The sequence below is a fragment of the Kitasatospora sp. NPDC002227 genome (assembly GCF_040296285.1).
In the GTDB taxonomy this organism is placed as follows: domain Bacteria; phylum Actinomycetota; class Actinomycetes; order Streptomycetales; family Streptomycetaceae; genus Kitasatospora.
This window is the reverse complement of the sequence record NZ_JBEOWY010000014.1, coordinates 111,847-168,283: the sequence shown is the minus strand read 5'-3', so window position 1 is coordinate 168,283 and position 56,437 is coordinate 111,847. Positions and strand designations below refer to the sequence as shown.

General features: G+C 70.1%; 55 protein-coding genes and 1 tRNA gene (2 of these 56 running past the window's edge). 42 read left to right on the top strand and 14 right to left on the bottom strand.

Annotated features, from left to right (window positions below):
- The 3 genes from ABT095_RS16100 to ABT095_RS16090 form a co-directional block, all read left to right on the top strand.
- Positions 1–260 carry the 3' portion of a hypothetical protein gene (locus tag ABT095_RS16100; protein ID WP_350530023.1) on the top strand. Its footprint begins 391 nt before the window's first position, so only the last 260 of its 651 coding nucleotides appear in the window; its start codon lies beyond the left edge, outside the window; it ends in the stop codon at positions 258–260.
- Between the two features lie 572 nt (positions 261–832).
- A complete protein-coding gene (locus ABT095_RS16095) occupies positions 833–1,054 on the top strand; it encodes a type II toxin-antitoxin system VapB family antitoxin (RefSeq protein WP_350530022.1) in 222 nt (73 codons plus the stop codon).
- Positions 1,051–1,470, top strand: coding sequence for a PIN domain-containing protein (locus ABT095_RS16090; RefSeq protein ID WP_350530021.1), 420 nt, complete (start codon positions 1,051–1,053; stop codon positions 1,468–1,470). Before ABT095_RS16095 ends, ABT095_RS16090 begins: the two co-directional genes overlap by 4 nt.
- 140 nt (positions 1,471–1,610) lie before the next feature.
- On the opposite strand, the gene ABT095_RS16085 is transcribed toward ABT095_RS16090, so the two are convergent.
- On the bottom strand, positions 1,611–2,951 hold the full coding sequence (locus ABT095_RS16085; protein WP_350530020.1) for a glycosyl hydrolase family 28-related protein: 1,341 nt from the start codon (positions 2,949–2,951) through the stop codon (positions 1,611–1,613).
- A 140-nt stretch (positions 2,952–3,091) separates the two neighbouring features.
- Here ABT095_RS16085 and ABT095_RS16080 point away from each other — a divergent pair, with 140 nt between their 5' ends.
- From ABT095_RS16080 to ABT095_RS16070, 3 genes are read left to right on the top strand one after another with little or no spacing between them, the layout of a single operon-like run.
- Entirely contained in the window at positions 3,092–3,586 is a 495-nt protein-coding gene (locus tag ABT095_RS16080) for a hypothetical protein (protein WP_350530019.1), read from the top strand.
- A gap of 16 nt (positions 3,587–3,602) precedes the next feature.
- The gene (locus ABT095_RS16075) at positions 3,603–3,899 is read left to right on the top strand and encodes a putative quinol monooxygenase (RefSeq protein ID WP_350530018.1); all 297 of its coding nucleotides are present in this window, start codon (positions 3,603–3,605) and stop codon (positions 3,897–3,899) included.
- A gap of 35 nt (positions 3,900–3,934) precedes the next feature.
- A complete protein-coding gene (locus ABT095_RS16070; RefSeq protein ID WP_350530017.1) occupies positions 3,935–4,672 on the top strand; it encodes a 2-phosphosulfolactate phosphatase in 738 nt (245 codons plus the stop codon).
- On the opposite strand, the gene ABT095_RS16065 is transcribed toward ABT095_RS16070, so the two are convergent.
- Positions 4,669–5,499: a helix-turn-helix domain-containing protein gene (locus ABT095_RS16065; RefSeq protein ID WP_350530016.1), complete on the bottom strand. Its 831-nt coding sequence runs from the start codon at positions 5,497–5,499 to the stop codon at positions 4,669–4,671. The two genes, ABT095_RS16070 and ABT095_RS16065, sit on opposite strands and share 4 nt — an antisense overlap.
- A gap of 114 nt (positions 5,500–5,613) precedes the next feature.
- On the opposite strand from ABT095_RS16065, the gene ABT095_RS16060 reads away from it, so the two are divergent.
- Positions 5,614–6,213 (top strand): NADPH-dependent FMN reductase, encoded by a 600-nt coding sequence (locus ABT095_RS16060; RefSeq protein ID WP_350530015.1) that lies wholly within the window; start codon positions 5,614–5,616, stop codon positions 6,211–6,213.
- A 56-nt stretch (positions 6,214–6,269) separates the two neighbouring features.
- The gene (locus tag ABT095_RS16055) at positions 6,270–7,007 is read left to right on the top strand and encodes a TSUP family transporter (protein ID WP_502884883.1); all 738 of its coding nucleotides are present in this window, start codon (positions 6,270–6,272) and stop codon (positions 7,005–7,007) included.
- On the opposite strand, the gene ABT095_RS16050 is transcribed toward ABT095_RS16055, so the two are convergent.
- From ABT095_RS16050 to ABT095_RS16010, 9 genes are all read right to left on the bottom strand, one after another.
- The gene (locus tag ABT095_RS16050; protein WP_350530014.1) at positions 7,001–7,672 is read right to left on the bottom strand and encodes a response regulator; all 672 of its coding nucleotides are present in this window, start codon (positions 7,670–7,672) and stop codon (positions 7,001–7,003) included. The two genes, ABT095_RS16055 and ABT095_RS16050, sit on opposite strands and share 7 nt — an antisense overlap.
- Positions 7,669–8,943 carry a sensor histidine kinase gene (locus tag ABT095_RS16045; protein WP_350530013.1) on the bottom strand — a complete coding sequence of 425 codons (1,275 nt, stop codon included), beginning with the start codon at positions 8,941–8,943 and terminating at the stop codon, positions 7,669–7,671. Before ABT095_RS16045 ends, ABT095_RS16050 begins: the two co-directional genes overlap by 4 nt.
- A 40-nt stretch (positions 8,944–8,983) precedes the next feature.
- Entirely contained in the window at positions 8,984–10,183 is a 1,200-nt protein-coding gene (locus ABT095_RS16040; RefSeq protein ID WP_350530012.1) for an acyltransferase family protein, read from the bottom strand.
- Positions 10,184–10,364: 181 nt separating this feature from the next.
- Positions 10,365–11,339, bottom strand: a complete 975-nt coding sequence (locus tag ABT095_RS16035) for an alpha/beta hydrolase (RefSeq protein WP_350530011.1) — start codon at positions 11,337–11,339, stop codon at positions 10,365–10,367.
- Between the two features lie 125 nt (positions 11,340–11,464).
- Positions 11,465–11,974, bottom strand: a complete 510-nt coding sequence (locus ABT095_RS16030) for a Pycsar system effector family protein (protein ID WP_350530010.1) — start codon at positions 11,972–11,974, stop codon at positions 11,465–11,467.
- A 64-nt stretch (positions 11,975–12,038) separates the two neighbouring features.
- Positions 12,039–12,533, bottom strand: a complete 495-nt coding sequence (locus tag ABT095_RS16025) for a hypothetical protein (protein WP_350530009.1) — start codon at positions 12,531–12,533, stop codon at positions 12,039–12,041.
- Between the two features lie 28 nt (positions 12,534–12,561).
- Positions 12,562–13,362 (bottom strand): hypothetical protein, encoded by an 801-nt coding sequence (locus tag ABT095_RS16020; RefSeq protein ID WP_350530008.1) that lies wholly within the window; start codon positions 13,360–13,362, stop codon positions 12,562–12,564.
- Between the two features lie 200 nt (positions 13,363–13,562).
- Positions 13,563–14,723, bottom strand: coding sequence for a metallophosphoesterase (locus ABT095_RS16015; protein WP_350530007.1), 1,161 nt, complete (start codon positions 14,721–14,723; stop codon positions 13,563–13,565).
- Positions 14,724–14,847: 124 nt separating this feature from the next.
- Complete coding sequence (locus tag ABT095_RS16010; RefSeq protein ID WP_350530006.1) at positions 14,848–16,020, bottom strand: LacI family DNA-binding transcriptional regulator; 1,173 nt, start codon at positions 16,018–16,020, stop codon at positions 14,848–14,850.
- Between the two features lie 332 nt (positions 16,021–16,352).
- Here ABT095_RS16010 and hisC point away from each other — a divergent pair, with 332 nt between their 5' ends.
- From hisC to ABT095_RS15945, 13 genes are all read left to right on the top strand, one after another.
- A complete protein-coding gene (gene hisC, locus ABT095_RS16005) occupies positions 16,353–17,432 on the top strand; it encodes a histidinol-phosphate transaminase (protein ID WP_350530005.1) in 1,080 nt (359 codons plus the stop codon).
- Positions 17,433–17,547: 115 nt separating this feature from the next.
- Positions 17,548–18,849, top strand: coding sequence for a TrpB-like pyridoxal phosphate-dependent enzyme (locus tag ABT095_RS16000; protein WP_350530004.1), 1,302 nt, complete (start codon positions 17,548–17,550; stop codon positions 18,847–18,849).
- A 191-nt stretch (positions 18,850–19,040) separates the two neighbouring features.
- A complete protein-coding gene (locus ABT095_RS15995; RefSeq protein ID WP_350530003.1) occupies positions 19,041–20,453 on the top strand; it encodes an efflux RND transporter periplasmic adaptor subunit in 1,413 nt (470 codons plus the stop codon).
- On the top strand, positions 20,453–21,244 hold the full coding sequence (locus ABT095_RS15990) for an ABC transporter ATP-binding protein (RefSeq protein WP_350530002.1): 792 nt from the start codon (positions 20,453–20,455) through the stop codon (positions 21,242–21,244). The genes ABT095_RS15995 and ABT095_RS15990 overlap by 1 nt, the downstream gene beginning before the upstream one ends.
- 11 nt (positions 21,245–21,255) lie before the next feature.
- Positions 21,256–22,443: an ABC transporter permease gene (locus ABT095_RS15985; RefSeq protein ID WP_350530001.1), complete on the top strand. Its 1,188-nt coding sequence runs from the start codon at positions 21,256–21,258 to the stop codon at positions 22,441–22,443.
- Positions 22,444–22,454: 11 nt separating this feature from the next.
- Positions 22,455–23,084, top strand: coding sequence for a hypothetical protein (locus ABT095_RS15980; protein WP_350530000.1), 630 nt, complete (start codon positions 22,455–22,457; stop codon positions 23,082–23,084).
- A gap of 164 nt (positions 23,085–23,248) precedes the next feature.
- A complete protein-coding gene (locus tag ABT095_RS15975) occupies positions 23,249–23,932 on the top strand; it encodes a VC0807 family protein (protein WP_350529999.1) in 684 nt (227 codons plus the stop codon).
- A gap of 140 nt (positions 23,933–24,072) precedes the next feature.
- Entirely contained in the window at positions 24,073–24,840 is a 768-nt protein-coding gene (locus ABT095_RS15970; protein WP_350530039.1) for a response regulator transcription factor, read from the top strand.
- A 4-nt stretch (positions 24,841–24,844) separates the two neighbouring features.
- On the top strand, positions 24,845–26,353 hold the full coding sequence (locus ABT095_RS15965) for a sensor histidine kinase (RefSeq protein ID WP_350529998.1): 1,509 nt from the start codon (positions 24,845–24,847) through the stop codon (positions 26,351–26,353).
- Positions 26,354–26,612: 259 nt separating this feature from the next.
- On the top strand, positions 26,613–28,154 hold the full coding sequence (locus ABT095_RS15960; protein WP_350529997.1) for a cytochrome ubiquinol oxidase subunit I: 1,542 nt from the start codon (positions 26,613–26,615) through the stop codon (positions 28,152–28,154).
- A 12-nt stretch (positions 28,155–28,166) separates the two neighbouring features.
- The gene (gene cydB, locus ABT095_RS15955) at positions 28,167–29,177 is read left to right on the top strand and encodes a cytochrome d ubiquinol oxidase subunit II (protein WP_350529996.1); all 1,011 of its coding nucleotides are present in this window, start codon (positions 28,167–28,169) and stop codon (positions 29,175–29,177) included.
- Positions 29,177–32,668 (top strand): thiol reductant ABC exporter subunit CydD, encoded by a 3,492-nt coding sequence (cydD, locus tag ABT095_RS15950; protein ID WP_350529995.1) that lies wholly within the window; start codon positions 29,177–29,179, stop codon positions 32,666–32,668. The genes cydB and cydD overlap by 1 nt, the downstream gene beginning before the upstream one ends.
- Before the next feature lie 65 nt (positions 32,669–32,733).
- Positions 32,734–34,506, top strand: coding sequence for a GAF domain-containing sensor histidine kinase (locus tag ABT095_RS15945; RefSeq protein ID WP_350529994.1), 1,773 nt, complete (start codon positions 32,734–32,736; stop codon positions 34,504–34,506).
- On the opposite strand, the gene ABT095_RS15940 is transcribed toward ABT095_RS15945, so the two are convergent.
- Together ABT095_RS15940 and ABT095_RS15935 are read right to left on the bottom strand one after the other, a co-directional pair.
- A complete protein-coding gene (locus ABT095_RS15940) occupies positions 34,492–35,325 on the bottom strand; it encodes an HAD family hydrolase (RefSeq protein WP_350529993.1) in 834 nt (277 codons plus the stop codon). The two genes, ABT095_RS15945 and ABT095_RS15940, sit on opposite strands and share 15 nt — an antisense overlap.
- A 43-nt stretch (positions 35,326–35,368) precedes the next feature.
- Positions 35,369–35,917, bottom strand: coding sequence for a DUF8832 domain-containing protein (locus ABT095_RS15935; RefSeq protein ID WP_350529992.1), 549 nt, complete (start codon positions 35,915–35,917; stop codon positions 35,369–35,371).
- 67 nt (positions 35,918–35,984) lie between these two features.
- Between ABT095_RS15935 and ABT095_RS15930 the strand changes: the two genes are divergently transcribed.
- Positions 35,985–37,745, top strand: coding sequence for a recombinase family protein (locus ABT095_RS15930; protein WP_350529991.1), 1,761 nt, complete (start codon positions 35,985–35,987; stop codon positions 37,743–37,745).
- Between the two features lie 253 nt (positions 37,746–37,998).
- Here ABT095_RS15930 and ABT095_RS15925 read toward each other — a convergent pair whose 3' ends face one another.
- Positions 37,999–38,415, bottom strand: coding sequence for a hypothetical protein (locus ABT095_RS15925; RefSeq protein WP_350529990.1), 417 nt, complete (start codon positions 38,413–38,415; stop codon positions 37,999–38,001).
- A 981-nt stretch (positions 38,416–39,396) separates the two neighbouring features.
- Between ABT095_RS15925 and ABT095_RS15920 the strand changes: the two genes are divergently transcribed.
- The 20 genes from ABT095_RS15920 to ABT095_RS15825 all read left to right on the top strand — a co-directional run.
- A tRNA-Leu gene (locus ABT095_RS15920) sits at positions 39,397–39,469 on the top strand.
- A 382-nt stretch (positions 39,470–39,851) separates the two neighbouring features.
- Entirely contained in the window at positions 39,852–40,205 is a 354-nt protein-coding gene (locus ABT095_RS15915; RefSeq protein ID WP_350529989.1) for an HNH endonuclease, read from the top strand.
- Between the two features lie 221 nt (positions 40,206–40,426).
- Positions 40,427–40,867, top strand: a complete 441-nt coding sequence (locus ABT095_RS15910; RefSeq protein WP_350529988.1) for a phage terminase small subunit P27 family — start codon at positions 40,427–40,429, stop codon at positions 40,865–40,867.
- A gap of 36 nt (positions 40,868–40,903) precedes the next feature.
- Positions 40,904–42,451 (top strand): terminase large subunit domain-containing protein, encoded by a 1,548-nt coding sequence (locus tag ABT095_RS15905; protein ID WP_350529987.1) that lies wholly within the window; start codon positions 40,904–40,906, stop codon positions 42,449–42,451.
- 36 nt (positions 42,452–42,487) lie between these two features.
- Positions 42,488–43,843, top strand: coding sequence for a phage portal protein (locus tag ABT095_RS15900; RefSeq protein WP_350529986.1), 1,356 nt, complete (start codon positions 42,488–42,490; stop codon positions 43,841–43,843).
- Positions 43,806–44,483: an HK97 family phage prohead protease gene (locus ABT095_RS15895; protein WP_350529985.1), complete on the top strand. Its 678-nt coding sequence runs from the start codon at positions 43,806–43,808 to the stop codon at positions 44,481–44,483. Before ABT095_RS15900 ends, ABT095_RS15895 begins: the two co-directional genes overlap by 38 nt.
- Entirely contained in the window at positions 44,483–45,688 is a 1,206-nt protein-coding gene (locus ABT095_RS15890; protein ID WP_350529984.1) for a phage major capsid protein, read from the top strand. Before ABT095_RS15895 ends, ABT095_RS15890 begins: the two co-directional genes overlap by 1 nt.
- 61 nt (positions 45,689–45,749) lie before the next feature.
- Positions 45,750–46,115: a hypothetical protein gene (locus ABT095_RS15885; protein WP_350529983.1), complete on the top strand. Its 366-nt coding sequence runs from the start codon at positions 45,750–45,752 to the stop codon at positions 46,113–46,115.
- A gap of 9 nt (positions 46,116–46,124) precedes the next feature.
- Positions 46,125–46,556: a hypothetical protein gene (locus ABT095_RS15880; RefSeq protein ID WP_350529982.1), complete on the top strand. Its 432-nt coding sequence runs from the start codon at positions 46,125–46,127 to the stop codon at positions 46,554–46,556.
- 14 nt (positions 46,557–46,570) lie between these two features.
- Positions 46,571–47,569 carry a phage tail tube protein gene (locus ABT095_RS15875; RefSeq protein WP_350529981.1) on the top strand — a complete coding sequence of 333 codons (999 nt, stop codon included), beginning with the start codon at positions 46,571–46,573 and terminating at the stop codon, positions 47,567–47,569.
- Positions 47,562–47,993, top strand: coding sequence for an HK97-gp10 family putative phage morphogenesis protein (locus ABT095_RS15870; protein ID WP_350529980.1), 432 nt, complete (start codon positions 47,562–47,564; stop codon positions 47,991–47,993). The genes ABT095_RS15875 and ABT095_RS15870 overlap by 8 nt, the downstream gene beginning before the upstream one ends.
- A 13-nt stretch (positions 47,994–48,006) precedes the next feature.
- Positions 48,007–48,273 (top strand): hypothetical protein, encoded by a 267-nt coding sequence (locus ABT095_RS15865; RefSeq protein WP_350529979.1) that lies wholly within the window; start codon positions 48,007–48,009, stop codon positions 48,271–48,273.
- A gap of 218 nt (positions 48,274–48,491) precedes the next feature.
- Positions 48,492–50,681: a phage tail tape measure protein gene (locus tag ABT095_RS15860; protein ID WP_350529978.1), complete on the top strand. Its 2,190-nt coding sequence runs from the start codon at positions 48,492–48,494 to the stop codon at positions 50,679–50,681.
- A gap of 46 nt (positions 50,682–50,727) precedes the next feature.
- Positions 50,728–51,507 (top strand): hypothetical protein, encoded by a 780-nt coding sequence (locus tag ABT095_RS15855; protein ID WP_350529977.1) that lies wholly within the window; start codon positions 50,728–50,730, stop codon positions 51,505–51,507.
- Positions 51,508–51,557: 50 nt separating this feature from the next.
- Positions 51,558–52,616, top strand: a complete 1,059-nt coding sequence (locus tag ABT095_RS15850) for a phage tail family protein (RefSeq protein ID WP_350529976.1) — start codon at positions 51,558–51,560, stop codon at positions 52,614–52,616.
- Positions 52,600–53,403 (top strand): hypothetical protein, encoded by an 804-nt coding sequence (locus tag ABT095_RS15845; protein ID WP_350529975.1) that lies wholly within the window; start codon positions 52,600–52,602, stop codon positions 53,401–53,403. The genes ABT095_RS15850 and ABT095_RS15845 overlap by 17 nt, the downstream gene beginning before the upstream one ends.
- The gene (locus ABT095_RS15840) at positions 53,400–53,648 is read left to right on the top strand and encodes a hypothetical protein (RefSeq protein ID WP_350529974.1); all 249 of its coding nucleotides are present in this window, start codon (positions 53,400–53,402) and stop codon (positions 53,646–53,648) included. Before ABT095_RS15845 ends, ABT095_RS15840 begins: the two co-directional genes overlap by 4 nt.
- A gap of 104 nt (positions 53,649–53,752) precedes the next feature.
- Positions 53,753–55,045, top strand: a complete 1,293-nt coding sequence (locus ABT095_RS15835) for a hypothetical protein (protein ID WP_350529973.1) — start codon at positions 53,753–53,755, stop codon at positions 55,043–55,045.
- 84 nt (positions 55,046–55,129) lie between these two features.
- Positions 55,130–55,750: a hypothetical protein gene (locus ABT095_RS15830; RefSeq protein WP_350529972.1), complete on the top strand. Its 621-nt coding sequence runs from the start codon at positions 55,130–55,132 to the stop codon at positions 55,748–55,750.
- A 74-nt stretch (positions 55,751–55,824) separates the two neighbouring features.
- Positions 55,825–56,437, top strand: the 5' portion of a protein-coding gene (locus ABT095_RS15825; protein ID WP_350529971.1) for a peptidoglycan-binding domain-containing protein. The gene runs 77 nt beyond the window's last position; 613 of the gene's 690 nt are visible here — the first part of the coding sequence; the start codon lies at positions 55,825–55,827; its stop codon lies beyond the right edge, outside the window.

Sequence of the window (56,437 nt, the reverse complement as noted above, 5' to 3'; positions counted from 1 at the left end):
ACGCCGGTCTCCTGCACGCCAACAGCCTGCTGGTCCCGGGCGTGGCCGCCCGGGTCCGGGCCGAGTTCGCCCCGGTGCTCGACACTCCCGCCGGCCGGATTGGTGAACTCGCAGCCCTGGCCGAGATGCTGCAAGCGGTAGCCCGCGGCTGGTATCCCGAACTTGCGCCACACCTCGGGGCCCGAGCCACCGAACTCACGGGCGTGAAGCCCCCGGCGCCCATCGCGTCCGAGATCCTGGCCTCAGAGCCAAGCCTGTAGTGCCCCTGCACCCTGCTGGTGCTGGGGCACTCGGCGCTTCCGAGCACCGCACCGCCCGCGTAGGGACCACGGTCTCCTCCGGCGATTCCAGCTGGTGGGTTGGTCTGCGCTTCAGCTACTTCATCCGTTCCGTGCCTGGTGGCGGCGTGAATCTGACCGACCGGCTACGGGCTTGAGTGCCTGCTCAGACCTCGTGACACGATCACGACGCCGGCTTGTTCAGCCTCGGCGATGAGTGGTTCGGCGGCCTCGGCGTCGCCCAACTGCCTGAGGGCGATACCGGTGTCCACGGTCGGTTTGGTGCGGTCGAAGTACTGGACCCACGCCGGATCGTCGTCTGTCGGTCGATCCGCTCGAACTGGTGGAACGGTGCATGTCGGCTTTGCGCGAGAGGGTAGCTGGCTCTGTCCACAGGCTGTGCGTGGCGTACCGGTCGCACGGGCCGGAGCGGCTTCGCGCTGGTCGAGCTGCCGGCGCCGTGACGGCCGATGTGTTTGCGTGGGGCGGGCCCGGGCACGGTCGGCCACTGTTATATTCAGAGCTGTTGTTGGTCTTATATAGCGGAGGCAATTATGAGCGTGACAACCATCGACCTGGACGATGACGCCCTGGCGAAGGCCCTGCGGTTCTCCGGGGGCGCGACCAAGAAGGACGTGGTGAACACCGCCCTCCGCGAGTACGCCGAGCGGCACGAGCAGGCAGCCCGGCGCGCTCGGCACTTCCAGGCCGCCCAGCAGTGGGATTACGAGGGATGGCAGGAGCTCCGCAAGGCCGAGAAGCGGGGAGAGGAGTGATCCGGTACCTCGCGGACTCCACCGCCGTGTGGCGTCTGCTGCGCGAGCAGCATCTGAATGACGCATGGGGGGAGGACATCGACTTGCGTGTCATCGGATCCTGCGCTCCGCAGCGCACCGAGTTCCGCCGCTCTGCCCGCAACCTCGTGCACTACGAGCAGATGGGCGAGATGTTCACCGACCTGTACCCGGACGTGCCGCTGCCGAAGAACATCTGGGGCTGGATCGAGTCTGCCCAGTTCCGGCTCGCCCAGAGCGGCGGAGCCGTCCGGGCCCTGTCCACTGTTGATCTCATGGTCTGCGCGACCGCGGCTCACCATGGGCTGATCGTGCTGCACGACGACAACGACTTCGCCACCGCGGCCGGTGTCCTGACCGATGTCCTCCAACGCAGCGTCCACGACGTTTCGGTATAGCCGACAGCGCTACGAAGTGGGTGCGAGCTGGGCTGAGTTGGCAACCGGGTCTACCTCCCCCCGGCCGACTGGCGGCCGCCCCGGAACGGCGCCGCACCGGGAGGCAGGAGGGGGTCTCCCGGGGCGGCGCTCCGGCGCGGCTAGTTCAGCGTGGACCAGCGCCAGGTGCCGTTGACCCGGACGTAGAGGCGGTTGTCGGTGGTGTCGACGGCCATCGTGCCGTCCAGGGGCGGGTGGGTGAAGGAGGAGTCGGTGGCCGGGCCGGCCACCAGGCGGAGCGGGGGGTTGGGGGCGTTCTTGGTGGGGAGGGTGCCGGCGGCCTGGGCGCCGGTGGTGCCCCAGGAGGCTTCGACGCGGAAGTCGCCGGTGCTGGGCTCGTAGTAGATGTGGGGGCCGGTGGGGGCGGTCGTGTACTGGCCGATCACGTTGCGGACGACGGCGGTGGAGCCGGGGCCGGAGTAGAGGTCGACGCCCGCGTTGACGGTGGCGACGCTGCCGTTGGCGATGAGGACGTTCTCCAGGGCGCTGTAACTGGCGGCCCAGGCGATGATGTTCTGCGGCTTCTTGCTGGTGTAGCCGCTCGCGAAGTTCCCGGCGAAGCAGTAGATGTTGCTCGCGTACACGTGGCGGCAGGAGGCGTCGGTCTTGAGGTGGGGGCCGCCCTGCATCTGCGAGGTCTCGAACTTGCAGTCCGTCAGGTAGATGCCGTTCGGGTTGTTGGAGTTGTTGACCCCGGCGGTGATCCAGATCGCGCCGGTGCCGAACGCCTCGAGCCGGCAGCCGATGAAGTGCAGCTGGTTGTTGTTGTCCCCGCTGTAGCCGTGGCCGGACGCGGCGGCCGAGTTGCGCAGGTAGATGTTGGGCTGGCCGGTGCTGTCGGCGGTGCCGGTGCAGGACTCGATGACCAGGTTGTAGAAGCGCGAGTCCCAGCATTCGACGGCGTCGATGGCGATGTCGTTGTTGCTGGACATGTAGACGTCGCGGACGTACGTGTCGTCGTTGTAGTAGAGCTCGAGGAGCAGGCCGGTGCGGCCACTGCCGTTGAACCCGAGGTTCTCCACCGAGCAGTACCGGCGGTGGGTGGCGCCGCTCGGGTCGGTCGCCGGGCCGGAGACGGCCAGCAGGGTGCCGTTGCCGTTCTTCACGAGGGTGGCCGCCTTGGCGCCGGCGCCGAGCAGCTTGATGCCGTTGCCCTTCAGCGCGAGGGCGGGTGCCCCGGCGCCGGGCGTCACGCGGTACTGGCCGACCGGGAAGTAGACCGTCCCGCCTCCGCCGGCCGCGGCGGCGTCCAGCGCGGCCTGCACCGCCGTGGTGTCGTCGGTGCTCCCATCCCCCGTGGCGCCGTAGTCCTTGACGTTGAACCAGTCCGGCCCGGTGGCGCTGCCGGCCTGGGCCTGCCCGGCGGCGCCCATCACCCCGGCACCCGCCAGGCCCGCTATCGCCCCGGCGAACAGTGCCCGGCGTCGCGTGGTCTCCGACATTCCTGACTCCCCCTCAATTCAGTGCAGAGAGCCCTCAAGATCCCAGCGCGCCATGAGCTGCGTCAATTCCGTCGGGAGGTGTCGCAGCGAGGGCCTAGGGTCGCCGGTGCGGACGGACCGCTGCGGTGGGAGGGGGAACGATGGGCGTGCTGACGGACTACTTCCGGGCTGCGGACGCCGCTTCGGTGGTGCGGGAGCTGGCGCGGGAGGACGGCGGGCCGTTGGTCGGCGGGCGGCGGCCGGTGTTCGACGGGGTCGAGGCGAAGCATCTTGATCCGTGCGTGGTGCTGGGGCAGTTGGTGGCCGCGGTGCGGGGGGTGCCGTGGGCGGTGGATCTGGTGGCGGAGCGGACGGTGTGGCCGACCGGTCCGGAGCCTGGCCCGGGGGAGGTTCCGGACGAGGACGATCCGTGGTCGACGGGCCCGTGGGTCTCGGAGCTGGGGGACGACGTCCGGGACGTGCTGGCGGGCGTGCCGGACGCGGAGCTGGCGGCCGTGGCCGGCCGGTGGGTGAAGGCGGAGGAGCTGCGGCCGGCGGAGGTCGGGGAAATGCTGCCGGTGGCGGCGGGGTTGGTTCAACTGGCCAGGCGGGCCCGGACAGCCGACGAGCGGCTGTACTGCTGGATCTGCCTGTGAGAGAGGTGCGTAGTCCGTGTCCAGGAACATAAGCGTCATCGCCGTGTTGAAGGCCAGGCCCGGAATGGAGGACCGGATGCGCGCACAGGCCCGGTCGATGGCCGAGGCCAGCCTCGCCGAGCCAGGGTGTCTGGGGTACCGCAACTATGTGGATCCGGAGGATCCGCGGTCCTGGGTGGTCGTGGAGGAGTGGACCGACCGGGCGGCGCTGGATGCGCATCTGGCCAGCCCGCACCTGGCCCGTTCGCTGGAGCTGGCGGGCGAACTGCTGGCGGAGCCGCCGTCACTGAGGATCCTCGCCGAGGTGGACTGAGGGCGGAACCGCCCCCGGTGCCAGAATCGGGCGCTATGAGCGACTGGGTGCGGCAGCAGGGGTACGGGGTCCGGTTCGAGTGGGGGCCGGTGGGGGCACGGCAGTTGGCGCCCGAGGTGGCGGGGCTGGTGGTGGTGGACGTGTTGTCGTTCACCACCTCGGTGAGTGTGGCGGTGGAGGCGGGGGTGCGGGTGTATCCCTATGCGTGGCGGGACGAGTCGGCGGTGGCGTTCGCGCGGGAGCGGGGGGCCGAGCTGGCGGTGGGGCGGCGGGCGGCCGACGGGGCGGCGCCGTGGTCGCTGTCGCCGGCGGCGTTGCGGCGGGCGCCGTTCACGCCGAGGCTGGTGCTGCCCTCGCCCAACGGGTCGGCGATTGCGGCGGCCGCGGACGGGGCGGTGGTGGTGGCGGCCTGTCTGCGCAATGCCACGGCGGTCGGGCGGTGGCTGGCGGAGCACGGCTTCGGGACGGTCGAGCGGCCGGTCGGGGTGGTCGCCGCCGGGGAGCGGTGGCCGGACGGGAGTCTGCGGCCCGCCCTGGAGGATCTGCTGGGGGCCGGGGCGGTGATCGCGGCGCTGGACGCTGGTACGCCCTCGCCGGAGGCGGCTGCCGCGCGGGCCTGCTACGAGCAGACCGCCGATGTGGCCGGGGCGGTGGCGGGCTGTGCGTCGGGCGTCGAGCTGGTGTCGGGTGGGTTCGCCGAGGACGTGGTGATCGCGACCGAGCTCGATACGAGCGTGGTGGTGCCCCGGCTGGTCGGCGGGGCCTTCGGTTAGGAGATCGCCCGGAGGCGGACGGGTGTCCGCAGGCTCTCCAGGGCCTGGGCGGTGGCGGCGTCGGCCGGGAGGTAGACGGTCAGCTGCTGGGAGTCGGTGGGGAGTTCGAGGGTCTCGCGCAGCAGGCGCAGCTCGGGGCCGGCGGGGTGGCGGAGGTGGAGCGGGCCCCGGCGGGGGACGGTGTGGCGGCGCAGCCGGGAGGTGAACTCGGGGCCGGCGACGGGGGTGAGTTCGGTGGTGAGCCAGACGCAGTTCTCGATGGACGGGCCGAGCCAGAGGTCGAAGGCCTGCTCGTCGGCGATCGCGTCCCAGTCGGCGAAGAAGGAGCGGGCGGCGGGGTCGGTGAAGACGTACCTGGTCAGGTTCGGGGTGTCGGTGTCGAGCAACCCGCAGGCGCCGAAGACGAGTTCGTAGCCCGGCGTGCGGGCGAGCACGTCGCCCAGGCGGTTGGTGACGGCGGCGATGCCCGGTTCGAGCAGGCGCAGTGTCTGCAGGACGCCCGGGCGGACTTCGCGGGAGGCCGGGGCGGGCCGGGGGTGGGCGCCGCACTCGCTGCCGGTGATCTTCACCAGGTAGCGCAGGTGGTTACGCTCCTCGGGGCCGAGGCTGAGGGCGTCGGCGAGCGCGTTCACGATCTGCACGGAGGGGTTGCGGTCCCGGCCCTGCTCGATCCGGGTCAGGTACTCGACGCTGATCCCGGCCCGGGCGGCCAGGTCGGAGCGGCGCAGCCCCGGTGAGCGGCGGCGGCCGCGCTCCGGCAGGCCCAGCTCGGTGGGCTGGATGCTGTCGCGCTTGGCGCGGATGAAGTCTCCCAGCGGTGTACCCATACCGGCGAGGATAGTTCGGGCCCGGCCGGGAGCAGGAGGGCTCAGCCTGGCCCTGCTGGGGCCAGCCTGAGCGCGGCCTGGTTGTGATCGCGCGGCGGCCGGAGAGTGGTGGGCATGGAGAACAACAACAAGCCCAAGCTGCTGGTCATCGTCGGAAGCGTCCGGGAAGGACGGTTCGGCCCGGTGGTGGCCGACTGGGTCGCCGGGCAGGCCGCGACGCACGGAGGGTTCGAGGTGGAGACGCTCGACCTGGCCGAGGTCGACCTCCCGCTGGCCCTGCCGGCCACCTCGCCGAAGTTCGCCGGCGACGCCTACCCCCGCCCGGCCGGGATGGCCCCGCTGACCGCCGCGCTGGAGAGCGCCGACGCGTTCGTGGTGGTCACGCCGGAGTACAACCACAGTTACCCCGCCTCGCTGAAGGCCGCCATCGACTGGCACTTCACCCAGTGGACGGCCAAGCCGGTGGCCTTCGTCAGCTACGGCGGCGGTGCGGGCGGGCGGCACGCCGTGCTGCACCTGGAGAACGTGCTGAACGAGCTGCACGCCGTGCCGATCCGCGACGGACTGGCCTTCCCGAACTACTGGACGGCCTGGCAGGACGGCCGCCCGGCCGACCAGGCCACCGAGGGGTACGCCAAGACCATGCTCGACCAGCTGACCTGGTGGGCGAACGCCCTGAAGGCGGCCCGGGAGAGCGTGCCCTACCCGGCCTGAGCGCGGGGCACCCCGGTCTCCTACGGTGGTGGCCTGGCCGGAGGGGAACGGGGGGCGTGGTGCTGGGCGGTTGGGGTGCGGCGGGGCTGCTGGGCGGGGTGGTGGCGGTCGGGGCCTCGGTGCAGCGGATGGCCGGGATCGGGTTCGCGCTGGTGGCCGCGCCCGGGCTGGTGCTGCTGGTGGGGGCCGGGCCCGGGGTGGTGCTGTCCAACTGTGCGGCCGGGGTGATCAGTGCGGTGGGGCTGGTCGGGGGCTGGCGGCAGGTCCGGGTGCGGGCGATGGCGCCGCTGGTGGTGGCGGCCGCGGCCTCCGTACCGCTCGGGTCCTGGGTGGCGGCACGCCTACCGGAGCCGGAACTGCTGGCCGTGATGGGCCTGTTGGTCACCGTGGCCGTGCTGTTGGTGATGTGGGGGGTGCGGGTCGCGGCGCTGCGCGGCGGGCGCGGGGCGCTGGCGGCCGGGGCGGTGAGCGGGTTCATGAACGCCGCCGCCGGGGTGGGCGGGCCCGCCGTGTCGCTGTACGCGGTGAACGCGGGCTGGACGGCCCGGGAGTTCGTGCCCAACGCGCAGTTCTACGGGGTGCTGGTCAACCTCTTCTCGCTCTTCGCCAAGGGCCTGCCCCGGCTGGACGGGCCGGAGTGGCTCTGCGTGTCGGCCGGGATCGCCGGTGGCGCGGTGGCCGGGCGGTGGCTGGCCGAGCGGGTACCGGACGGCCCCGCCCGGCGGGTCGTGCTCGGGCTGGCGCTGCTGGGCGGGCTGACCACCCTGGGCAAGGGGCTGCTCGCCCTTCAGTAGCCGCTGGGCCGGACCAGGCCGGTCTCGTACGCGAAGACGGCGGCCTGGGTGCGGTCGCGCAGGCCGAGCTTGACCAGCATCCGGCTGACGTGGGTCTTCACGGTCTGCTCGGCCACCAGCAGGGTGCCGGCGATCTCGGCGTTGGACAGGCCCTGGGCGATCAGGGCCAGCACCTCGGTCTCCCGCTCGGTGAGATCGCCGACCCGGGCGTGCAGCGGGGTGCGCGGCGAGCTGGTGGTACGGGAGAACTCGGCGATCAGCCGGCGGGTGACGCTGGGCGCCAGCAGTGCCTCCCCGGCGGCCACCACCCGGACGGCGTGCGCGAGTTCGGCGGCGGAGGCGTCCTTGAGCAGGAAGCCGGCGGCGCCCGCGCGCAGCGCCTCGTAGACGTACTCGTCCAGGTCGAAGGTGGTCAGGATGAGCACCTTGACGCTAGCGCCGGGCGGTTCGGTGATCCGCCTGGTCGCCTCGATACCGCCGAGCTCGGGCATCCGGATGTCCATCAGGACGACGTCGGGGGCGAGTTCGGCGGTCTTGGCGACGGCGTCCAGGCCGTCCACCGCCTGGCCGACCACCTCGATACCGGGCTCGGCCCCGAGCAGGACGGCGAAGCCCTGCCGGATCATGACCTGGTCGTCGGCGATCAGTACGCGGATGTCGGTCACGGGCCGTCCTTGGGAGCTGGGGTTTTGGTGAGCGTCGGGAGGAGAGCGGTGACCTGGTAACCGCCGTCCGGGGTGGGGCCGGTGGTGATTCTGCCGCCCAGCATGGCGGTGCGCTCGCGCATGCCCAGCAGGCCGTGGCCGGTACCGGAGGGCGGCGGGACCGGCCTGGTGGGAGCTGAGTTGGTGACGGAGATGGTCAAGTCAGTTGACAGGTAGTCGAGTTCGACGGTGACGCTGGAGCCGGGGGCGTGCCGCATGGCGTTGCTGAGCGCCTCCTGGACGATCCGGTACGCCGAGAGGTCGACCCCCGGGGGCAGCGGGCGGGCCTGGCCGATGGTCTCGGCGGTGATGCTGAGCCCGGCGCCGCGGACGGTGTCGACCAGGTCGGCGAGCCGGTCGAGGGTGGGCTGCGGGGCGTGCCGGGAGTTGTCCAGGGAGGCGTCCTCGGAGCGCAGCACGCCCAGCACGCGGCGTAGTTCGATCAGGGCGTCCACCGCGTTGGCCCGGATGTTCGCGAGGTTCTCCTTGAGCTCCTCGGAGGGCTGCTCGACCAGGTGGACGGCGACCTGGGCCTGCACCGAGATCACCGACATGTGGTGGGCGACCACGTCGTGCAGCTCGCGGGCGATCCGGGTGCGCTCCTCGAGCAGGGTGCGGCGGGCCTTCTCCTGGCCGGTCAGCTCCTCCTGCACCACCAGCTCCTGGCGGGCCTGCTGGCGTCCGCGCAGGGCGGTGCCGAGGGCGGCGGCCACGATCAGGGCGACCAGGCCGAACGGCTCCGCGCGCGGCCAGAACAGGTCGAACGCCACCGCGGGCAGCAGGTTGACCACCAGGACGGTCAACGCGGTGCGGAGCGGGACGAGCTGGGTGAGGAAGAAGATCAGGGCGGTCTGGAGGATCAGCTCCGGCGGCGTCCAGGGGTAGTAGCCGTCGAAGCCGCCACCGCCCCGGGCGAAGGTGGAGGCCACGATGATCATCAGCATGGCCACCCACCAGGCGGCGACCGGCCGGTAGAGCACCCAGACCACCGCGAGGGCGGCGGGCGCGGCCAGCAGGAGGCCGGAGGTCGGGCCGAGGAGGAATCTGAAGGCGTACCAGTTGGTGTTGACGACGCAGAGCAGGGTGGCGCCGATGATCAGCAGGACCAGGATGGCCGTGTGCCAGTCGCCACCGAGCCGGCGGCCGCGCAGCGGCGGGGCGAAGGCCGCGTCCCACAGGTCCTCGCGTACCCGGCCCGGCAGCGCGCGCAGCGCCGCGAGCGGACGGCTCATCAGACTCCCCCGGTCGGTCGGACGTTCGTCAAGATCCACTTTAGGCATGAGAGGTCGCCTCCGGCAGGGGGTGAGGGCGGGGAGAGGGGGAGTGGGGGGAGTCAGGCACGGGCACCACCGTCGACCGGGGTGGGACGGCGGCGGCCCGCGGGTGCTCGTACGGGTGGAAGGTGGCCCGGCAGGCGAGCAGGGCCAGGGCGAAGACCGGCAGCCAGGGGAGACGGGCGAGGGCCCAGCCGAGGCCGTCCGGGGTGGTGTGCAGGCCGGGGAGCGGGCCGCCCAGGCGCAGGGCGAGGGCGGTGACGGCCATCATCGCGGTCTGGTGCCAGAGGAAGACGGTCATCGCGGAGAGGTTCACCAGGGCCACCGCGGCCCAGACGGCGGGCCGCCGGGTGAGGCGGCGCAGGGGGCCGAGCAGCAGGAGCGCCGCCCCGCACTGGGCCAGGCCGAAGGTCACGGCGGCGAGGGTGAGCGGTCCGAGGTTGGAGACGGCGGCGCCGGGCACGCCGACCATCGAGGCCGGGTAGCCGGCCCAGGCGACCAGGGCCGCCGTGGCGGCGGCGCCGCCGAGCAGCAGCGCCCAGCCGGTGGCCCGGCCGCGCAGCTCGCCGCGGGACCAAGCGGTGCCCAGGCAGTACGGCACCAGCCAGCCGGCCGCCTCGTTCAGGTACCCGAGTGCTTCGGGCGCGTTCCCGGCGAAGCGGGCGAGGTCGACCAGGGCGACCACGGCGAGCGGCCAGGCCGGGTGCAGGCGGGCCACCAGCGGGGTGGCGGCGGTCAGGGCGGCGAAGACCAGCAGGAACCAGAGCGGGGAGACGGCGAGCTTGGCGAGCGTGTGCACGGTGTCGCTGCCCGCGCCGGCGGCCAGCATGGTGGCCGCCGCGAGGGTCCAGACCACCAGCAGGGCGGCCACCGGGCGGAACAGCCGGGCGAGGCGGGCCCGCAGCCAGCCCCGGTAGCCGGTGCCGCGGGCGGTGGCGGCGCGGTGGCTCAGCCCGGCTGCCTGCCCGCCGCCCAGGAAGAACACCGCCAGGGTCTGGAACAGCCAGGAGACGGGGGCGAGCCCGGGCAGGTAGTGCAGCGGGCTGGCCACGTGCAGGGCGCCGCTGTCGGCGACCAGGGCCGTGACCAGCCAGTGGCCGAGGACGACGCCGAGGACGGCCAGGGCGCGCAGGGCGTCCAGGGTGCGGTCGCGGTCGGGCGGGGTGGCGGCCTCGATCCGGCGGATCAACTCGGGCATGGGAGGGCTCCGGAGGGGCGGGAGGAGGGGAAGGTCGGGAGGGAGGGCAGGCGAGCGCAGAGTGGGTGGTGCTGGGCGGGGTGGCCGGGGGCGCCGAGCGGCTGTGCCGGGGGCTCGGGAGAGGGAGCGGTGCCGCGAGCGGCCGGGGGCGCTGAGTTGGCCGTGCCGGGGTGGGCCGGGCTCAGGGGGTGGTGTCGGCGGCGCCGGTGACGATGCGGGCCAGGGCGGGGAGGGCCGGGGAGCCGGGGCGGAGGTAGTCGCTGTGGCCGCCGGGGCCGGCCGGGAAGATCCGTGCGCCGAACTCGGCCGAGACCGGGTCGGTGCCGAAGCCGACGGAGGTGAACAGGAGTGGCAGCCGCAGGTGCGGTACGGCGGCGATCCAGTCGCCCGCGCCGCGCCCGGCCCAGACGGTGGCGCCGGTGTGCAGGGCGCGGGCGTTCGGGACGCCGACGCCGGGGCTTCCGTACAGCACCAGGTCGCTGACGCCCGTCAGGCCGCTCGCGGCTCGGCCGCAGACCACCGAGCCGTAGGAGTGGCAGAGCAGGGCGATCCGGTCGGCGGGTGCGGCGGTGTGCAGGCCGGCCAGGAAGGCGTCGAGCGGGGGTGCGGCCCGCTCGGCCAGGGCGGCGGTGGTCTGCGCGGGGTCGAGGGTGCCGGGGGTGCGGTAGCCCAGCCAGGCGAGCACGGCGCTGTGGGTGCCGCGCAGTCGGTCGTTCAGGGCGGTGGCGCCCGAGCGCAGCCGGTCGTAGTGGTCGAGGCTGTTGTCCGCGCCGGGCACCAGGACGGCCAGCTGCCGGGCTGCCGCGAGGTCGCCGAAGACCTCCACGCTGCGCCCGCCGTCGCGGCCGTCGAAGAGCAGGAAGTGCCGGGCGGGGTCGGCCATCGTGCGCAGCGCGGCGGCCCGTGCGTGGTCGCCGTGCCCGGTGGCCGCCTGCTCGGCGGAGAGGATGTCGGCCCGGGTGGTGGCGTACCGCCCGGCCAGGGCCGGGGCGTCGAGCGGGCCGACGCCGGCGGGCGCGGTCGGTGCCGGGGCGGGGACGGCGCCGGGCCGGGCCGCTCCCGCGATCGGCAGGGCCACCGAGGCCGTGACGAGGGCGGCGCAGAGGGTACGGCGCAGCCGGCCGCTGCGGGCGGTCGGGCGGGGGCGGGACGCCATGGCGGCAGGTCCTTTCGGTCCGGGCTGGGTTTCCGGTACCGAAGGTAGGGAGCGGCCGTTGTGGTCGGCGTCCCGCGCGGGAGTGCTCTGCCGGGGTAGCTCTCAGGTATGACGAGGTTCGCGGGTCAGGCGGCGGAGCCGACCAGGAGGCCGGCCAGGAGCAGGACCAGGGAGGCCGCGCCGAGGGTCATGCCGTCGCTGATCCGGCGGTACTTGGTGGCGACCGAGCGGGCCAGGGCGGCGAGTTGGGCTATGTCGCGGTCCAGCGGGTCGGTGTCGGTGAGGTGGCCGCGGATCTGTTCGGGGGTGAGGGTGCCGCTCGCGAGGTCGACGAAGCTGTGCAGGCGCTCGGTCGGGCCGGAGGGCAGCCGGGGGCGGACCGCCGAGCCGAGCAGGGCCAGCGAGACGGTGGCGGCCAGGCAGCCGACCCAGAACAGGATCTGGCCGAACACCCCGTACTGGTACGGCTTGGTGGCCGCGGAGCTGACCGCGCTCGCGACGGCGCCGAGGGCGACGCCGAGGGCGGCCAGCAGCAGGCCGGCCTTCTGGTCGGCCCGGGTCAGCTCCTCCCTGGTCTCGGCGAGCAGGGTGCGGGCCAGGATCTGGGCGTTGTCGTTCTCGGACGGGCTGGTCATCCGGGCTCCTCGGCTGGGCGGTCGGCTGAACTGACGATCAGTAGGATGCCCGAGGTGCGCCGGTTCAGGCCGGTGCGGGGGTGCTGCGGCTGCTGCCGGGCGGCCAGCGGACGTCCACCGGCAGGCCGGCGGCGCGGGCCGCGCGGACCATGTCGGCGGTGCCGCCCGGGCGCTCGGCCCAGGCGCCGTCCCAGAGGGCCAGCAGGCGGTCGGCGCGGCTCAGCAGCACCTCGTTGGCGGCCCGGTAGGCGGCGGGGCCGGCCTGGGCGTGCGGCACGGCCACCACTTCGGCAGCGGCCCCGAGCAGCCGGTCGAAGGCCGGTGCGTAGTCCGCGCTCACCTGGGTGGCCCGGTAGTCGGCGGCCGGGACGACGGCCACCAGACGGCCGCCGAGCGCGAGGACGGCCTCGGCGAAGAGGGCGTCGGCGCCGGCGGCGAGGCAGGACAGACCGGTCAGCGGCGGGGCCTGCCCGCGCAGGTACTCGGTGACGGCGGCCCGCAGCCCGGGCAGGCTCGCCGGGCTCAGGTCGATGTGACCGGTCACGGCGATCGCCGTCATGGTGCTCCAGGCGTGCGGGGGGTGGCGGTCAGACCTCGTCCGGGCCGGTGAAGTCGGGGGAGCTGAAGCCTGGGCTGGAGAAGTCCGAGCCGGTGGCCTCGGGGCCCGGGCTGGTGAAACCCGGGCTGGAGTAGTGGGCGCTGGAGTAGCTGGGGCTGATGTAGCGGGGCCCCGCGGGTGTCGAAGGGCCCGGGCGGGCGGAGAGGGCGGGTTCGCCGGAGAGGTTGGCGCGCAGGTAGGGCAGCAGGGCCTGCTCGCGCAGGGCGGTCAGCCAGAGCAGCCGGGCCTGGGCGATGTCCTCGCGCAGCTGCGGGTCCTGTCCGTCGGGGGCGGCGGAGCCGTCCCGCAGGGCGGTGAGCAGCAGCCCGACGGTGCCGACCACCAGGGCCACGGCGCCGACGCCGATCAGCACCCAGCCCGCGGTGACCAGTGCCTGGCCCAGCGTGAAGTCGGGGTTGGCGGCCCGCAGCAGGTACCCGAGCAGCAGCAGGACGGCCGCCGCGGCCCAGGCCAGCACGGGGGTGAGCACGGTGAGCACGGGGAAGAGCCCGGCGCCGTCCTCGGAGCGCAGCCGCCCGGAGAGGCCGGGGGGTGGTTCGTCCGGCTGTCTCAGGGCGGCGCGCAGCCCGGCGTAGTGCCGGTGCTCGTCGGCCGCCCCGGCGGCGATCTCCTCGGCGGCGAGCAGTGCTTTGGTGTGCAGCTGCTCGGCGGTGAGGTGCGGCCCGGGCTGGCCCAGGGCGTCGAGGATGGCAGGGTCACGCAGTGCTTCGTCGAGGGTGCGCTCGAAGTCCGGGCGGTCCTCGGCTGGCAGGTGCGGGGTGTCTGTCATGGGTACCCCGTTCCGCTTGGTCACGGAGGTGGACGGTGGGGCCCGGCCGGGGCGGGTGGGGCGACGGCCGGGCGGGTGAGTTGATGGTAGGGGCGTCCGCCGACTCCGAGACAGTCGCTTTCCGGATTTTCAGTACCGTCAGCGGAAGGTCAGGGCCCGCTGACGGAAAGTCAGTACCGCGGGCGGGCCCCGACGCCGCGTCAGTTCAGTGGCAGCCGGGCCACCAGCAGGCGGCCCTCCATGGTCACGCCGCCGTCCATCGCGATGGCCAGCTCGTCCGCATAGATGTACGGACCGGGAACGTGCGGCGGGGTGCCGTCGTCCAGGTGGGTCGAGCCGGTGAGGTACGGGATCGGGCTGTGGCCGTGCACCACGCGCTGCCCGCCGTACGCGCCGAGCAGCTCGTGCACGGCCTGCGGGCCGGCGTCGCCGCGGAAGGCGAAGCGCTTGGTGAAGCGGCGGAAGCAGTCCCACCACTCGTCGGCGCCCTCCTCGGTGAGCAGGTGGTGGACGGCGTCGTTGACCTCGGTGATCGACTCGCCGTACTCGAGGTAGGCGGTGGTGTCGGAGTGCAGCAGCAGGTGGCCGTCCTCGAGGGCGAGGGCGGGCAGCCGGGAGAGCCAGCTGATGTGGTGGGTCTGCAGCCGTTCGAGGTCCTGCTGCTGGCCGCCGTTGAGCCGCCAGGCGGCCAGGAAGGAGGCGGTGCCGGCGGTGGACTGCACGGGCTCGTCGCCGTACTTGGCGGCGCCCAGGAAGAGCAGTTCGTGATTGCCCATCAGGGCCCGGCAGTAGCCCCCGGCGGCGGCGGCCTCGGCGGCCAGCTGCATCACCAGGTCGATCACGCCGATGCCGTCCGGGCCGCGGTCGGTGAAGTCGCCGAGGAACCAGACCCGGGAGCGCCCGGCGGCCCAGTGGCCCTCGGCGTCGATCAGGCCCTGCTGGTGCAGCGCGGCGAGCAGCTCGTCCAGGTAGCCGTGCACGTCGCCGACCACGTAGAGCGGGCCGGGGGCCTCGCCGGGCTCGGGCTGCGGGTACGGGAAGTTCAGCTCCTCGATCGGCTTGCCGAACTTGTCGAGCGGCGGGCCGAGCTCGATGGTCGGCGGGTCCTCGGCCGCGGGTGCCTGCGGGTGGACCGGCTCGCCGGGGTGTGCCTGCTGACTGGCCGTCGGCCAGTGCGCCTCGAGGAAGCGCGCGCCGCCGTAGCCGCTGGTGGTGGTGTAGCCGTACCCGGCCTCGGGCTCGAATCCGGGCTCTGGCTCGGGCTCGTAGTACGAGCCGTACGGGAGCACGTCGAGGTCCGGCTGGTGGCGGGGGCCTGAGTCGGGCAGTTCAGGCCCGGGGAAGCGGTCCTCGGGTGTCATTCGCCCATCATAGGAAGACCACTCTCCCGGCGTCCTCACCTGGTCGGTATCCAATCGTCGGGAGAGTCCTCGCGGGGCTGCGGTGGCGGGTGGTATCGCCCGGTCTGTCCGGACCTGGGGAGGTCTAGACCTCACCGGGCGAGCGGGGCGGGCTGATGGTGGTGCGGGGGCTGCGTGGCTGGGAGGAGGCCCGGACGATCAGCTCGGTGGGCATCAGGGTGCCCGGCGGCGGGCCCGTCCCGGCGGTGCGGAACCTGGGCGGGAAGAGCCGGCCGGTCGGTGCGTCGGGCACGGTCACCCCGGTGCCCGAGTCGACTCCCTCGATGGCGTCGATCAGCAGGTTGACGACGGTGGTGCCGATCCGGCGCGGCTTGAGCGACAGGGTGGTGATCGGCGGCTCGGTGGTGGCGTACACGTCGGACTCGCTGCAGCAGACGAGCAGCAGGTCGTCCGGCACCCGCAGGCCGTACCGGCGGGCGGCGGCCAGCAGGTCGGTGCCGTTGGGGTCGAACAGGCCGTACACCGCGTCCGGACGGTCCGGGCGGGCGAGCAGGCGGTCGGCGGCGACGGCGCCGGCGGCCGGGTCGTGGGCCGGGTAGGTCTCGTAGACCGGCTCCTGGCCGACCCGCTGGCACCAGCCGAGGTAGGCGTCGGTGGAGAGCCGGGTGTAGGTGTCGGTGGAGGTGCCGGTGAGCAGGCCGATCCGGCGGGCGCCGGCCTCGCTCAGGTGGTCGAGGATGCCGAGCACGGCGGCCTCGTGGTCGTTGTCGACCCAGGCGGTGACCGGGCAGTTGCCCGGCTTGCCGTCGCTGACCACCGGCACACCGGACCGGTACAGCTCGCTGACCAGCGGGTCCTGGTCGGGCGGGTCGATCACCACGGTGCCGTCCAGGGCGATGTTGCTCCAGACGTCGTGCCGTGACGAGGCGGGCAGCACCACCAGCGCGTACCCCCGGCTGAGCGCCGCACTGGTCGCGGCGCGCGCCATCTCGGCGAAGTAGGCGAACTCGGTGAAGGTGAACGGCTCCTCGCCGTACGTGGTGACGGTCAGGCCGATCAGCCCGGACCGGCCGGTGCGCAAGGTCCGGGCGGCGGCGGACGGGCGGTAGCCGAGGCGCTCCGCCACCTCGCGCACTCGGCTTCTGGTCTCGTCGGGCAGGCGGCCCTTGCCGTTCAGGGCGTCCGAGACCGTGGTGATCGACACTCCGGCGGCTGCTGCCACATCCCGGATGCCGGCCCGCTCCAGACGCCGCGAGGCGGTGGGTCGCCGACCGCTCTGGTTGGCTGCTGCTGTCATGGCGAACCGATCGTATGGCGCATGACGCCGCTCTGTGACCGGGGCGTCACTCGGCCGAGAAGAACCGTTTCTCCATGAGCCTGTCGCGTCGGGCCCCTTGGAAACCCGCTCCGTTTCGGCCTTCTTACCTCTGACATGTGCCATTGGAACCCGGCAGAATGGCTGATTGGCACCCCTGAACCGGACGAGCATCTCACCCCTACGGGTGAGAGCGGTCGGTATCGTTCGGGGCACCCGACCGGGGTGGTCACGGGTGCCGGGCACGTGCTCGGTGCGCCGGTGACCCCGGGCGTACGCAGAGCGCCTCAACGAGAACGACGAAGGAGTGCACCGTGAGTGGCACGGCAGCGCAGGCCCCCCGGCTCCGGCCGACCCTGGACGGCATCCCCACCTACAAGCCCGGCAAGCCCGCCAGCGCGGACTCGTACAAGCTCTCGTCCAACGAGAACCCGTACGAGCCGCTGCCGGGCGTGCTGGAGGCGGCCGTCGCCGCGGCGGGCTCGCTCAACCGCTACCCCGACATGGGCGCCACCGAGCTGACGGCCGAGCTGGCCGGGCGGTTCGGCGTGCCGGCCGAGCACATCGCACTGGGCACCGGCTCGGTGAGCGTGGCGCAGTCGCTGGTGCTCTCCACGGCGGGCCCGGGCGATGAGGTGATCTTCGCCTGGCGCTCCTTCGAGGCCTACCCGATCATCACCCAGGTCGCGGGCGCGACCCCGGTGCCGGTGCCGCTCACCTCGGGTGAGGCGCACGACCTGGACGCGATGCTGGCCGCGATCACCGAGCGCACCCGGCTGATCTTCGTCTGCAACCCGAACAACCCGACCGGTGTCGCGATCCACCGCGAGGAGCTGCTCCGCTTCCTGGACGCCGTCCCGGGCGACATCCTGGTCGTCCTGGACGAGGCGTACCGCGAGTTCATCCGCGACGAGCGGGTGCCGGACGGCATCGAGCTCTACCGCGACCGGCCGAACGTCTGCGTGCTGCGCACCTTCTCCAAGGCGTACGGCCTGGCCGGCCTGCGGGTCGGCTTCGCGATCGGGCACGAGCCGGTGGCCACCGCGCTGCGCAAGACCGCCATCCCGTTCGGCGTCAGCCAGCTCGCCCAGGACGCCGCCGTGGCCTCGCTGCGGGCGGAGGACGCGCTGCTGGTCCGCGTCGAGGCCCTGGTCGAGGAGCGCGCCCGGGTCGCCGCCGAGCTGGCCCGCCAGGGCTGGGAGCTCGCCGACTCGCAGGCCAACTTCGTCTGGCTGCGCCTGGGCGAGAAGACGATGGACTTCGCCGCCGCCTGCGGCGCGGCCGGCGTCGTGGTCCGCCCCTTCCCGGGCGAGGGCGTCCGGGTGACCATCGGCGAGGTCGCGGGCAACGACATCTTCCTCGCGACGGCGGAGGCCTTCCGCAAGGAGCTGTAGGACTGGACCGGTTGAGGGGCGCACCGGTCGGTGCGCCCCTCAACTGTTGGTGTGGCGGGGGCGCGGCGGTGGAAGGGAACCCGCGTCCCCCGTCGTCTGCGGAGAGCGGAGTCCGATGGAAACCGTGAAGTTCCTGCTGCCCGAGAGTCAGGCTCCCACCACCTGGTACAACGTGGTGCCGGATCTGCCGGGGGTGCTGCCGGCGATGCTGCATCCGGGGACGAAGGAGGCGGTGACGGCGGCGGATCTGGCGCCGTTGTTCCCCGAGGCGGTGGTGGAGCAGGAGTTGGGGGCGGGCCGGGAGGTGGAGATCCCGGGGGCGGTGCTCGAGGTGTACCGGCAGTGGCGGCCCAGTCCGCTGGTGCGGGCGCGGCGGCTGGAGCGGGAGTTGGGGACGCCGGCCCGGATCTACTTCAAGTACGAGGGGGTCAGCCCGACGGGGAGCCACAAGGCGAACACGGCGGTGCCGCAGGCGTACTACAACCGGCAGGCCGGGGTGCGGCGGCTGGTGACGGAGACCGGGGCCGGGCAGTGGGGGAGTTCACTGGCGATGGCCTGCTCGTACTTCGGGTTGGAGTGCGAGGTGTACATGGTGCGGGTCAGCTACGACCAGAAGCCGTACCGGCGGGGGCTGATCGAGACCTTCGGGGGGAGCGTGCACCCGAGCCCGAGCGGGCGGACGGCCGCCGGGCGGGCTGCGCTGGCGGCGGACCCGCAGGCCTCGGGGAGCCTCGGGCTGGCCATCTCGGAGGCGGTCGAGGTGGCGGCGGGCAGCGGCGGTGAGACCAAGTACGCGCTGGGCTCGGTGCTGAACCACGTGCTGCTGCACCAGACGGTGATCGGCCTGGAGGCGCTCCGGCAGTTCGAGCTCGCGGACGACTACCCGGACGTGGTGATCGGCGCGGCCGGCGGCGGGTCGAACTTCGGCGGCCTGGCCCTGCCGTTCCTGCGGGAGCAGTTCGCCGGCGGGCGGCGCCTTCGCGCGCTCGCGGTGGAGCCGACGGCCTGCCCGTCGCTGACCGAGGGGCGGTACGAGTACGACTTCGGGGACAGCGCGGGCATGACGCCGCTGGTCAAGATGCACACGCTGGGGCGCGACTTCGTGCCGCCGCGGATCCACGCGGGCGGGCTGCGCTACCACGGCATGTCCCCGGTGATCAGCCATCTGAAGGAGCAGGGGGTGGTGACGGCCCGGGCGGTCGGGCAGCGGGAGTGCTTCGAGGCGGGGGTGCGGTTCGCCCGCTGCGAGGGGGTGGTGCCGGCGCCGGAGTCGGCGCACGCGGTGAAGGCCGCGATCGACGAGGCGCTGGAGTGCCGGGAGACCGGGGAGGAGCGGGTGATCCTGTTCTCGCTGAGCGGGCACGGGCACTTCGACATGCAGGCGTACCTGGACCACTTCGCGGAGGAGCAGGAGTAGCCCCCGTCTGAGGATGTACATCCGGATGTGCTGGGAACTCGCTGGGAGCCTGATCAAGGGTTTCCCAGCGGGAGGTAGACAGCTGGGTGCACGGGCCCGGGTCTGTCAACAAATGTCCGGATCGCTGGGGTCAGGTTCCTCCCAGGCAGGGCTCAGGGGTTGGCAAGAGCGGCGGGCCAGGCTTTGGCGTCATGAAGGTGCTCCCGCGACGGCGTGGTGCCGTCCTAGTCAACTCCGCGCTCGGCGTGGCCCTGCTGGCTGCGGCGGCGCTCGCGTACACCACCCTTGACAGCAGCCAGAGTTCGGCGGCCGGCCGGACCCAGGCCCGGACGGCGACGGTGGCCAAGGGCACCGTCCTGGCCACGGTGTCCGGGTCCGGCACGCTCACCTCGCCCAGCGACAGCGGGCAGGACTTCGTCACCGGCGGCAAGCTCGCCTCGGTCAAGGTCGCGGTCGGTGACACGGTGAAGAAGGGCCAGGTGCTCGCCACCGTCGACACCACCGACGCCCAGCAGCAGGTCAACGCCGCGCAGTCGGCGCTCAACACCGCCGACGCCAACCTCACCAAGGCCGAGGCCGGGGTGACCACGACCACCACCCAGCAGCTCCCGGGCACCGGAAGCACCGGCAGCGGCAGTGGCACCGGCAGTGGCGGCGGAGGCCGCGGCGGCCAGCAGGCCACGCCCGCGCCGCAGACCACCACGATCACCACCACCAAGGTGGACGACGCCCAGGTGGCCCAGGCCCAGCAGCAGGTGGACACCGCCAAGACCTCGCTCGCCAACGCCCAGACGGCGCTGGCCGGCACCACCCTGTTCGCCTCCGCGGACGGCACGGTGGCCTCGATCTCCGGCAAGGTCGGCGACACCGTCGGTGCCACCTCGGCCGGCTCCGGCGGCGGCAACTCGAAGACCGGCGGCGGTAGTTCGAACAGCAGCAGCAGTTCGTCCAGCAGCGCGCCGAGCGGCTTCATCGTGCTCACCAACCCGAGCGGGATGCAGGTCAGCGCCTCCTTCTCGGAGCTGGACTCGCTCAAGCTGAAGAAGGGCGAGGCGGCCACCGTCACGCTCAACGCGCAGTCCGACACCGTCCTCAACGCGACCGTGCTGTCGGTCAGTTCGCTGCCGACCACGAGCGGTGGCGGCAGTGGCGCGAGCAGCGCGGTGCAGTACGGCGCGCTGCTGCAGATCAGCGGTGACACCAGCAAGCTGCGCACCGGCCTGAGCGCCACCATCTCGGTCACCACCGGTGAGGCCGACAACGCCCTCTCGGTGCCGACGGCCGCCCTCCAGGGCACCGGCTCCACCCGGACGGCCACCCTGGTGCACGACGACGGCACCACCGAGCGGGTGGACGTCACCGTCGGCATCGAGGGCGACGCCACCGTGCAGGTGGTCTCCGGCCTGGCGGCGGGCGACAAGGTGCAGCTCACCGCGACCACGGCGGGCACCGGCAACGGCTTCCCCGGCGGCGGCTTCCCCGGGCTGACCGGCGGGGCCGGCGGCTTCGGCGGCGGTACGGGCCGCGGTGGTGCGGGCGGCGCGGGCGGTGGCGGCGGTGGCCGCAGCGGCGGCAGCGGTGGCGGCGGCGGAGGCCGGGGCTGATGCCGGGCCTGCAGCCGCCTCCCGTCATCCAGATCCGCCAGGTCACCAAGGCGTACGGGCACGGGGACGCCACGGTGCACGCGCTGCGCGGCCCGGCCGATCCGGCCACCGGGGCCCCGCTGGGCGTCACGCTGGACATCGAGCAGGGCGACTTCGTCGCGGTGATGGGCAGCTCGGGCTCCGGCAAGTCGACCCTGATGAACATCCTGGGCTGCCTGGACGTGCCGAGCTCCGGCCGGTACCTGCTGGACGGCATCGACGTGGGCCACCTGGACGAGAGCCAGCTCTCGCTGGTGCGCAACCGCAAGATCGGCTTCATCTTCCAGTCCTTCAACCTGGTGCCGCGCACCACGGCGCTGGCCCAGGTCGAGCTGCCGCTCGCCTACGCGGGCGTGCGCGCCGCCGAGCGGCGCCAGCGGGCGCTGGCCGCGCTGGAGCTGGTCGGGCTGGCCGACCGGGCCGGCCACAAGCCCAACGAGCTCTCCGGCGGGCAGCAGCAACGCGTCGCCGTGGCACGGGCGTTGGTCACCGCCCCGGCGATGCTGCTGGCCGACGAGCCGACCGGCAACCTGGACAGCCGCTCCACCGAGGAGGTGCTGTCGATCATCGACCGCCTCAACGCGACCGGCCGCACCGTGGTGCTGATCACCCATGAGGACGAAGTCGCCCACCACGCCAAGCGGGTGATCCGCCTGGTGGACGGCGCGGTCATCCAGGACGTCCGGCAGGCACCCGTGCAGGGCCCGCCGCCCGCGCTGAGGGCCTATGACCTCGATGGGGTGCGCGCGTGATCCTCTGGCAGATGCTCCGCTTCGCCCTCGGCGGGCTGGCGGCCAACAAGGTGCGCTCGGCGCTCACCATGCTCGGTGTGCTGATCGGCGTCGCCTCGGTGATCCTGCTGCTCGCCGTCGGCAACGGCTCCTCCACCGCGGTGAAGAACTCGATCACCTCGCTGGGCACCAACTCGCTCACCGTGTCGTCCAGCTCGCTGCGTGGTACCGGCGCCGTGGCGAAGAAGCTCACGGTGGCCGACGCCAAGGCGCTGGCCACCGCCGCCGACTCGCCCTCGATCAAGTCGGTCGCCCCGGTGGTCACCACCTCGGCCACCGCGCTGTACGGCAACATCTCGTACACCCCCGGCCAGGTGGTCGGCACCTACCCGGCGTACTTCGAGACCGCCAACCAGAAGGTCACCAAGGGCGACTACTTCAGCAACGACGACGTGCTGAACTCCCGCAAGGTGGCCGTGATCGGCTCCACCACGGCCTCGCAGCTGTTCGACACCGCGGACCCGGTGGGCAAGAAGATCGTGCTGGGCGGCACGCCGTTCACCGTGGTCGGGGTGCTGCAGACCAAGGGCAGCACCGGCTTCAACGACCCGGACGACGTGGTGATCGCGCCGCTGCCCACCGTGCAGAACGCCTTCACCGGCTTCGGCTCGGTCAACCAGATCCTGGTGCAGGCCAGTTCGGCCGACACCACGACGGCGGCGCAGAGCGACATCACCCGGGTGCTGATGGGCACCCACGCGATCGCCGACCCGACCAAGCTGGACTTCCGGGTCAGCAACCAGGCCTCGCTGCTGACCGCCCGGGAGAGCACCACCAAGACCTTCACGGTGCTGCTCGGCGCGGTGGCCGCGATCTCGCTGCTGGTCGGCGGGATCGGCATCACCAACATCATGCTGGTCACCGTCACCGAGCGGACCAGGGAGATCGGCATCCGCAAGGCGCTCGGCGCCCCCAAAGGCGTGATCCTCGGGCAGTTCCTGACCGAGTCCACCCTGCTCTCGGTGATCGGCGCCGGGCTCGGGGTGCTCGCCGGGATCGCCGGATCGCACTTCAGCATCGTCGGCATCAAGCCGGTGGTCATCCCGGAGTCCGTGCTCGGTGCCTTCGCCATCGCGGTGGCCATCGGGCTGTTCTTCGGCAGCTACCCCGCCAACCGGGCCGCCTCGCTGCGCCCGATCGAAGCCCTCCGGCACGAGTAGGAGCACCCGTCATGTCCGCCGAACACGACCCCAAGAAGCTGGAGCTGCTGGCCACCGCGCCGGACGCCCGCGACATCAGCGCCGAGCTGGCCGCGCCGCCGCGCCGCAAGCTGCCCTGGCTCACCCTCGCCCTGGCCGGAGCCGTGCTCGCCACGGTCTCCTTCGCCGGCGGCGTCTGGTACGAGCAGGGCAACGGCAAGAGCGGCACCGGCAACGTCCGGGCCTCCGGCCAGGGGCGGCAGGGCGGCCAGGGCGGCTACGGAGGTCAGGGCGGCTACGGCCAGGGCGGCACCCGCCGGCAGGGTGGCGGCCAGGGCCAGGGCCAGGGCGGCTTCACCCGCGGCACGGTCAAGTCGGTGGACGGCACCACCGTCTACCTGACCGACGCCAACGGCAACACCGTGAAGGTCTCCACCGGCGACCAGACCAAGGTGCAGCTCAACAAGGAGGGCAAGGTCACCGACCTGCAGCCCGACCAGAGCGTGACGGTGGTCGGCACCCCCGACGCCAACGGCGGCCTCGACGCCAGCCAGCTGATGGAGGGCGCAGCCGGCGGGTTCGGCGGCGGCTTCGGCGGCCGCGGCGGTGGCGGTGGCCAGCAGGGCGGCGGTCAGCAGGCGGGCGGCCAGCCGCAGGGCTGACGCCCCGTCGACGAGCTGCGGACGGTCGGCCGCCCCGGGCCGACCGTCCGCGTACGTGCGCTCCGGGCGAAGTACTTGTTCCGCGTACGCCCGTTGATGGCGGGGCCGGGGGGTCTTCCACTACTGTCCCGCCTGGCAGGATTTGAAGATCAACGGGGGATTTCGTGTCGGACCAGAATCCGGCCCGCAGGAGCGGCGGCTCGGCCGCGCTCGGCTGGGCGCTCACCATCGTCTGCAACATCGTCGCCCCGGTGGTGACGTACGGTCAGCTCACCGACCACGGGTACGGCGAGTTCACCGCGCTGCTCGCCTCGGCCGTCTGGCCGGTGATCGACCTGCTGATCTACCTGGCCTGGCACCGCAAGGTCGACGAGTTCGCCGTGATCAGCCTGGTCTTCCTGGTGCTGACCATCGTGGTCTCGCTGGCCGGCCCGCACGACGCGCACCTGCTGCTGGTGAAGGACTCCTTCGTCACCGGCCTGTTCGGGGTGGTCTGCCTGGCCACCCTCGCCGCGCCCCGGCCGCTGATGTTCTACTTCGGCCGAAAGTTCGCCACCGACGGCACGAAGGAGGGCGCCGAGCGGTGGAACTCGCTCTGGCAGTACCCCACCTTCCGCACCGTCCAGCGCAACCTCACCCTCGGCTGGGGCCTGGCGTACCTCGCGGAGGCGGCCCTGCGGATCGCCCTCTCGTACCGCCTCTCCACCTCCGCGATGGTGACCTTGAACTCGGTGCTCAGCTACGGGGTGACCGGTCTGCTGGTGCTGTGGACGGTGCTCTACGCCAAGCGCGCCCGGGCCAAGGGGGCCGCGGCCACCGCGGCCGCCGCCGCAGCTCAGGCGGCCTGATCCGCTGCCGTCCGGTGGCAAGACCTTGATGCACCTGTGACCGGTTAATAGCCTCTTCATCAACCCGGCATAGCTTCTGCGGGCTATCGTCCTTCGATGATGGGAAACGAACGACCGGGAGGCGGTAAGCCGTGCAAGGGATGGTGTCGGGCGGCGCGCAGACGGCGGGCGGCGCAGTGAGCGGCGCCCAGGGCGGCGAGGCCTTCCTGCTGGTCGTCGACGATGAGCCGAACATCCGGGAGCTGCTGGCCGCCTCGCTGCGCTTCTCCGGCTTCAGGGTGGCCTCCGCCGCCACCGGCGAGGAGGCCCTCGCGGCGGTGGCCACCGAGCGGCCCGACCTGGTGGTACTCGACGTGATGCTGCCCGACCTGGACGGCTTCACCGTGGTGGAGCGGCTGCGCGAGCAGACCCAGTGGCCGCACGCCGCCGAGCACGTGCCGGTGCTGCTGCTCACCGCCAAGGACGGCACCGGCGACAAGGTGCAGGGCCTGGCGGCCGGCGCGGACGACTACGTGACCAAGCCGTTCAGCCTCGAGGAGCTGATCGCCCGGATCCGGGCGATCCTGCGCCGGGCGGGCGGCCCGGCCGAGGACGGCCGCCTGGTGGTGGCCGACCTCACCCTCGACCCGCTGGCCCACGAGGTGACCAGGGCCGAGCGCCCGGTGGCGCTCTCGCCCACCGAGTTCAAGCTGCTGCACTACCTGATGGCCAACGTCGGCCGGGTGGTCTCCAAGGCGCAGATCCTCGACCACGTCTGGGCGTACGACTTCGGCGGTGACCTCTCGATCGTCGAGTCCTACATCTCCTACCTGCGCCGCAAGCTCGACTCCGGCCCGGCGCACGGCCCCAAGCTGATCCACACGGTGCGCGGCATCGGCTACGCGCTGCGGCGCCCGCCGCAGGGCTGACCAGGTGCGCCTGCTCCGCCGGGTCTCCCTCCGGCGCCTCTCCCCCGCCCGGCTCTCGCTGCGCGCCCGGCTGCTGGTGCTGGCCCTGGCGCTGGTGACCACCGGGCTCGGGGTGAGCGACCTGGTGGTGGCCAGCACCGTGCGCACCCAGCTGGTGCAGCAGACCGACGACCAGCTGAAGCGGTTCGCCACCCAGCTCTCGCACCGGGCGCCGGGTGCCAGCCGCACCCCGGGGCAGGGGCCGAACGTCCGGCGGCTCGGGCAGATGCTGCCCAGCCAGTACCTGGTGGACTACCTGGACGTGGACGGCCGGGTGCAGCAGACCCTGCGGCAGCCGGCCGAGGCCGATCCGGGGCCCGATCTGGACGATCTCACCCCCGCCCAGCTGGTCGCCAAGGTGGGCGGCGCCTTCACCCTGCCCAACGAGCGGCGGGACGTCCACTGGCGGGTGGTGGTGCTGCCGATGCAGCGCTCGGACTTCGCCGTGTCCGGCGTGCCGGGCTATCTGCTGGCCGCGGTCTCGCTGGACGACGTGGACTCCACGGTGGCCCAGCTGCGCACCGCCTTCCAGGTCATCGGCGGCTCGGTGCTGGTGCTGATCGCGGGCCTCGGCTTCTTCGCGGTGCGCGCCGGGCTGCGGCCGCTGGCCCGGATCGGGCAGGACGCCGAGCTGATCGCCGCCGGCCGGCTCTCGCACCGGATGCCCGACCTGGACCCGCGCACCGAGGTCGGCCGGCTGTCGGCCTCGCTCAACGAGATGCTCACCCAGATCGAGGCCGCGTTCGCCGCCCGGGCGGAGTCGGAGGCGCGGATGCGGCGGTTCGTCGCGGACGCCTCGCACGAGCTGCGCACGCCGCTGGCCGGCATCCGGGGCTTCGCGGAGCTGTACCGGATGGGCGCGCTGGCCGGGCCCGCCGAGGTGGAGCGGACCATGCAGCGGATCGAGAGCGAGGCCGTCCGGATGGGCGGTCTGGTGGAGGACCTGCTGACCCTCGCCCGCCTGGACGAGGAGCGCCCGCTCGACCTGGCCCCGATGGACCTGCGGACCCTGGCCGCCGACGCGCTGCACGACATCACCGCGCTCGACCCAGGGCGGCCGGTCGCGCTGACCGGACCGCTCGGTACGGGGGCGCCGCAGGCCGCGCCGGTGCTCGGTGACGAAGCCCGGCTGCGCCAGGTGGTCACCAACCTGGTCGGCAACGCCGTCAAGCACACCCCCTCGGGCACCGCCGTCCGGATCGGGGTGGGCATGTCCCCGGCCGGCTGCCTCCTGGAGGTCGCCGACTCCGGCCCCGGCCTCACCCCCGAGCAGGCCGCCCGGGTCTTCGACCGCTTCTACCGGGTCGACCCCTCCCGCAGCCGCCTCGAGGGCCGCGGCGGCGCCGGCCTGGGCCTCGCGATCGCCGCCGCCCTGGCCCACGCCCACGGCGGCACCCTGACCCTCGACTCCACCCCCGGCGAGGGCGCGGCCTTCCGCCTGCTCATCCCCCAGGCCCGTCCGGCCCTGGGCTGAGGGCCGTCCGGCCCTGGGGCCGGACGGTCTCCTTATCTACGCTCTTCCTGAGTCGGAGCCGCTACACCTGCTCTGACCTGCGAATTCATCGATCTGTTCGAATGCTCCACCCCCCGCCGTCCTGGTGTGCCGGGGGGTGGTGTTCAATGCCCTTGTGAACGTGTTCACGTTCACAAGCGGGCAAGCGTGTGGGTTTTTGATCTTTCCGCATGCTAAGGATGCTTATGTCCTATTTGCGGCACAGTGAAGAGAGGGCGCAGTGGAGCTAGCAGTCGCTCACGAGACCATCGCGAGATGGCAGTTCGGCATCACCACGGTCTACCACTTCCTCTTCGTCCCGCTGACGATCAGTCTGGCCGCCATCGTGGCCGGACTGGAGACCGCCTGGGTGCGGACGGGCAAGGAGAAGTACTTCCACGCCACCAAGTTCTGGGGCAAGCTCTTCCTGATCAACATCGCGATGGGTGTCGTCACCGGCATCGTCCAGGAGTTCCAGTTCGGCATGAACTGGTCGGACTACTCGCGGTTCGTCGGCGACGTCTTCGGGGCGCCGCTGGCGATGGAGGCGCTGATCGCGTTCTTCTTCGAGTCCACCTTCATCGGCCTGTGGATCTTCGGCTGGGACAGGCTGCCGAAGAAGATCCACTGCGCCTGCATCTGGATGGTGGCGATCGGCACGGTGCTGTCGGCCTACTTCATCCTGGCGGCCAACTCCTGGATGCAGCACCCGGTCGGCTACACCGTCGACCCGGCCACCAAGAAGGCCCAGCTCACCGACATCGGCGCGGTGCTCTTCCAGAACACCACCCTGGTGCAGGTCTTCCACACCCTGACCGCCTCCTTCCTGACCGGCGCCGCCTTCATGGTCGGCATCGCCTCGCTGCACCTGTGGCGGGCCAAGCGCTCCGGCTCGGCGGACCGGAAGAAGACCGCCTCGATGCTCACCTCGCTGCGGGTCGGCCTGGCCGTCGCCAGCATCGCGGGCCTCGGCGTGGCGATCAGCGGTGACACCCTCGGCAAGGTCATGTTCGAGCAGCAGCCGATGAAGATGGCCGCCGCCGAGGCGCTCTGGGACACCCAGGCCCCCGCGCCGTTCTCGATCTTCGCCGTCGGCGACGTCAACAAGGGCCACAACTCGGTCGAGCTGGAGATCCCCGGGATACTGTCCTTCCTCGCCCACAGCGACTTCTCCTCCTCGGTGCCCGGCATCAACGACACCGCCGCCGCCGAGGCCGCCAAGTACGGCGGGCAGCCGATCGACTACATCCCCAACATCTTCGTGACGTACTGGGGCTTCCGGCTCATGATCGGCTTCGGGATGACCTCCTTCGTCGCCGCGCTGATCGGCCTGTGGACCACCCGGCGGAAGTTCTGGCTGGCGCCCGAGCACCGGGCCGGCGAGGACGGCATCCCGAAGCTGATGCTCACCAAGAACCGCGAGATGAGCCTCTTCTTCACCAGGTGGAGCTGGCGGATCGGCATCCTCACCATGGGCTTCCCGCTGATCGCCAACAGCTTCGGCTGGATCTTCACCGAGATGGGCCGCCAGCCCTGGGCCGTCTTCGGCCTGATGAAGACCGCCAACGCCGTCTCGCCGAACGTCAGCGTCACCACCCAGGTGATCGCGCTGTCCACCTTCACCGCGCTCTACGCGATCCTCGCGGTGGTCGAGGTGCGGCTGCTGGCCAAGTACGCGAACGCCGGCCCCAACACCGCCGAGCAGCCCCCGGCCAAGGACCCGACGCTGCGCGGTCCGTCCTCCGGGGAGGACGCCGACAAGCCCCTCGCCTTCGCCTACTGACGGGGACTCACGATGCAACTCCACGACGTCTGGTTCGTCCTGATCGCCGTCCTCTGGACCGGCTACTTCTTCCTCGAAGGCTTCGACTTCGGCATCGGCGTGCTCACCAAGCTGCTGGCCCGGGGCACCGCCGAGCGCCGCGTGCTGATCAACACCATCGGCCCGGTCTGGGACGGCAACGAAGTCTGGCTGCTCACCGCCGGCGGCGCCACCTTCGCGGCCTTCCCGGACTGGTACGCGACGCTGTTCAGCGGCTTCTACCTGCCGCTGCTGATGATCCTGGTCTGCCTGATCGTGCGCGGCGTGGCCTTCGAGTACCGGGCCAAGCGGGACGGCGAGCGCTGGCAGCGGAACTGGGAAGAGGCCATCTTCTGGACCTCCCTGCTGCCCGCCTTCCTGTGGGGCGTGGCCTTCGCCAACATCGTGCACGGCGTGGACATCGACGCCGAGAAGAACTACGTCGGCGGCTTCTGGGACCTGCTGAACCCGTACGCGATCCTCGGCGGGCTGGTCACCCTGACGCTGTTCACCTTCCACGGCGCCGTCTTCGCCTCGCTCAAGACCGCCGGTGACATCCGGCTCCGGGCCCGGGTCGTGGCCCGTCAACTCGGGCTGGTCACCGCCGTGTTCGCGCTGGTCTTCCTGATCTGGACCCAGGCCCACCAGGGCGAGGGCTGGAGCCTGGCCGCGCTGGCCGTCGCGGTGCTCGCGCTGGTCGGCGCGCTGGTGGCCAACCAACTCGGCCGGGAGGGCTGGGCCTTCACCCTCTCCGGGCTGACCATCGTGGCCGCCGTCGCGATGCTCTTCCTGGCGCTCTTCCCGGACGTGATGCCCTCCACGCTCAACCCGGACTGGTCGCTGACCGCCGCCAACGCCGCCTCCTCGCCGTACACGCTGAAGCTGATGACCGTCGTCGCGGCGGTCTTCACCCCGATCGTGCTGCTCTACCAGGGCTGGACGTACTGGGTGTTCCGGCGCCGGATCGGTGTGCAGCACATTCCCGCCGCTCCCACGGGCCACTGATGAAGCCCGTCGACCCGAGACTGCTCCGCCACGCGCGGGCCACCCGGGGCTTCCTCGCCGCGTCCGTCCTGCTCGGCGGGGCGGGCGCGGTGCTGGTGGTGGCGCAGGCCTCGCTGATCGCGGAGATCGTGATGCGGGCCTTCCAGCGGGCTTCCTACGACCTGGCGCCGCTGCTGGTGGGCCTGGCCGCGGTGGCGCTCGGCCGGGCGCTGGTGGCCTGGCTCACCGAGCTGGCGGCGCACCGCTCGGTGGCCCGGGTGAAGTCCGAGCTGCGCGGGCGGCTGCTCGAGCACGCCACCGCGCTCGGGCCGCTGTCGGTCACCCGGACCGGGGAGCTCACCACCTTGGCCACCCGGGGTGTGGACGCGCTGGACGACTACTTCGCCCGCTACCTCCCGCAGCTCGCGCTCGCCGTGGTGGTGCCGGTCGTGCTGCTGGCCCGGATCGCCGGGGCCGACTGGGAGTCGGCCGCGATCATCGCGGGCACGCTGCCGCTGATCCCGCTGTTCATGATCCTGATCGGCCTGGCCACCCAGAGCCGGATGGACCGCCAGTGGCGCACCCTGGGCCGGCTCTCCCACCACTTCCTGGACGTGGTCGCCGGGCTGCCCACCCTCAAGGTCTTCAACCGCGCCAAGGCCCAGGCCGCCACCATCGCGCGGATCACCGACGACTACCGCCGGGCGACGCTGCGCACGCTGCGGATCGCCTTCGTCTCCTCCTTCGCGCTGGAGCTGCTGGCCACCCTCTCGGTCGCCCTGGTCGCGGTCTCGATCGGGTTCCGGCTGGTGGGCGGCTCGCTCTCGCTCGAGACGGGGCTGCTGGTGCTCGTCCTCGCGCCCGAGGTGTATCTGCCGCTGCGGCAGGTCGGGGCGCTGTACCACTCGAGTGTGGAGGGGCTGAGCGCGGCGGAGCGGATCTTCGAGGTGCTCGAGACCCCGCTGCCCGCGGCCGGGTCCGTGCCGGCGCCTGCGCTGGTGGGGGCCGCGCTGGAGATCGACGGGCTGACGGTGCTTCGGCCGGGGCGGTCCGTACCCGCGCTGGAGGGGTTCTCGATGCGGCTGGAACCGGGGCGCACCACGGCCCTGACCGGCCCGAGCGGGGCCGGCAAGTCGACTCTGCTCTCCGTACTGCTCGGCTTCACGACTCCTACCGAGGGCCAGGTGCGGGTGGTCACGGCGGACGGTTCCCACGACCTCGCCTCGCTGGACCTCGACTCCTGGCGGCGGCAGATCGCCTGGGTGCCGCAGCACCCGCACCTGTTCGCCGGTACGGTCGCCGAGAACGTCCGGCTGGCCCGGCCGGAGGCCACCGACGCGGACGTGCTGGCCGCACTGGCCGCCGCCCACGCCACCGACTTCGCCTCCCTCGACCTCCGACTCGGCGAGGGCGGCAGCGGCCTCTCGGCCGGCCAGCGCCAACGCCTCGCCCTGGCCCGCGCCCTCCTCACCGACCGCCCGCTCGTCCTCCTCGACGAGCCCACCGCCAATCTGGACGGCGCCAGCGAGGCCGCAGTCGTCGAAGCCGTCCGAGCACTCGCCGGCCGCACCGTCCTGCTGGTCGCCCACCGTCCGGCGCTTCTCGTTGCCGCAGACATCCAGTTGCACTGTTCAGGGGCGCGGGGAACGGCGCGGCCGGCCCGGGAACCTGCCGGATCGGCGCACAGTGAGCCAGTTGCACCGTCCCAAGGGCGCGAGGAACTGAGCGAAGCAGTGGGCCGCAGGCCGGTGGGTGGCTGGTCGCGCAGTTCCTCGCGCCCCTGCGGGGCGCGTCCGGCGCTTGCTCTGCCGATCCTGCTCGGCTCCCTCGCGCTGGGCTGCGCCGTCGCGCTGCTCGCCACCTCCGGGTGGCTGATCTCGTACGCGTCCCAGATGCCGCCGGTGCTGTACCTGATGATGGCCGTCACCTCGGTGCGGGCGTTCGGGATCGGGCGGAGTGTGTTCCGGTACGCCGAGCGGCTGGTGTCGCACGACCGGGTGCTGCGTGCGCTCGGCGGGGTCCGGACCGCCGTCTACCGGCGGTTGGAGCGGCTGGCGCCGGCCGGGTTGCCGGCGTTCCGGCGGGGGGATCTGCTCTCCCGGCTGGTGGCGGATGTGGACTCCGTGCAGGATCACCACCTGCGCTGGCGGCTGCCCGCCGCCGTCGCGGTCGTGGTCTCGCTGGGTTCTGCGGCTGCGCTGGCCGCCTTCTCCCCGCTCGCCGGGGTGGTGCTGGCGCTCGGTCTGCTGCTGGCCGGTGCGGCCGTGCCGGCCCTCGCGGTACGGCTGTCGGGGCGGACCGAGCGTCAGCAGGCCCCGGCTCGTGGGGAGTTGGCCACCGCGGTGGTGGACACCCTGACCGGTACCGCCGAGCTCACCGTGGCCGGTGCGCTGCCGGCCCGCCTCGCCGCCACCCGCCGGGCGGACGGCGTGCTGACGGCGCTGGCCGCCCGCTCCGCGGGCACGGCCGCGCTGGCCGCCGGGCTGATCGCGCTGGTCACCGGCCTCACCGTGGCCGGTGCGGCGGCGGTCGGGGTGCACGAGGTGCGGGTCGGTGCGCTGCCGGGGGTCTGCCTGGCACTGGTGGTGCTGCTGCCGTTGGCCGCGTTCGAGGCGGTGGCCGGGATGCCCACCGCCGTCCGGGAGCGCGAGCGCAGCCGGGCGGCGCAGGCCCGGCTGGCCGAGCTGCTGGCGGCCGAGCCGCCGGTGGCCGAGCCGGAGGTGCCGGTGGTTCCCGAGCACAGTCTCCCGGTGACGGTCCGGGGGCTGACCGCGCGCTGGCCCGGGCAGGCGGTGGACGCCCTGTCCGGGGTGGACCTCGACCTCACGCCGGGCAGGCGGATCGCGGTGGTCGGGCCGTCCGGTTCGGGCAAGTCCACGCTGGCCCAGGTGCTGCTGCGGTTCCTGGAGCAGCGCGCCGGAAGCGTCACCTTCGGCCTTTCTCCACAGGCTGTGGACAGTCGCGCGATGGACGGCGACGAGGTGCGGCGGATCATCGGCCTGTGTGCCCAGGACGCCCACGTCTTCGACAGCTCGCTGCGGGAGAACCTCCGGCTGGCCCGGCCGGAGGCCGGTGAGGCCGAGCTGCGTGCGGCGCTCGGCCGGGCCCGGCTGCTCGACTGGGTGGACACCCTCCCGGAGGGCCTGGACACCATGGTCGGCGAGCACGGCGCCCGGCTCTCCGGCGGCCAGCGCCAGCGCCTCGCGCTGGCCCGCGTGCTGCTCGCCGACTTCCCCGTACTGGTGCTCGACGAGCCCGCCGAGCACCTCGACCTGCCCACCGCGGACGCCCTCACCGCCGATCTGCTGGCCGCCACCGAGGGCCGTACCACCCTGCTGATCACCCACCGCCTGGCCGGCCTGGACGACTCGACGGTGGACGAGGTGCTGGTGCTCGACCACGGCAGGGTCGCCGAGCGCGGCAGCTGGTCCGACCTGGCGGCCCGCCCGGACGGCCGGCTGGCCGCGATGCTCGACCGCGAGCGCCACGCCGATGTCCTGATGGCCCCGTAATGCCCCGACATGCCGTCGTCCGCCCCTGTCCGCCTTCGTAAACCAGGACAAACTAGGCTCGTCGTATGGAGACTCCCCAGGACCAACCTCCCCACCGCGTGCCCGAGATCGCCTCACTCGGCCTGGACACGCTGGTCACCGAGGTCTCCGAGCGGCTTCAGTCCGCCGCCGCCGTCACCGACCGGATGCAGCGGCTGCTCGAGGCCGTGGTCTCGGTCGGCGCCGGGCTCGACCTGCACGCGACGCTGCAGCGGATCGCGTACGCCGCCGCCGAGCTGGTGGACGCCCGGTACGCCGCGATCGGGGTGATCTCCCCGCACAGCGACGGGCTCTCCGACTTCATCCACATCGGGGTGGACGACGAGACCGCCGCCGAGATCGGCGAACTCCCCACCGGGCGCGGCATCCTGGGCGTCCTGATCGACCACCCCGAGCCGCTCCGGCTGGACGACCTGGCCGCCGACCCGCGCTCCAGCGGATTCCCCGCGCACCACCCGCCGATGAAGTCCTTCCTGGGTGAGCCGATCCGGATCCGCGACGAGGTCTTCGGCAACATCTACCTGACCGAGAAGCGCGACGGCCGTGGCTTCACCTCCGAGGACGCCCAGGTGGTGCACGCCCTGGCCGCCGCGGCGGGCGTGGCGATCGAGAACTCCCGGCTGTACGAGGAGGGCCTGCGCCGCGAGCGCTGGATCGCCGGGGCCGCCGCCGTCACCACCGCGCTGCTCTCCACCGACGAGGCGCAGGTCGCGCTGACGGTGGCGGCCGAGCAGGTCCGGGAGCTGGCCGGTGCCGAGCTCGGCATGATCCTGCTGCCGACCGGGGACGGGCAGATGCGGGTCGCGCACGCCTCGGGCGAGGCGGCCGAGTACGTGATCGGCGAGCTGATGCCCGGGAGCAACTTCGCCGAGAAGCTGCTCGCGGGGGAGAGCGTCTACATGGACGACATGTCCAGCGACCCGACGGTGGTGGTCCGGCTGGCCCGCAGCTTCGGGCCCTCGATGGCGGTGCCGATGGTCGCCGCCGGGCGGGTGCTCGGCGGCCTCTCGGTCTGGCGGGCCAAGGGCACCGCGCCCTTCATGGACGCCGAGAAGCTGCTCGCCGAGACCTTCGCCTCGCAGTCGGCGCTCGCTCTGCGCCTGGCCGAGGGCCAGCGCGACCAGCAGCGCCTGGCCGTCTTCCAGGACCGCGACCGGATCGCCCGGGACCTCCACGACCTGGTGATCCAGCGGCTGTTCGCGACCGGGATGATGATGGAGGGCGCTGCCCGGCGGGCCGTCGTCCCCGAGGTGAAGACCGGGATCGCCAAGGCGGTGGACGAGCTGGACGCCACCATCCAGGAGGTCCGCACCACCATCTACGCGCTCCAGCACGACGACACCGGCAGCGAGCCGGACACCCTGCGCACCCGCGTCCTGCGCGAGGGCAGCCAGGCCGCCGCCGCGCTCGGCTTCAAGCCCTCGGTGACCTTCACGGGCCCGGTGGAGAGCCTGGTCGGCGAGAAGACCGGCCGTCAACTGCTCGCCGCGCTAAGGGAGATGCTCTCCAACACGGCCCGTCATGCCCGTGCCTCCCGGGTCGGGGTGGAGGTCGACGCCACCGTCCACCTCCACGCCGACGGCCACCCCATCCCCGGCGACCCCGAATCCCTCGACCGCCCCGGCCGCCCCGGCGTCCTGCTCACCGTCACCGACGACGGCGTGGGCATCCCCGACGGCGGCCGCCGCAGCGGCCTGCTCAACCTCACCCGCCGCGCCGAAGCCCTCGGCGGCGACGCCTGGCACGAGCCCGGCCCGCACGGCAAGGGCACCCGGGTCCGCTGGTCAGCGCGGCTCTAGAGCTTTGAGCAGTTCCTCGACCACGGTGGCGACGCCGTCCTGGTCGTTGCTGGTGGTGTGGTGGGTGACGGCGGCCAGGACTTCGGGGTGGGCGTTGGCCACGGCGTAGGAGTGGCCGGCCCAGGCGAGCATCTCGAGGTCGTTGGGCATGTCGCCGAAGGCGACCACCTCGGTGCGGTCGATGCCCTGCTCACGGCACCAACTGGCCAGCGTGCTGGCCTTGGTGACGCCGAGGGCGCTGATCTCGACCATCGCGACGGGGGCGGAGCGGGTGATCTCGGCCAGGTGGCCGGCGGCGCGGCGGGCCTCGGTGAGGAAGGTGTCCGGGTCGAGCGAGGGGTGCTTGGCCAGGATCTTGAAGACGCCCGCCACCCGGCCGTCCGCGAGCAACCGCTCGGCCGGGTCGACGGCCTGCTCCGCGTCGTCGCCCCACATCCGCAGCTCGTACCCGGGCTCGCGGGCCCAGCCCCGGGGGTGCTCGAAGGCGAAGGCGACCCCCGGCAGCGCGGCCCGCAGCGCGTGCACGATGGCCAGCACCGACCCCTCCGCGATCGGGAAGGACTCGAGGAGCTCGCCGCGCCGCACGTCCACGATCGCCCCGCCGTTGGAGCAGATCGCCACGCCGTGACCGCCGATGTGCGCGCTGACCTGCTGCATCCAGCGCGGCGGCCGCCCGGTCACGAAGACCACCTGGATGCCCGCCGCCTCCGCCGCGGCGAGCGCGGCAGCCGTGCGGTCGGAGACGGTGCCGCCGTCGCAGAGCAGCGTGCCGTCGAGATCGGTGGCGATGAGGCGGGTGCGCGGAGTGGAGGAGGTCACCCGTCCATCTTCGCGCACCCGGCTCGTCCGGCAGCCGCCGAGGTCAGTTCACCTTGAGGGTGAGCGCGGCGGTGTGCAGGGTGCCGCCGGTCTGGAACTGGAGGAAGAGCCGCCAGTCACCGGCCTTGGGCAGCTCGGCGTGGAAGGGCAGGGTCGGGCCGCCGGTGCCGGACGTGACGGGGGTCTGCGGGTGCAGGTGGGCGAAGGCCATGTCCCCGGCGTGGAAGGCGGTCAGGTGGGCGTAGGTGTCCAGGTACGGCTGGAGGTCGGTGACCGGCTTGCCGTCCTTGCTGACCGTCACCTTCAGCGGCGCCGCCTGCCCGGCGGTGGGCTGCCCCTCGACGGTGACGGTGTAGCCGTCCACCGTGGTGGAGCCGGTGGCGGCGGGCAGGGGAGTGGTGTCCGCCTGGCCGGGCACGGTCAGCGGGCGGCTGAGCACCATCATGGTGCCCTTGCCGGGCCCGTCCGCCGGGGTGAGCTGGGTGTAGATCCGCCAGTTGCCGGGCCGCAGCGCGGCCAGCGGGGCCGTCCAGATGCCGTCGGCGGTCATGGTGGGGTGCAGGTGCTGGAAGCCGGAGAGGTCGGCGCGCACGGCGTAGAAGTGCAGTTGCTTGGTCTGTCCGAACGCTCTGAACTAACAGTTTTGGAGCGCCCCAGCCATGGCCACCGCCACCCTGACCCGCCCCGAGAAGTCGTTGCGCTCCACGGGGGGTATGAACATTGAAGAGGCCACAGAGGTACTGCGCGGACTGTGCAGCATCCGCCTCTCGGTCCTGACGGACGAGACGACCAGCCCTGAGCGTCAGCGGGAGTCGTGCAACACGGCTGCCGCCGCACTGAACATCTGCTTCGGCGAAGACGAGAGCCGCCGGGAAGCCGTCGATCTCGACGTGAGCGCATCCGAGATGGGGCCGTTCGACCGCCCGGAGCTGGGCGAGTGGCTGAAGCGCGCAGACGAATTCGACGTCATTGTGTGGTGGCGCTTCGACCGTGCGATTCGCAACATGAATGACATGCACGAGCTCGCAAAGTGGGCGAAGAAGCACCGCAAGATGCTCGTGTTTGCCGAAGGCTTGGGTGGCACCGGAAGGCTGGTATTCGACTTCCGGAACGGAATCGACCCGACCAGTGAGCTCATGCTCATGATGTTTGCCTTTGCGGCGCAAGTCGAATCCCAGTCGACAAAGGATCGCGTTCGGGGTGCCCAGGCAGCTATCCGCAAGATGGCGCTAAGGTTTCGAGGTGGCCGGCCAAGCTATGGTTACCGGTCGGCTCCGCTTGAAGGCGGCGGACGAACGCTTGAGATCGACCCCGTTGCGCTGGGCATTCTGCGCCTCATTATCAAGTTGTTGATGGTCGAGAAGCGTACGGTCTCAGCAATCGCCCAACACCTGACCATGATGCGAGTACCGACGCCAGTCGACTACAATGTTCTCCGAAAGTACGGCGAGAACAGCGAAAAGGGCCGAAAGGTTCTTGCGAATCTCAAGCCATGGCGGCCGACCACGCTTCGCGGAGTGCTCACCAGTGAGAGTCTTATGGGCTGGAAGATGCACAACGGTGTGCCAATCCGTGATGAGAACGGTGATCCCATCACGGCTACCGATACGCCGATTCTGACGCGTGCCGAATTCGACGCGATCAACGCTGTTCTCGCAGAGGCTTCGCGCGAGTACCCGGCAGTCCGGAAGGACTCGAAGGCGCTGCTGCTGCGGGTGATTATCTGCGCCTCTTGCGGGGGACGGATGTACACCACTGAGGAAGACGAGGCGACGGCTGACAAGAACTACCGGTGCAACCCGTCGGCCCGGGGTGGGCTGTGCAGCGGACCCGCCATGATCAAGGGCCAATGGGCAGAGGGGTATCTCGAACGGGAGCTTCTGCGGATGCTGGGCGCGGTGGAGTTCACCGAGACGCACGTGACTCCGGGGTACGACCCTGAGCCGGAGCTACGGGCCACGCTTGAGGAGTTCAAGGCCCACCAGGAGCAGAAGGGGCGGCAGAAGTCGCGTGCTGGGCTCACCGCATGGCAGGAGCGCGCTGACGCCCTTGATACTCGACTGGCCAAGCTTGAGGCAGCCGAGAAGATCGCACCGGTGACCACGGTCGTCCGTACCGGCCGAACCTTCGCAAGCGAGTGGGCCAACGCGGATGTGGACGCTCGGCGGCGCCTGCTGCAAGAGGCCGGATGCACGCTGATCGTGCGCAAGGGCCGACGGGGGATCAAGAAGCTGGACGAGTCCCGCCTGATCTTCATGATGGATGGGGACTTCAACGAGGCGGTGGAAGCGCTCGGAGACCCAGAGGAAGCCGCCGGGCGCAAGCCCGCCCCGAAGCTCGGGTGCAAGCTGCGTATCGCCGTGCCCGTCGGGGTGTACGAGCTGCCGAGCGTCCGCGACAACTTCACCCAAGCTGCCTGACGGCCCCTGTACGACCCTGAGACGCCCCGGTAGGCCACCGAGCCCGCCGGGGCTTTCTCGTGCCCGCACGCGTGCGATTGGGGCCCTGGGTATGGACGGCAGCGATCAACCGCTTGCCGCCCGTGTCATACGGCCATGACGCGCGAGGAGTTCGGGGCGAAGGCTCCGCCCTTCTAGGGCCCAGCTCAGGATCAGCCAGCATTGCTGCTGCTAGACGGCCTACAGACCGCTGATGTACTCCGGGTTGTAGAAGTCATACACCCGTGAGCAAACGCGCAGTTCCCGCAGAGTCAACCACCGGGCCCGCTGTGTAGGCCGCAACTACGTTCCCATCCGGCCCAGTAATGGCAAGGGTCGCAGGAACGGCCCTCCCGCCCCTAACGACGATGACGGGCTGACCCTCGCGGTACTCGATCGACAGGGTAGCGATGTCCTCCGGCTTGACCTGGTCGGCCGGGACGAGCGCGGGTTCGGTCGCTGTGGGCTTGTACTGGACCGGGGCCGGTCCCTTTGAGTTGGAAGCCTCCGCAACCGTTTCGTCCGGGTTGTCCGACGTAACGTCTGTGATCGGGATTCCGAACTTGTCCCCGAAAGCCCTGACCAGATCGTTCAGCTCCATGACTGTGAGGCCGTCAATTTGAGTGAGGAATGCATCCTTGTCAAAGGCCATAGCGACTCCATCTTGAATAAGAGGTTCCGGGCGAGCCATGCCAGCCTTCTGCTGCTAGCAGGCCCTTGGTCTTGGTCAGCTCTGCACTGTCCTGCGTAGATCTCCCCACGCGGGGCGTTGTCAAACTGTCACCCCTGGGCAGATCGACCAGACGACACAACGCCCCGGTCCTAGCTGGCCGGCACCCTGCCGACTCGCGTGGATCTTCCCATGACGAACCGTCACCACGCCATCAGTCTTGACAGATCGGAGGTACCCCCGTGCCGCGCAAGCCCCGCCCCCCGTGCTCGGTACCCGGCTGTCCGGAGCTGACTACTGGGGGACGCTGCCCCGCTCACGAGCGTGAGGCGGACGCACAGCGCGAGACACCAGGCAGCAGCGCGTACGGCCCTCGCTGGTCCGGCTCGGCGGGTGCCCTCAACGGGGTGCGGCTGACCTGCGGTGATGCTGGTTTGACGGTTTTCTGTGTTTTCTCGAATGTCATAAGAAACCTATAGGCATTCCAGAAGCTTCGGAAAACCGTCTGAGCGTCAGCCCCGGTCCGGGAAGGCTTTGCGCTCTAGTGGGGGTAGCGAGAGTGCGCGTTCAACCCGCCCAGCCGGCCGGGAAGTTGCTGCGCTCTAGTGGTGGATGAGAGAGCGGGAAGGCTCGGCGGTTCCTACGGGAAGGCCGGGAAGTCCTTGCGCTCTAGTGTGGGTAGGGAACAGGGGATACCGCACACCCCTTCATGGCTGGTGGTCTGAGACCCCTGTTTCCCTTTGCCCGTGCTGTTCTGCCCTCACGGTTCGGTACTCGGGGGGAAGTGAATCGACGTGAGGCAGAGTGCGAGGGACTGGGCGGGCCACGAGTAACCGGCCCTACGGGGTGAGCCGAAAGGGTCCGCTCAGTCCCTCATGTGAGCAAGGAACGGCGTCACAGTGCAGCGCGGTATTGCGTGCGGGGCGTCACGGTCAGGTGGTGGGTGTTCGGCCTGACCAACAAGCCCGCCTAGCCCAACGGCAGAGGCGACGCGCTTAGAACGCGTAGGTTCCCGGTTCGAATCCGGGGGCGGGCACAGAGCAGAACCCCGGATTAGTCAGCTATTTCCGGGGTCCTGCGCTGCCGTTCTGAACTTATGTCGTATCACCGCGATGGACGCGGATTTCGACGATGAGCTTCAGACTGATCGCGTTTATCCATACGAGGGCCTGAACCACTGCGATGCCAAACGAAAAGATCCCCATGCTGAACTTCCCTACTAGTCGTAACGCCAATCCGGCCCGTCGGGTGACGGGTTGGACTAGCACCCCAAAGCGCTGACGGGCTGCACGGCCAGTAGTTGTTAGAGCAAGGAGCCAGCATTCCAATCTTCCTCCCTGTTGGACTGCGTGCAACTGGGGAGTCGTGGGCGTTGGTATCTGTCAGGCGGTGTGGCTCCAAGGGGAAGGGAGCGTGTCATGCGGGTTCGCTGTCTGGACTGCCGGGGGTGGGCTACCCACAAGGGCAGGTGCGCGCAGCACCATCGGGCCTACGAAGCCGGCCGCACCGTGCAGTCACACCGCAAGCGCCGTGAGGTGATCGCCCGTGGCAGCAATGCTGCGGCTCGTCTGCGGGCTGCTGTCCGCAAGGCTGGTGAGGCACAGTGCGCCAACTGCGGCGGCTTCTTCCTCCCGTCGGGCGTGGACATTGACCACGTCGTACCGCTGGCACTCGGTGGTGAGGACGTGGACGGCAACGTCCAACCCCTATGCAAGGGGTGTCACAAGACCAAGACTCGCAAGGACTTCGACCACCAACGTCCGCCGTTCTGATCGACCGTCGGTCACAGCCAGGGCGGGGCGGCTCAGAAGTTCACAGCCAGGGCGGGGCGGCTCAGAAGTTCACAGCCTTGCCGCTCAGCGATCCCGGCCCCAGCACGGAAAACGCACGCTAGGTGTGATGCCGTTTTTGGGGCCCGGTCCGCCCGTTGACCTGCGAGAACGATCCTGGGGGCAGTCGAGAACGACCCCGTTAACGGTGTCTGGGGGTGCCCATGAGCAGGGCGAAGGCCCCCGGAGTGGCCACGGGGAACGCGAACTCGGCGGCTGAGGTAACGGCCCCGGTGGTCTACGAAGGCCGTGCTCCCCGGGTACCGGGTCACCTCAAGCGGGTGGGCAAAGAAGTCTGGCGAACGGTGTGGTCAGCCGGCTCCGGCGCGTACAGCCCGGAGACCGACCGGTACGTGATCCAGCGGTACGCCGAGCTCCACGACCGGCGCGCCCACCTTCTCGCGGCCGTGGAGAACGACGGCTTGATGACGATCGGCTCCACCGGTCAGCCCGTGGTCCACCCGGCGATGCGCTACGTGGAGTCGACCGAGAAGGAACTCCGCGCGATCGAGACCGTCATCGGCTTCACGCCGGAAGCCCGGATGCGTCTGGGGATCGTGGCTGCCGAAGCCCGCCGAGTTGCCGCCGGACCTGAGGACTTCTAACTGCATGCGGGGGTGATCATGTCCGGGATAGATCCGGTGATCGCCCAGCACATCCCCGCCGATGCGCCGTTCCCCTCAGAGGGATACCGCGTCGTCAAGTGGATCGAGCAATTCTGTTACCTGACCGGCTCGTTCGCGGGTCAGCGGTTCCGGCTGCTGAAGTGGCAGCGAGAGCTTCTGATCGACGCGTACGAGCTTCGGCAGGTCGAAGAGGGGCGCTGGATTCGCAAGCACCGCATGGCAGTTGTCTGCATCGCGCGGAAGAACGGCAAGAGCACGATTGCCGCCGCGATCATGCTGTACCACCTGATCGCCGACAAGGCGGACAGTCAGCGCCAGATCATCGCTGCCGCCAACGACCGGAACCAAGCAAGAATGGTCTTCGACGCGGCCAAGCAGATGGTCAACGCTTCGCCGAAGCTGTCGGCCGTCTGCACGGTGCAGCGCGACGTCATCCGGTTCAAGGACAGCACGTACCGCGTGGTCTCGGCGGACGCCGGTCGGCAGCAGGGTCTCAACCCGTCGGCCGTCTCGCTGGACGAGTACGCGTTCAGCAAGAGCGCGGACCTGTTCGACGCGTTGACCCTGGGGTCGGCGGCCCGCAACGAGCCGATGACCTGGGTGGTGTCGACAGCCGGCCCGGACCCGGACGGACCGTTCGCTCAGCTCTGCGATCAGGGCCAGCGGGTCAACTCCGGTGAGCTGGACGACCCCACGCTGTTCTACCGCTCGTGGGGCCCGCGCCTGGGCGAAGAGGTGGACCACCTCGATCCTGAGGTCTGGCGCCGCTGCAACCCGTCGTACGAGATCCTGAACGCCGCTGACTTCGAGGCGGCTGCCGCTCGTAGCTCCGAAGCGTCGTTTCGGATCTACCGCCTGTCTCAGTTCGTCCGTGGCGGCTCCACGTGGCTGCCTCACGGCCTGTGGGACTCGCTCGCGGCCACGGATGCAGAAACGATCCTTCAGGCTGGTGAGGCCGTCGTCTGCGGCTTCGACGGGAGTTGGAAGGGGGACAGCACGGCGCTTGTCGCCTGCCGGGTCTCCGATCTCCGGGTCTTCGTCCTGGGGCACTGGGAGGCTCCGCCGGATGACGCGCACTGGCGGGTGCCCATGGCGGACGTGCGGGACTCCCTCCGCTCCGCGCTGGACACCTACTCGGTACGCCTGCTGGTGGCCGACCCCTACCGCTGGGAGGAGACGCTAGACAACCTCTCGGCAGAGGGGTACCCGGTCGAAGCGTTCCCCACCAATTCGTTGAAGCGCATGGTGCCCGCCACCCAGGCCGTGTACGACGCCGCTCGGGACGGCCGGCTGAGCCATGACGGGAACCCCGCACTTGCGCGCCACATCGGCAACGCGGTGCTGCGGGAGGACAAGAACGGTGCCCGCATCACGAAGGAACACGCGGGCTCCCGCCGCAAGATCGACTTGGCGGTGGCAATGATCTTGGCTGTCCACGGGGCAGTCATGTACCGGGACGAAAACCCCGGTTTCTCAGACTCTCCGATCCTCGCCACCTGGGAGGACCAAGACGGAGAGGTGTTCATCTTCGGCGGTTCCGCCGATCTCTTTGACGACATGTGAGCACCTACTTATTAAGTAGGTGACGGGGGGTGTGCCATGGGGTTTTGGCGTGCCCTGTTCCGGAGTTGGTACTCCGGCGATTCAGAGTCTCGCGCATGGGATGACGCCACGGGACAGTTCTTCCCGTATCCCGGCCTTGTCGGTCAGTCCGGCCAGCGGGTCAACGCGAGTACTGCACTTCAGGTGTCGGCCGTCTTCGGGTGCATCCGTCTTCTCAGCGAGACGATTGCCACCCTGCCGGTCTCCACCTACTCGCGGCGTGGGGGCGCCCGGAGGGAGGTCACGTCACCGACATGGCTCGACTACCCGACCGCCGAGCCCGGGGGCGTCGGCCGGATCGACCTTCTGTCTCAGCTGGTCCTCTCGCTGCTGCTCGAAGGCAACGCGTACTTGGCGGTCACCTGGGACGGCCCCAACATCGTGGCTATCGAGGTGCTGGACCCCTCGAAGGTCCGGGTGCACACGATCATCGTGGACGGCCGGCGTCGAAAGGTCTTCGACTGCTGGGACGTTGACCAGGACGGTCACGAGGTGGCCCTAGGTTGGTTCACCACCCGCGAGATCCTGCACATCCCCGGCATGATGCTGCCGGGCGACTTCACCGGGGTCTCGCCGATCGCCTACGCCCGGGAGTCCATCGGGCTCGCTCTCGCTGCCCAGACCTACGGCGCGCGGTTCTTCGCCAACGGCGCCATGCCCGGCGCGGTGGTAGAGGTGCCCGGAGCCATGTCCGAAGACGGACTTGCCCGAGCCCGCGAAGCGTGGCGGCTCGCCAACTCCGGCGTGGACAACGCGCACCGGGTGGCGCTGCTGACCGAAGGCGCGAAGTTCTCGAAGATCGCCATGAGCCCGGATGAGGCCCAGTTCCTTCAGACCCGGCAGTTCCAAGTCCCGGAGATCGCCCGGATCTTCGGCGTCCCGCCGCACCTGATCAGCGACGCGACGAACTCAACGAGCTGGGGGTCTGGTCTTGCCGAGCAGAACCAAGCCTTCGCGATGTTCAGTCTTCGCCCGTGGCTTGAGCGGATCGAGGCGGGGCTGACCCGGCTTCTGTACGCGGAGTCCGCCAACCGGCAGTTGTTCGTGAAGTTCTCGCTCGACGGCATCCAACGAGGTGCCCCCAAGGAGCGCATGGAGCTGTACAGCGTCGGTCTTCAGCAGGGCATCTACAGCATTGACGAAGTCCGGGAAGCCGAAGACCTTGAGCCGCTTCCTGACGGCCTGGGCGCCGTGCACCGCGTACCGCTGAACCTCGCGGACGTGGCCAAGCCGGCTGATGAGCCGAAGGCGATCGAACCCCCACCGACCACCACCGCCCCGGACGACCAGGGCGACGACCACGAGGGGGGAACCGATGACGACCGAGCGAAGGAACCTGCGCTCGCCGGCTGAAGTCCGGACCGAAGGCGACACCGTCGTAATGCGCGGATACGCCTACCGGTTCAACGAGTTGAGCCTGAACCTGGGCGGCTTTCGGGAGCGAATCCTTCCCGGCGCCGGAGCTGACTCGCTTCAGTCACGCGACGTGTTCGCGACGTTCAACCACAACAACGACAACGTACTTGGCCGCCAAGCGGCGGGGACTCTCCGCACCGGGGAGGACTCCGAAGGCGGCTGGTACGAGATCGACCTACCGAACACCACGGTCGGCCGGGATCTCGCCGAGCTACTGCGGCGGGGCGACGTGAACGGCAGCTCGTTCACCTTTCGCGTCCGGGCGGACGGCCAACGCCGTGCCACCGAAGACGACCCGGAGACCGGCCTTCCGGTGCGGGAGATCACCGCAATGGACGTGATCGAGGTGGGCCCGGTCCTGAACCCGGCCTACCCCACCACGGACGCCGCACTTCGCTCGATCGAGCTGTGCCTAGGCGTCACCCTCGCGCTCGAAATCGAGAGCGAGACAGAGGAGTTGGCCGAGATCGCCACCGGGGACGGCGAGCCGGCAACCGAGCCGGAGACCGGCGAAGACGACACACGCAAGAACGCGCGGGCTCTCGCCCGAGCGCTTACCACGGGGGGCCGTAACTAATGGACGCAACCACTCTCGCCGCCAACTTCGAGGCTCGCGAGTCCGCTCTGACCGAACTGCGCACGCTGACCGAGGAGTTCGCGGGCAAGGAGATGGACGCTGAGGCGAAGGAGAAGGAGACGCGCCTTCTCGACGCGGTGGCCGACTTCGACGGCCGGGTGAAGCGCGGTATCGAGGCGGTCAAGCTCTCCGACTCCGTGACCGCCCTCATGGCGGGCCGCATGGGCACCGGCAGCAAGAGCGCGGCTCAGGACAAGCTCGCTGAGGCGGCCAACCAGCTTCGCGGTCTCGCCCTTGAGCAGTCCGCCGAGTTCCGGCCCGAGTCGGGCCTGAGCAAGTCCGGTACCGAGCTCCGCGCGGCGGACACCACCACCGGCAAGAACGTCATCCCGCGCACGCTTTTCGGTCAGCTTCTCGCTGAGGCGGTCAACCGGTCGACGGTGATGCGCAACGGCGCCTCGATCATGGCGACTTCGAGCGGTGAGCCGCTGGATATCGTCGTCATGACCGGTCGGGCTGCCGCGCAGATCACGGCGGAGAACGGCTCTATCCCGGAGTCCTACCCGACGCAGGTCACTCGCTCGCTGGGCGCCTACAAGTACGCGTACGCGTCGATCGTCTCCTCTGAGCTCGTGCAGGACCAGGCGCTCGACCTGGTGGGCTTTCTGGTTGGTGACGCAGGTCCGGCGATCGGTCACGGCATGGGAACCCACTTCCTGTCGGGTGACGGTGTCGGCAAGCCGACGGGCATCCTGAAGGCGGCTCCGGCTGCCACCAGCACGTTCAAGATGCCGGGTGGCGCGGTGAAGGACACCGTCGTCTCGGACGGTCTGATTGACCTGTACTACGAGCTTCAGCCGGCCTACCGCTCGTCCGCGACGTGGGTGGTCTCGGACAAGATGGCGGCCGTCATGCGCAAGCTCAAGGATGCGAACGGTCAGTACCTCTGGCAGTCGGCCCTGACCGCTGGCGCGCCTGACCTGTTCAACGGCCGGCCCGTCGCGACGGATGTTGCGATGACTGACAATCAGGTTCTCTTCGCCGACCTCAGCAAGTACAAGGTCCGACTAGCCGGGCCGCTCCGAGTCGAGCGGTCTCTAGACGCGAAGTTCCTGAACGACCAGGTGGCGTACCGCTTCGTGCAGCGAGCGGACGGTCTCCTGACTGACCTTCAGTCGGCGAAGGTTCTGACTGTCACCCCGTAACCGGATCGAGCTCGGGGCACCTACTTAGCTAAGTGGGTGCCCCCTACCCGGAGGGGGTGAAATGTCGTACGCAACTGTGGCGGAGATCCGCGCACTTGAGGGCATGGACGACCTGTCGCTGTTCCCGGACGAGACGATCAGCGATGCTCTCGCCTACGCGGTCGAGACCGTGGAGAGCTACACGGGACGGCACTGGGAAGGGGTCGACGCCCCGCCGGAGACGATCCGGTGGTGCGTGCGGACGCTGGCCCGTCAGTACTGCCTCGATCTGGTCTCGCGCATCCCGGACCGGGCACTTCAGCTTCAGTCCGAGTTCGGGTCCATCCAGCTCGCCCAGGCGGGCGGGAACTGGAGACCAACCAGCCTGCCTGAGGTCAACGCCCAGCTGAACAGGTACCGGGTCAGACTCCCTTTCTTCTTCCTGTAGGGGGTGGCCGTGGCACTGATCTTTGAGGCGAAGGTCCGCCTGTTCGAGGCACTGAAGGCCGCCACCCCGGCACACGTCCGCGTCACCTTCGCGGACACCGGGGAAACCAGCCGACGCACTCAGATGTGGCTCGGGGAAACCACCGAAGACGACCTTGAGCCGGTCGCGATGCGGGCGGGTAGCCACAAGCCAACGAGCGTCAGCGGCACTGTGGAAGTTCACGCGGTGCACGTCTCGCCCGGGGGGCCGATCGAGGCGGAGCGGTACGCCTACGGGCTTCGCGACGTGGTCACGGCGGCTTGCCGGCTGGTCGACCCCGTGACGGTTCCGGGGCTGATCGACGTACGGCCGGAGTCCGCCCAGGTGGACACGGCGGAGAGCACAGACGGCGCGTACAGCGCGCTGACGGTCCGCGTCAGGGTGCGCGGCCGAGAGACATAACGGGGGGTTCCACCATGGCGCTAGACGCCTCTATCGGTATCGGCGCTGAGCCTGACTACGGCACTGCCGCCACCACGCTGACCGGCTACGAAGGCAAGTCCGACAGTTGGAAAGTGAGCCGGGAGTTCATCGAATCGGTGGGCTTCCGAGCGGGCATGCAGACCGCCCGAGCCGACCGCCGGGTGATCGTCAACATGGGCGGCGAAGGGGAGCTTGAGCTTGACCTTCTCGACGTGGGCGCGGGGGACGTGCTCCGGGCGATCTTCGACAAGCACACCGCCACCGACTCGGGCGGCAGGACCACTCACGTCTACGAGACGGCCACGTACTCGACGGCGCCGAGCTGGACGGCTCAGATGGTCCGGCCGACCGTTGAGGGAACTCGGGTCGCCTACAAGCATGTTGGGTGCGTCGCCACCGAGTACACGCTGTCCGTCGACCTCAAGGGAGCGGCCGGCCTGAAGGTCGGCTTCGACTTTCAGGACGTGACCCACACCAAGGTGCCCGCGCAGATCCTTCCGCTGACCTATCCGGCGGACGCTCGGGCGTACGACTGGACCCGCACGGGTCTGGCGCTGAAGCGGGGTGGCGTCTCCGCCCCGGTGGACGCTTCCAAGTTGGAGCTCAAGGCGGATCTCGGGCTGAAGACGGACCGGCGGTTTCTTCGAGGAACTGCCCTGAAGCGAAAGCCGGTTCGGGCCGCACTGCCGAGCTTCGAAGGCTCCCTTGAGGCCGAGTTCACCGATGCCACGCTGCCGCTCTACGAGAGCTTCCTTGCGGGCGAGATCCTGGGCCTGGTGGTCGACTTCGCGGGGATCACCCCGGGTACGTCGATGAAGTGGGAGCTGCCCGCGATCCAGCTCACGGGCGAGTCGCCCGAAGCCGCCGTAGACGACCTGAGCACAATGAAGCTGCCCTTCCGCGTGCTCGACCCTGGCACGGGCGCACCCGCCGTACGGGTCACCTACGTTGAGCCTGCTGCCGCTCCGCCGGCTCCGCCTTCCGGTGGCTGAGTCTTCCGCCTTCACGGTCCGGGTCGAGGGGCTGGACGAGCTGAAGAAGGCGCTTCGGCAGCTCAAGGACAGCGAGCTGAACAAGACCGTCCGTGAGGTCAACAAACAGGCCGCCGAGATCGTCAAGCCGGAAGCGCAGAAGACCGCTCCGGCCGGGCACCGGTCCCGCAAGGACTCGAAGAAGTACAAGCCGGGGAAGCTCGCCCGGTCCATTGCCGTGGTGGCGTCAGCCAACTCAGCTGTGATCAAAGCCGGTTCGGCGTCGCGAGTCCCCTACGCCGGAGCGATCCACTTCGGCTACCCGAAGCGGCACATCAGGGCGAACCGGTTCCTTTTCCGCGCAATGGCGCGAACCTCTGACGAAGTATCCGAAACCTATGAGCGCGAGATTACCCAGGTACTCCGCGAAAAGCTCGAAAGCTAAATGGGGGAATTCAATGCCGAAGAAGACGACCGACATGGGCGAGCTGCTGTCCGTCGATATCGACTCGCTTTCGATCGAGGAGATCGAGACGATCGAGGAGATCATCGACGCCCCGCTTGACTCGCTGGCCCAGCCCGGTGCCCGCCGGGGCCCGATGCTCCGAGCAATGGCGGTGGTGATCAAGCGCCGGACCGACCCGGATTTCTCGATCGCTGACGCTGGCCGGCTGACCATCTCCCTGAAGCAGGGCAAGACGGACCCTACCGAGCTCAGCGCGTAGTGACGTGCGCTCGTCTGCTCGGGCATTACCGGGGGCTCACCTGGGCAGACGTGCGCGCCATGCCGCTGAGGGATTTCAACGCCCTGGTGGACCAGATGGGCGAGGACATAGAGGCACGGGAACAGGCGGAGGGGCGCTCATCCCGGAGCCGGTACAGCGGGGGAAGTGGCGAGCGGAGAACGCCCGTCATGACGTAAGCGGATCGGGGGGCCGTTTCAGTGTCGGCCAAGCCGATCAAGATTACTGTGCTGGGGGATATCACCGAGCTGGGGAAGTCGCTCGGTGAAGGGCTCAAGAAAGTTGATTCCTTCGGCAAGAAGGTGGCCGGTCTCGCCCTTGCCGGTGGTGGTGCGATTGCTGCCGGGCTCGGTGACGGTCTGGCGGAAGCCATGGACCGGGCGAAGGGCAACGGCCTGTTGGCGGCCCAGATCGGGGCGACGCCGGAGCAGGCCAAGACGCTGGGTCAGGCAGCCGGACGGATCTTCGGCGACGGCCTGGGTGAGAGTGTCGAGCAGATCAACGAGGGGCTGAAGTCCCTGTGGCAACAGGGGCTCGTGCCGGCTGGGGCCACATCCGCCCAGATCGAGAAGATCGGCGGAAAGCTCCTCAACGTCAGCAAGATCATGGGCGAGGATCTGGGCCCGACCGCCAACGCTGCGGGCCAGATGGTCAAGACCGGACTCGCAAAGAACTTTGACGAAGCCATGGATGTTCTCGTTCGTGGAACTCAGCTCGGAATCAACAAGAATGAGGATCTGCTAGACACCTTCAACGAGTACAGCGTGCAGTTCAAGAAGGTCGGAATGTCCGCCCCGGTGGCACTGGGCCTGATGAACCAGGCTCTCCGCTCCGGCGCCCGGGATTCCGATCTTGCGGCCGACGCAATCAAGGAGTTCTCACTCCGGGCTATCGACGGCTCGACCGGTTCGGCGGCTGCCTATAAGGCTCTTGGTCTCAGCGCCAAGAAGATGACCGAGACGATTGCCGGTGGTGGTCCGAAGGCCGCTGAGGCGACACAGCTCGTCTTCGACAAGATGCGGGCCCTCAAGGACCCGGTCGACAAGAACACGGTGGCTGTCGGGCTGTTCGGGACTCAGGCCGAAGACCTGGGCGGCGCTCTGGCCGCCATGAATCCCGCGACGGCAGTAGCCGGCCTGGGGCAGGTGGCAGGGGCAGCCCAGAAGGCAGGCGACACCCTCAACGACAACGCGAGTACCCGCCTGTCCGCCTTCGGCCGGAAGGCCAAGCAATATCTCGTAGACCTCACGGCCAACGAGGTTCTGCCGGTGCTCGACAAGCTGTCCGGGAAGTTCCGCACTGTCGGAGACGTGCTCTCTGCCGGGGCCGACTTCGTGGAGCGCTACAAGACCCCGATCGAGGCCACGGCCGGAGTGATCGGTGTCCTGATGATCCCCTCGCTGATCGCATGGGGCGTCAGTGCCACAACTGCCGGTATCGCCAACGGAGTTGCATGGGCGACCAGTACGGCCAGTTCCGTAACCGGGGCAGTCACTCAGGTGGCATCGCACTGGGCGGTGGTGGGCGGGTGGCTCAAGTCCGGTGCTCAGGCCGTGATTTCGGCTGGACTGGTGGTTGGCGGATGGATCGCCATGGGCGCCGAGTCCCTGATTCAGGGGGCCCGGATGGCTGCCGCGTGGCTGATCGCCATGGGCCCGGTCGGCATCATCATCGCAATCGTAGTCGCTCTGGCCGCGCTGATCTGGGCCAACTGGGACAAGGTCAAGACGTGGACCGTCGAAGCCTGGGATTACGTGTGGGACAAGATTAAGGGGGTCTTCAACTTCCTGAAGGACCTGTTCATGAACTTCACCGGGGTTGGGCTGCTGATCAAGCACTGGGACACGATCAAGCGCGCAACTATGGACGCCTTCCTAGCTGTTGGGCGGTTTGCTCAAGAGGGGATCGACGGCGTGGTCTCGTTCTTCACCGGCCTGCCTGGGCGGATTGTCGCGGCGGCCGGGCGGGTCAAGGATGCTGCCCTCGGCATCGGCCGCATGGTGATCGACGGCATTTCTGACGGTCTGTCGAAGCTGGGCGGGCTCGCGTCCGACCTGACCAGCACGGTGGCGAATGCGGCCAAGGGAGCCATAAACCACGTGATTGATCTCCTCAACTGGGCGATCCCGGATCGGCTCGGCTGGGGCGCACTGTCGATTGACCTGCCCGCGAACCCGATCCCCAAGATCCGCGCCATGGGTGGGCCGGCTTCCGGGTTGACCCGGGTCGGTGAGCGTGGCCCCGAGCTGGTCAACCTGCCGCGCGGATCGACCGTGATTCCCAACCACGCGGCGGGAGTTGGCGGGGTGGTGGTCAACGTGCAGTCGCAGGCGGACCCGTTCGTGATTGGGCGGGAAGTGGCATGGGCGCTGAGGGTGGCGCCCCGGTAGGCACCTACTTAGCTAAGTAGGTGCCCGGTATCAACAAGGGGGAAGAGTGGCGGAGTTGGGCGAGTGGACATGCGAGTACGGGGGGCTCCTCATGGGCTCCCCTGACTCCGCCATCTCGATCGTTCAGGTGGACGGCTTGCTGAACCTGCCGGACGTACGGTCGGCTGACCTCACGCTCGTGCAGCGAAACGGCCTGTGGCCCGGGGACGACTACCTTGGGGGTCGCACGGTGACGGTGACGCTTGAGGTCTACGGAAGGGATGCTGAGGAGTTCTCGGCGGCTCTGAACGCCGTACAGGCGGCCTTCCGGGTCGGCCCTGCTGAGTCCCGGTTCCGCTTCCGGTTCCCGGGGGTGGCCGGTGGTGGCACGGCCTATGTGATGGCTCGGACCCGGAAGCGATCGGCTCCGCTGAATCTGGACTTCGCGTACCACGTCTGCAACATCGTGGTGGAGCTGTTCGCAACGGCGCCGGAGATCCGGGCCGACCAGCCCCGGACCGTCACGGTCGGAGCTGAGCGCGCGTACTTCACGGCCCTGGGCTCGGAGCCGGCCCGCCCGGTGATCAGCCTGACCAACGTCAAGAACCCGATGCTCGGCGACGAAGCGACCGGCTTTCAGTTCGGGCTCACCTTCACCGGCTCGTGCACCGTCGACAGTGCGGCGCAGACCGTCACCACCAGCTCGGGCACCGATATCACCACGCTGGTCAAGACCGGTTCGATCTGGCCGGAGTACGCGGCAGGCGAGCACCGGGTCACCCTCACAACCGACAGCACCACCGGGCCTACGTCCGCCGCGATCACGTGGCGCGAGACCTGGGTGTAGCCGCCGGGAAGTCGTTGCGCTCTAGGGGTGGGTGAACCCCGGGGGGCACGATGACAGCACAGTACGACGTACTCAACACGGATCTTCGAACCGGCACGGTGCTCGACCACCTACCGGTGACGGGGATCAGCTACACGGAGACCTTGAACCAGGCCGGAGCCGCCACGGTCGGCATCCCGCTGAACTGCCCACAGGCGAACCCCTCACGGCTGTTCGCGGGCGGGAGCGGGCTCGTGGTCCTGCGGGACGGACAGCCGATCTGGGGCGGCATCCTGTGGGCCCTGGCCGCCGATCTGGCAGCCGGCACGCTGAGCCTGAGCGCCAGCGGCTACCACTCCCACTACAAGGGACGGCACTTCACCAGCGGCACCACCGTGACCAACACGGACATTGCCGACTGCCTCAAGCTCTGGCTCAACGTGGCCAACGGCGTGGGCACCGACACCAGCGGGCTGAAGGCCACCGGCCGGACCCGCACGAGGAGTTGGACCCGCTCCGAGCTCAAGAGCGTGGCCGAAGCCGTCGAAGGGCTCGCTGACGATATCGGCGGGTTCAACTTCCGGTACGTGCCGTACTGGGTCGACCCGGGCAAGCGGATCGGCAACCGGTTCACGATCAGCGACCGGAGTGGGACGGCGCTGGGGCACGTCCTTGAGCACCGGTTGAACTGCAACGTCACGCAGGTGACGTACGACTCCACCGCCCTGGCCACCACCGCGTCAGCTCTCGGCGCGGACAACGGGGCAGGCGAAAAGCTGGTGGGCGTCGCCACCAACACCGAGCTGTCGAGCCGGATTCCGACCAAGCGAATCGTTGAGACCTACTCGGATATCAAGGAAACGCAGACGCTCATCCGGAAGGCGCAGGCCACCGTGAACTCCGGTTCGGCGCCGGTCGCGATTCCGAGCCTCACGCTGTACCCCGGGTGGACGCCCCAGGACTTCAACCCGGGCGACTACTGCGCGGTCCGGGTCGATGCCGGCTACGTACAGCTTCTTGACGACTTCGTGGTGACGGAGCGCTCGACCACGGTCGACACCAACGGGGGCGAGTCCATCTCACTGACTCTCGCGAATCGAGGTCTCTTCAGCAATGCCAACCCAAGTTAACACCCTGCCGCCGTCGCTGGTTTCGGAGCTCTCCGAGCTTCGGCGACGGCTGGACACGATCGAGCGGGCTCCGGCTCCCGTGAACTCCTTCGACCGCTACCCCACCGCCGAGTGGGACCCCGTGGATCGGGGAATCGTGGCCGGGAACGTGTGGCACGCGGCCAGCATCGCGAGCGTGACCGGGCTCGTCTTCGATCGGATCGAGACGAAGTTCACCACGTACGGCGTGATCAAGGGCAAGCGCGAGCCCGAGATCCGGCTTGCCGCCTACCGGCACGGTCGGGACGGCTCGAAGGTGATCGTCTCGGCGTCGTCCACGTGGCAGCTCTCCGGCGACACCACCGCCTACCTTGCGGCGGGCCGTATCCGCTGGGTCCATGGCATCCCGTTCGGCTGGGACTACGCCACCGACACGGACGTGTACACCATCGAACTTCAGGTCCGGTACGCGATCGGCCCCGAGCAGATCCCGACGGTCCGAATCTGGACCATCGGCGCCGCTCCCACCGCGTCGACCAGCGGCCTACAGACCCGCAGCGTCGGCACCGACACGGACGGCAAGAACTTCAACACCCTTACCTACAAGGATGGTTCGGCCTACGGGGCCGGGCTGGTCGACATTCCGGCGCGCGACACCGGGAACGCCAAGATCTCCGCCATGCAGTACTGCGTCGGACTGCCGGCTTCCCGAGTCCCGGACGCCACCCCTGACGGAGTGCTCGCCTACGACCTCACGTGGAAGGTCTCGCGGAGCCCGAGCCTGTCTGAGGAGGTGATGAACCTGTGAGTTGGAACGCCGCTGACCTACTCGGCGGGACAGAGATCGTCGTGCCCGTGCTGGTCTTCCTGGCCGTTTCACTCCAGAAGTGGAAGTCAGGGCTGCACGCGGCGTGGAAGGAAGAGGCCGAAGCGTACAAGGCACGGGCGGAACGCCTTGACGAAGAGGTGGCCAAGCTCGTGGACGAAGTCCGCGCACTTCGCTCCGAGAACCGCGAACTCCGCGACCAGATAGCAGAGTTGCTGAGCCGATAGGGGGAGTCATCAGCACGCCAGCACAAGCACTACCAGCAAGCATCCCGACCGTGACCCTTCGCGGCCGGTACCTGGGGCCCGACGGACGGCCCCTGAGCGGCACCGTGACCATCACCGGTCCGCCCGTGCTGACCTTCGCCGTGGCAGACGTGTTCGTGGCCGGTCCGGTGGTGGCCACACTCGACGGCACGGGGCGCTTCTCCGTCGTGCTGCCCGCCACGGATGCGCCGGACATGAACCCGAGCAACTGGGCGTACGTCGTCAAGGAGAACCTGAGCGGCGTCATCGGCAGCCGGACCTTCGCGGCGCTGCTGCCGAAGGTGAACCCGTTGGTGGAGCTCGCCGATATCGCTCCGGCCGATCCCACCACGCCCAACTACGTGCCGGTACCGGGCCCGAAGGGCGACCCGGGCAGCGTCGACACGGTGAACGGCCACAAGGGGCCGTACGTCTACGTGTCGGCTGAGGACGTGGGCGCTCTGCCGATCGGTGGCGGTGTGCTGACGGGCGGGCTCGTCCTGGCCAACGATGCCGGCTCGTACCGGTCGCTGACCTACCGCACGGGCACCAAACCCCGGTGGGTACTCCAGACCAGCGCTGCAGCTGAGACCGGCGCCGACGCGGGCTCTCACTTCGAGCTCGTCAGCTGGACGGACGCGGGGGACTACAAGGCCACCCTGCTGCACGCCCACCGTGACACCAGCGCGCTCGGGGTGGGAACCAGCTCGCTCGCCACGGGCGCCCAGCTCACCAGCGCGGGACCGGCCGCCCTGGTGGACTCCGCAGCACCACCACCCGCCTTCGCTGGCGGCTCGGTGCTCTACTCCCAAGCGGGAGAGCTGCGGATGCGGAAGGCCAGCGGCGGCACCTTCAGCCTGGGGCGGGGTATCGCTGACTCGACCCTGGCCACCGGGCTGTACGTGGGCCAGTACCGCGACGGCCAGTTCGGGCCTGAGCGGTGGAACGGTGCCCAGTGGATCGCCGTGGGTGCTTATCAGGCGTACACCTGCCAATGGTCCGGGGTGACCACCGCGCCCAGCCTGGGGAACGGGTCGATCACCTCGCGGTACTCCCAGATCGGGAAGACCGTCACCGGGTTTATCAAGATCAACTCTGGCACGTCGACCACGTGGGGCACGGGCGCGTGGTTCTGGTCGCTGCCGGTGCCGGCTGCCGCCTGGTACTTCAGCGGATACGGCGCGGTGATCGGCTCGGCGCACGCTGACCGGGCAGCCGGAGCGGGGGCAGGTCCGTCGCACGTGTGGATCAGTGCGGCGTCGACCATTCAGGCGTTCACCACGGCTGCCAATGCCCCGTGGGGCGCCACGGTCCCGTGGACACCGACCAGCGCGACCGGCAACACGTACAGCCTGAACTTCACCTACGAAGCGGCGTAGCTGTAGTTGCTGCGAAGGGGTGATTTTCGATCAGTCTCTTCGCGCCACATTATCAGGTGAATTATTCCTGCGTAGCATGTCGCCATGCGAGAATTTGTGAGGCTTGCATCAGCCTGCGGCGGGCCGTTCGGGTGGGATTGGGGAAATGTTCCCACGTGGATTAGCGCGGTGATTACCAGTGTTTCTGTGCTAGTCGCGACCGTTACCTATCGCGCAAATCGGAATGACTTGAAACGGGCGCATGCAAGCAAGGTCGCCGCCTGGGTGTCCGAAGAGCAGGACGGTGCTGGATTTCCCAGATATTTCGCGAACGTCAGCAATACCGGAACTTCAGCAATCCGGAACCTGAGGGCCACGAGCGCAAGCACGGCCGAGAAAATCATCTCCACGCCTGAGCTTCCGGCGGGCGGGTCTGTTCGCGAAGAGCTGTCCAGGTTGCAGGGCACTGGATGGGCTGTCATCGGCAAGCCAGAGATCAAGCTCTCCCCGGGCGATGTTGTTGAATATCGCGCCGTGGTCATGGCGCGTGAACTGGAGCTCGTGTTGCAGTTCAGGGATGCGCTTGGCAGAGAATGGAAGATTCTCCCGGGCGGGCGGATCAAAGCCATTAGAAAAAAATCCAAGGAGCTTGGCTTTATCGCGATGGTGGATAGCTCGGGCGACCTTTTCAAGCTGGAGCGCTGGCGAGATGCCAACAAACGCTAGGTGAATAAATCTCAAGACGCCCCGAACCGGGCTCTCCGGCGGGGCTTTTTCATGCCCAAAAACAGGGGGAAACCATGGGTACTGCTGACGCGATGATCAACGCTGCTGCTGCGGACGTGGGTTACAAGGAGGGGCCGAACAATGACACCAAGTACGGTGACTGGTACGGCGATCCGCACGACTACTACTGCGACATGGCGGTGTCGTTCTGGGCCGCGCAGAGCGGCAACGCGGGTGCTGTCGGCCGCTTCGCCTTCTGCCCGACTCACGTCTCGTGGTTCAAGGCCCGGGGTCAGTGGCACGGCGCCGGAGAGGCAGTCCGCAAGGGTGATCTCGTCTTCTACTCCTGGGGTACCGGCGTCGCGGACCACGTAGGCGTGGTGGTGGACGACTCCGCCCCCGGCGCCGAGCTGCACACCATCGAGGCCAACACCAGCTCCGGTCTGGCCGGCTCTCAGGGCAACGGGGACGGGGTCTACCGCCGGACCCGAACCCGGGGCAGCGTGCTCGGCTTCGGCCGTCCCGCGTACGACCAGGGCAGCGCGGGCTACCCGGGCTACCTGACCCGCCGGGGTGCCAAGGGGGCCGTCGTCCGGGCGATTCAGAACGCGCTCGTCCGGCACGGCTTCGGGGTCGGCCGATGGGGCGCTGACGGGGATTTCGGCGCTGCCACCGACGCGGCCGTCC

What these genes read in the sequence shown, in the direction of transcription:
- ABT095_RS16095 (WP_350530022.1), top strand. Translation starts at nt 833, where the DNA reads ATGAGCGTGACAACCATCGACCTGGACGATGACGCCCTGGCGAAGGCC.
- ABT095_RS16025 (WP_350530009.1), bottom strand. Translation starts at nt 12,533, where the DNA reads ATGACGGCGATCGCCGTGACCGGTCACATCGACCTGAGCCCGGCGAGC.
- ABT095_RS16065 (WP_350530016.1), bottom strand. Translation starts at nt 5,499, where the DNA reads ATGGGTACACCGCTGGGAGACTTCATCCGCGCCAAGCGCGACAGCATC.
- ABT095_RS15910 (WP_350529988.1), top strand. Translation starts at nt 40,427, where the DNA reads ATGAGCAGGGCGAAGGCCCCCGGAGTGGCCACGGGGAACGCGAACTCG.
- ABT095_RS16015 (WP_350530007.1), bottom strand. Translation starts at nt 14,723, where the DNA reads ATGACACCCGAGGACCGCTTCCCCGGGCCTGAACTGCCCGACTCAGGC.
- ABT095_RS15830 (WP_350529972.1), top strand. Translation starts at nt 55,130, where the DNA reads ATGCGAGAATTTGTGAGGCTTGCATCAGCCTGCGGCGGGCCGTTCGGG.
- ABT095_RS15985 (WP_350530001.1), top strand. Translation starts at nt 21,256, where the DNA reads ATGCTCCGCTTCGCCCTCGGCGGGCTGGCGGCCAACAAGGTGCGCTCG.
- ABT095_RS15850 (WP_350529976.1), top strand. Translation starts at nt 51,558, where the DNA reads ATGACAGCACAGTACGACGTACTCAACACGGATCTTCGAACCGGCACG.
- ABT095_RS15890 (WP_350529984.1), top strand. Translation starts at nt 44,483, where the DNA reads ATGGACGCAACCACTCTCGCCGCCAACTTCGAGGCTCGCGAGTCCGCT.
- ABT095_RS16000 (WP_350530004.1), top strand. Translation starts at nt 17,548, where the DNA reads ATGGAAACCGTGAAGTTCCTGCTGCCCGAGAGTCAGGCTCCCACCACC.
- ABT095_RS15895 (WP_350529985.1), top strand. Translation starts at nt 43,806, where the DNA reads ATGACGACCGAGCGAAGGAACCTGCGCTCGCCGGCTGAAGTCCGGACC.
- ABT095_RS15875 (WP_350529981.1), top strand. Translation starts at nt 46,571, where the DNA reads ATGGCGCTAGACGCCTCTATCGGTATCGGCGCTGAGCCTGACTACGGC.
- ABT095_RS15995 (WP_350530003.1), top strand. Translation starts at nt 19,041, where the DNA reads ATGAAGGTGCTCCCGCGACGGCGTGGTGCCGTCCTAGTCAACTCCGCG.
- ABT095_RS15885 (WP_350529983.1), top strand. Translation starts at nt 45,750, where the DNA reads ATGTCGTACGCAACTGTGGCGGAGATCCGCGCACTTGAGGGCATGGAC.
- ABT095_RS16035 (WP_350530011.1), bottom strand. Translation starts at nt 11,339, where the DNA reads ATGGCGTCCCGCCCCCGCCCGACCGCCCGCAGCGGCCGGCTGCGCCGT.
- ABT095_RS16080 (WP_350530019.1), top strand. Translation starts at nt 3,092, where the DNA reads ATGGGCGTGCTGACGGACTACTTCCGGGCTGCGGACGCCGCTTCGGTG.
- ABT095_RS16030 (WP_350530010.1), bottom strand. Translation starts at nt 11,974, where the DNA reads ATGACCAGCCCGTCCGAGAACGACAACGCCCAGATCCTGGCCCGCACC.
- ABT095_RS15990 (WP_350530002.1), top strand. Translation starts at nt 20,453, where the DNA reads ATGCCGGGCCTGCAGCCGCCTCCCGTCATCCAGATCCGCCAGGTCACC.
- ABT095_RS16070 (WP_350530017.1), top strand. Translation starts at nt 3,935, where the DNA reads ATGAGCGACTGGGTGCGGCAGCAGGGGTACGGGGTCCGGTTCGAGTGG.
- ABT095_RS15915 (WP_350529989.1), top strand. Translation starts at nt 39,852, where the DNA reads ATGCGGGTTCGCTGTCTGGACTGCCGGGGGTGGGCTACCCACAAGGGC.
- ABT095_RS15865 (WP_350529979.1), top strand. Translation starts at nt 48,007, where the DNA reads ATGCCGAAGAAGACGACCGACATGGGCGAGCTGCTGTCCGTCGATATC.
- ABT095_RS15945 (WP_350529994.1), top strand. Translation starts at nt 32,734, where the DNA reads ATGGAGACTCCCCAGGACCAACCTCCCCACCGCGTGCCCGAGATCGCC.
- ABT095_RS16060 (WP_350530015.1), top strand. Translation starts at nt 5,614, where the DNA reads ATGGAGAACAACAACAAGCCCAAGCTGCTGGTCATCGTCGGAAGCGTC.
- ABT095_RS15980 (WP_350530000.1), top strand. Translation starts at nt 22,455, where the DNA reads ATGTCCGCCGAACACGACCCCAAGAAGCTGGAGCTGCTGGCCACCGCG.
- ABT095_RS16010 (WP_350530006.1), bottom strand. Translation starts at nt 16,020, where the DNA reads ATGACAGCAGCAGCCAACCAGAGCGGTCGGCGACCCACCGCCTCGCGG.
- ABT095_RS15925 (WP_350529990.1), bottom strand. Translation starts at nt 38,415, where the DNA reads ATGGCCTTTGACAAGGATGCATTCCTCACTCAAATTGACGGCCTCACA.
- ABT095_RS16045 (WP_350530013.1), bottom strand. Translation starts at nt 8,943, where the DNA reads ATGAGCCGTCCGCTCGCGGCGCTGCGCGCGCTGCCGGGCCGGGTACGC.
- ABT095_RS15900 (WP_350529986.1), top strand. Translation starts at nt 42,488, where the DNA reads ATGGGGTTTTGGCGTGCCCTGTTCCGGAGTTGGTACTCCGGCGATTCA.
- ABT095_RS16040 (WP_350530012.1), bottom strand. Translation starts at nt 10,183, where the DNA reads ATGCCCGAGTTGATCCGCCGGATCGAGGCCGCCACCCCGCCCGACCGC.
- ABT095_RS15930 (WP_350529991.1), top strand. Translation starts at nt 35,985, where the DNA reads ATGGCCACCGCCACCCTGACCCGCCCCGAGAAGTCGTTGCGCTCCACG.
- cydB (WP_350529996.1), top strand. Translation starts at nt 28,167, where the DNA reads ATGCAACTCCACGACGTCTGGTTCGTCCTGATCGCCGTCCTCTGGACC.
- ABT095_RS16085 (WP_350530020.1), bottom strand. Translation starts at nt 2,951, where the DNA reads ATGTCGGAGACCACGCGACGCCGGGCACTGTTCGCCGGGGCGATAGCG.
- ABT095_RS15845 (WP_350529975.1), top strand. Translation starts at nt 52,600, where the DNA reads ATGCCAACCCAAGTTAACACCCTGCCGCCGTCGCTGGTTTCGGAGCTC.
- ABT095_RS16020 (WP_350530008.1), bottom strand. Translation starts at nt 13,362, where the DNA reads ATGACAGACACCCCGCACCTGCCAGCCGAGGACCGCCCGGACTTCGAG.
- ABT095_RS15970 (WP_350530039.1), top strand. Translation starts at nt 24,073, where the DNA reads ATGGTGTCGGGCGGCGCGCAGACGGCGGGCGGCGCAGTGAGCGGCGCC.
- cydD (WP_350529995.1), top strand. Translation starts at nt 29,177, where the DNA reads ATGAAGCCCGTCGACCCGAGACTGCTCCGCCACGCGCGGGCCACCCGG.